We start from the raw sequence: 57671 nt of genomic DNA on the forward strand, positions 1-57671 counted from the left end.
GAAAAGCTCACCCATTCGCATGGAAAACCGGCAAAAGTAACGTGTACATCGGTTTAACCGATTTGCTCAACAACAACCTCCTCGCCGCTAAGCAGCTCAGACAGGCATTTGGTGAAACCCCGGACAGCACGCTGTTATATTTGCGGCTTGAGGATATCAGCCCAATGTCGGATGAAAAACTGCTGCTCCAAGCCGGGGCTTATCTGCATAAACGAAATATTCCTTTTATCCTTTCTGTGATTCCGGTATATGTCAATCCTGAAACGGGCGACAAAGTCTATATGTCTGAAAAGCCGAAGCTTGTCAACGTGCTGAGGAAGCTGCAGGATATGGGCGGCAGTGTAATTGTTCACGGGTATACCCATACATACCGCTACAGCGAAACCGGTGAAGGATTCGAGTTTTGGGATGCTAAAGCCGATCAGCCGATCACATCGCAAAATGCGAAAGAGCCCGCGACCCTTTTGCAAAAGGAACAGAACTTTCCGAATGAAGAAGCATATCAAAACTATTTGAAGCCGTTCAGAAAAAATGAGGAAACATACACGCGGCAGAAGCTGACGAACGCTATTGAAGATCTCACCGCAGAAGGGCTGTATCCGCTCGCGTTTGAAGCGCCGCACTATACGATGTCAGAGCACGGCTATCAGATCGCCTCACAGTATTTTACAAGCTTGTTCGGCCAGGTTCAGCTTAGCGATACAACATGGAAAACGTCAGGCGCCGGGCCTTTTGTTACCAAACCGGCAATACTCCATGGGATGACGCTCTATCCTGAGACCATCGGCTATGTTGATCAATCGGATCAAAATCCGCTCGGCAAAGTCGAGGAACGCATCTCTCAAATGATCGATTTTGAAGGCGGAGTAGCCGGCGCATTTTATCATCCTTATCTTGGAATGAAATATCTCCCTGAGCTGGTTGATCAAATGGAACGCATTCCGAACAGCGAATGGCTCGATATTAAAAAGACAAAGCAAACCGTTAAAACAGATAAAGTGGAAATTCACACAAGCGGAGATGGAACGATTCAAGTTAAGAGCAAAGTCAGCGCCATTGAGACGTTTTTCGATCATCACCAGCAAAGCCCGCTGGAAAAGGCGCTTTGGATTCTCTCTCTTATTGTGCTCTTGTTTGTTGTCATGTTTGTGAGCTATACCCTTTACTTGAGAGCCACATTAAAAAAACGAATCTTTAAGGAGAGAAAAAACCGTGGGTAATGTTCTGTTCCTAGTCTCTTTAAGCTTAATATGGGTCATGCTTCTGTATCACATGTTTCTGATGCAGGGCGGATTCCGCCACTATATGACCTTCGAACGGAACATGCCGAAGTGGAAAGAGAACGTGAAGGATCTCCCGAAGGTCAGCGTTCTGATTCCTGCGCATAACGAAGAGGTCGTGATTAGGCAGACGCTGAAGGCGATGGTGAATCTCTATTATCCGAAGGACCGGCTGGAGATTATCGTCATCAACGACAATTCATCTGACCGGACGGGCGACATTGTAAATGAGTTTTCCAGACAATACGACTTTATTAAAATGGTCGTGACCAAACCTCCGCATGCCGGAAAGGGAAAATCGACGGCGCTCAATTGCGGTTTTGCCGAATCAAGCGGAGATGTCATTTGTGTGTATGACGCCGACAACACGCCCGAAAAAATGGCTGTTTATTACCTTGTCCTCGGGCTCATGAATGATCAGAAAGCCGGAGCAGTGGTGGGAAAATTCCGCGTCATCAATGCAGCGAAAACATTGCTCACAAAATTTATCAACATCGAAACGATTTGTTTCCAATGGATGGCACAGGGCGGAAGATGGAAATGGTTCAAAATCGCCACGATCCCCGGCACCAATTTCGCCATCAGGAGAAGCATTATCGAACAGCTGGGCGGCTGGGACGATCAGGCGCTCGCGGAGGATACCGAGCTTACGATTCGGGTCTACAACCTCGGCTACCACATCCGCTTCTTCCCGGCGGCCGTCACTTGGGAGCAGGAGCCGGAAACGTGGAAAGTCTGGTGGCGTCAACGGACAAGATGGGCGCGCGGCAACCAGTATGTCGTCCTGAAATTTTTGGCTCAATTTTTCAAGCTGAAGAGGAAACGGATTATTTTTGATTTGTTTTATTTCTTTTTTACGTATTTTTTGTTTTTCTTTGGCGTCATCATGTCAAATGCGCTTTTTGTGATCAATTTATTTTATAATCTGCATCTTTCATTCGGTTTTTTGTCTATCATCTTATGGGTTTTGGCTTTCTTTCTATTTATGACGGAGGTCATGATTACACTGAGCATCGAAAAAACAGAAATGAACAGGCAGAACTTTTTCATCGTTTTTCTGATGTACTTTACATACTCGCAGGCTTGGATTGCGCTCGTGATTTATTCTTTATTCGTCGAAATCAAGCACCGCCTGTTCAAGCAAGAGGTTAAATGGTACAAAACAGAACGATACAATCAAAAGAAAAGCGGGTGACTTTTTTGAAATATATCATCATATGTCTGGCAAGCCTTATGCTGATCACGGCGACGGGACAAGCTGCAGCTGCCAAAGACGTTACAGTAGACGGCTCGATCCTCGGGAAAAACAGCCGGGAACAAGCCGAACAGCAAGTTCTTACAAACGATCTCTTAACCTTGTACGGGGCAAAAGACAGCGCCGAGCTGACGTATCAAATTCCAGCGGGCGCCTCCTCTGCCCATCAGCAGCTCACACTTGAATACGAGGCCTCAGACCTTTTAATTTCACCGTCTTCTTTAACAGCCGAGATTGATGGCGAACCGGTCAAAACGGTTAAGCTTGCAGGGAATGCCGGGAAGAAAACGCTGAAACTCGCACTAAACAAAAGCCAGTCGTCTCCAGGGTTTCACAGCCTATCACTGAAGTTCTACGGTGTGGTTCATGAAGGCGTCTGCATCAGACAGGACTCTTCCGGGAACTGGATCAAAATTTACCCGGACAGCCGTCTGAATATCGGGGAAAAGAACGAATCTAAAGGAGTGACGCTCGAACATTATCCTTATCCGTTCGCCCAGTCCGGCAGCTCCGTGGAAAAAACGGCAATCGTCATACCGGACCATCCAAGTTCGGCTGAAATCGAAGCTGCAGTTAAAACAGAAGCCTACCTTAAAACGGTTGACAATAGCATCAGCACGAAGATCTTGGGTGAATCTGACCTGGCGAAAATCGACAGGCCGACGATTGTGATCGGCGTCCAGCATCACTGGAGCGGCAAAGTGAAAAAGCTGTTGAAACAAGCAAAGCTCGAAGCAAAAGAAGACAAGCTTTTGCTTGCGGAACGGATGCTCAAAGCAAAGGATAAGCAACAGCCTGTATTGTTTGCGGCTGCATCATCTGATGATGTGCTTTCTGAAAAGATCAGCGTTATTACCGACAAAACGTATGCCGCCCAGCTCAGCGGCGACACGCTGGCAATCGGCAAACTTCAGCAGCATAATAAACGGGAAGGCGGCAAGCTGACACTCGAGGATTTCGGGACGGGGGATTTGACAATCGGGTCCGGACAGACATCTTCCGAGCATTTTTATTACCCCGCACCGGCGCTATTAGACAAGAATCAACCTGCAAAGCTTTCGCTTACGATGAAAAAATCGGAGACGATTCAAAAGCAGGCCGGTCAAAGCGAGTTAGCTGCGGAACAAGCGGAGCTGAAGGTCATGATCAATGGTCAGCCTCATTCCGTCGGACTTGACGATTTAGGAAAAGAAGACAAAAACGGCTTTTACCATGTTTCTTTAAAAGTCGATCCGAAACTTTTGCAAAAAAACCGTTACATCGATATTCAATTTGCCACTTCAGGGTTGAAAGAGAACAACCCCTGCTATGCGGTGAACGGTGACAAGTGGATTTTCATCGATAAACAGAGTGCATTGTCTTACCACGTCAGCGACACATCAGCTTCAGCCGATTTTCAAGAGTGGCCGCTTCCCTACGCGGGAGATCAGGACAACAAAACGCTGATGATCCTGCCCGACAAGGCGGATCAGTCAAAGCTTCATGAACTTTCACTTGTGGTCGGCTCCTTCGGCAGCGAAGCCAGGCAGGCATTCACAGTGAAAACATCCGCTGAAGTCAAACCGGATGACATGAAAGGAAGAAACATCATCTTCATCGGAAGTGTCGATCAATTCTCTCTGCTGAAGGAAAAAACATCCGAATTGGCTGTTCCGACGGCGAAAAACGGGGCATTTGATGTGTCATCTTTTCAAATGCTGAATGAAACGACGAAACAAATCGCGTTTACTCAAACATCGCTTTGGGATTCAAATTACTCGATGGCTGTTTTCGCGCCGTTTAAAGGGCAAGGCACAGCTGTCACAAAAGAAATGATCAACTTTTTAAACAGCAATGATTTCGCAGCAACCGTCGTTAATGAAACGGACAGTCATCAGCTGTTTACAAACCATCAACAGCTGACAGCAAAATCCGCTGAAACCAAGACGGATGATAAACAAGAAAGCAATCAGCAACATGTGATGTACATTGCCATCCTGATCGTGATCATAGCGGCAGCGGTTATTCTGATTTTGACAACCGCCAGGCGGAGAAAAAGAAAGGCCAATGGCGGCGGAAAGATTGACGAATAAAACAGGGGCTTGCTTCTAGCCCCTGTTTTTTTATAAGTATTCAACCTGCTTCTCATATACATCCTTCACAATTTTAGCTAAAATATCGATTCCCCTTATGATATCTTCATCCGCCGCGGTTAGGCTGATTCGTATACACTGGTGCGAATGCGCCATGGGGCGGGATTGGTGGTGAAAGAAAGATGAGCCGGGAACGATGATGACTCCGTCGGCTTTCATGTACTCATACAGCGCGGCATCAGTCACCGGCAGGTCTTCAAACCACAGCCATCCGAAAAGCGCCCCTTCCCCTTGATGCAAATACCATTTGATGTCTTCAGGCATCTTGCCTAAAAGCGTATCCTTAAGCAGCTTGAATTTATTGCGGTAATACGGCCTGACTTCATTTAGCGACATGTCGGCGAGGCGCCCGTCATTCAAAACAGATGCCGCCATATACTGCCCCAGCCTCGAAGAATGGATCGCCGCATTAGACTGGAATGCTTCCATTGCCTGAATGTACCGGGACGGCCCGATGGCGATTCCGATCCTTTCGCCAGGCAGGCCTGCTTTTGAAAGGCTCATACAGTGGATAATCTGATCGTTGAAAATCGGTTCCATGTCGATAAAATGAATCGCCGGAAAAGGCGGAGCATATGCGGAATCAATGAACAGCGGAACATTCGCTTCTCGGCAGGCGTCTGAAATGAATGCTACATGTTCGCCAGGCAGGATGTTTCCGCAAGGATTGTTCGGCCGTGAAAGCAAGACAGCGCCGATGCACGGATCGGTCCTCATCCTCTCTAAAAACGCCTCACGGTCGAGCTCATATCGAAACGTATGATCATCCAATACCGAAATGAGAGGAGGTATCCCCTCAATCATCTCCCGCTCCAACGCCGCTCCGCTGTATCCTGAATAGTCGGGAAGCATCGGAATCAAGGCTTTTTTCATCACAGACCCGCTTCCCATTCCGCAAAACGAATTAATCGCCAGAAAAAAAAGCTGCTGGCTTCCGGCTGTAATCAGCACATTCTCTTTTCGAATGTCGGCGCGATACCGCTCTGAAAAGAAGCGGACAACACTTTCAATCAGTTCATCGGTTCCATAGCTCGATCCGTATTGGCCGATTACTGAAGAAAACCTGTCATCGTCGAGCAGATTGGCAAGAGCCGACTTCCACATGGCTGACACGCCGGGCAATATCATTGGATTGCCCGCACTTAAATTAATGTATGACCGATCTCCGCCGGCCAGGACTTCCTGAATATCGTTCATCACAGCCCTGACCCCTGTCTTCTCATTCATTTTCTCTCCGATTTTGCTTAATGCCGGCTTCACGCTTCCAGTCTCTCCCGCTCAAACCGAAGACGGGCGGTTTCGATTTTCTTATTGATCTCGTCAATGAAATATTGTTCCGGAACGCTGAACCGCTCGCCTTCACGCCCGGGAGGCAGGTATTGTCTGACATAGCGTTCCGCCGCCTCTTTGTATGCAGAGTCATCCTCGAGCTCTTCTAGCTGTTCGATTTCAGCCACAAGCTTTTTTAAATCGTCCATGCATCGGGAAAGATCAAGCGACACGGGTTTCTCTTCTCCTCTTTGAATGGAATGGCCGTTTTCAATGATCCAGCTGAACAGAAAATAGCCTGTCCCGGAATCAAAATTCCGCGTTGCATTATGCTGGCTTGGATAGCGCAGCAGCCGTTCATACAAAACAAATTCGATTATTTCCTCCCAGCCGTCATATTGCCGCTCCCACAAAGTGAGGATCGCTTGGCAATCGACCTTGACTTCTTCTAAAATGCCTGCGAAAAAATTCATTTTCGCCTGAATATGCAGATGAAAAGGTTTTTTTCCGCAATGATGAAAATAGTCATGAAGGTAGCCCCACAGCACCCTTGCTTCATATGTGCGGTCGGGGGAAAGCTGAGCCGACTTGAAAGGCGCATGTTCAAAAATGGCCCTCGCTCTTTTCAGCGTATCCTCATGGTAAATGTGATAAAACTTATTAAAATAGAAAATCGCGAATGTCTGTGATGTAATGTTCTCTTTTGTTTTCACATTTTCCGGGAAGAATACGATACATTTTTCTTCCGTGAACCCCTTTGTTCCGGCGAGAAGCTTGAGGGATTGACAGCCGTTTTCAGGATGGGGCAGCTCCTCTTCTACCGGCCTCATCATGGCAGGTTCTTCACGAACGGCCAAAAAGGCTTCAAAATAACAGCCTTTCGCATGTGGCCCATTCGGCGTCACGATCGGCGCCGCAAAAAAGGTCGTCTCCTGATCATTCGGAGCCCGGTAAGCCGTCAATAACCGGTCAAAATACGGCGTCTCCTCTAATCCGCGTCCGATCCAATCCAAGACGTCCTGTTTAAACGCCTCTTTTGCAGCCGTTAGGTGAACCGCTTCATAAATGGTTCCAGCGTCTTCTATCAATTGCAGCAGAAGCTGTTCCGCCCTTTCGTGACGCTCTGTAATCTGTCCTTTATCATTTTGGTACGTCTGTAATTCATGAATGTTCGGTACAATCTGCTCGTTGACCAAGTTTACAATGTCCCCTGTCAATGTCGTCATCGGCTTCCTCCTTCGATTGATTTAAGCCCGTGGATCGTAAAACACATCGGCACTTCTCCAAAATCTTGAATGACTTTCAAACGGTGTTCATCAGCTGCTTTAATCGTCGTGATACAGCCGTCAGCCGCGTTTGAAGCGCAGGCCAGGGCCGCTTGTGCATTGCTGGTGACAAATTGGACTTGACTGCTGAACAGCTTCGCCAGATGGGCGGGAGCAGGGTGTGAAGCGACGGTTTGAATGTCAGATGCCATCGTGTGCTGTTTTGCGGCAAAAACCATGTTGTATGTCGGCATCACAAAACTGTCTATGATCTTTAAGTCAGCGAGATTCTCGAATACAATTTGATGCAAAAACGGGTAAACGGCGCAGCCTAAAAGAACTGAATTTTCTGTCGATTTAACATGAGGGAGCGCTTCTTCCAACGTTTCATAAAGCCTGACTTCCCCGCGAACCCCTTTGTTTTTGAGCCAAAGCAGGCCGGCTTTTTCGCAGTTCGTGCCTTTGGGACCGAGCGTATGGACAATCATCACGGCTTGTTCTTCCTGCACTTTAGTCGAGATCATCTTAACCTCCTATTGTACCCGTCAAATTATTTTGATATATGATATGAAGCTCATCATCCAGTTCCCGGTAGAAAGCTGCGCATTCTTCATATGAATGATGGCTTGTGAATATAAATCCGGGATAACCGGAAAAATGCGGGTACGGCAGAATTTTCGCGCCTTTTCTCATAAATTGAAACACCCGCTTTACCTCCGGCCTCTGTTTGACTTCTTCCAGTCCGTCGATTTTTTCAAAAGTGCCGGAGCCCTGTACAGGAATGATATAATTGCCGGCTGTCCTTACAGGCCGGATCTCTTCTTTAAACTCGCTGCTCTCCAGCGGCTTTATTGCGTTTTGCAAGACAAGCTGCATAAAATTGATGCCCGTGCTCTCTTTGACGATGTAATGCGAAACCCCTGAACCGCCGATTCTGGCGCCCACCTCGATAACATAAGGTGTTCCGTCCTTGTCCAGCCTCAGCTCCGTATGAGCCGCCCCCTGATGAATGCCCAGCGCTGAAACGGCTCCTGTCACTTCCTTAACAATCGCAAGGCGCGTCTCTTCTTTCAATTGAGCCGGAGCAATATAGACGCCTTCTTCAAAAAACGGACCTTTGCTGTTCCCTTTGTATCCAATCGAAAGAACATGTACGTTTCCTTGAATCGACAGCGTTTCAATCACAAATTCCGGCCCATCGATAAATTGCTCGGCTATGATGCCCGTTTTGCCGTGTACGAATCGATTAAGGTCCGTCTCGTTAACGGCCTCGACTTTCCTGACGGCCTCCTCAAGCTCCTTCCAATCATCAACACGGACGACGCCCTGGCTTGAAAAGCCGTTGACCGGCTTAACAACTAATGGATAAGTCAGTTTCCTGTCTTCGAGATCAGCGAGCGTATGGAACTCGTGGAAAACCGGCGTATTCAGGCCGTTTTGCTGAAGGATGCTGCGGGTTTTATTTTTATTGCGGCAGTTTTCCATTGTTGTGAAAGAAAGCCCCGGCAGATTCAAAGCTTCAGCGGCTTTTGCCGTGAAAGGCAATGCCGGCTCAAACAGTGTCACAACGCCGTCAAACGGAAATTCGACAAATGTCTGTTTGACGATTTCCAGCGCCGCTTCTTCATCTTCAAATAACGGCAGCGGCACACAGCGTTCCACAGCCGGAAGATTGCCCGGGAAATCTTCGGCTGAATTGTAAAAGAACGTGACCTTCAATCCTAAATGCTCAGCTTCTTCAAAAATAAATGGCAAGTGCTTATTTTGACAAATGATGGCCAAGTTTTTGTTTCGTATCGTCAATTTTCGCGATCCTCTCTTCTTTTTTTAAGTTGATGAACATCACACCGAATATGACAAACAGCGTTCCTAAATAAATATTCGCATTCAGTTTTTCATCCAGAAACAGAAATCCGATATAAAGCGCAATGACGGGGGAGATAAACAAGTGGGAAGTCGCTTTTGAGATGTGCCATTTTTTAAGCAGATAAATGTTGATCCAAAAACCCAATATCGAGCCGACAACCGCTAAATAAAGCAGCGCATAAAGGCTCACGCCGGAAAACGTTCTTGTCCCGCTTTCAAAGATGAGGCTGCTGATGAGCAATACCGCTCCACCGCTCAGCATCGAAAGGGAGTTAAAGCTTAAGATCGGAAGCGAACGAATTCTCTGTTGTACTTTGATTTGAATAAAAGCCGAGCCAAACATCGCACACAAAATCACAATCATGGCGACGATTTCAATAACATCGACTTTGATCAACAGCTGATTGCCAAACACGATTGTAATGCCAAGCAACGCAAGGCAAATGCCCCATTTCTGCAATTTCGTCGCCGGTGTCCCTTTGACAAGGCGGTTGATCATCAGGGCAAAGACTGAAATGCTAGCCGCTAATATAGACACCAACCCGCTCGGCAAATAAAGAGAGGCCCAATAAACAGATCCAAATGGAACGGAAAAATACATGATGCCGTTCAAAAACGACAGCACCAGCAGTTCCTTTGACAGCACAAACTGCCTTCGTATTAAAAGAAACGCCGCGATCAAAATGCTTGCGATCATAAACCGCATGCCCGCGGACCAAAATGGAAGGCTGTCACTCAACCCGGCTTTTTGAAAAGCCCATGTCGTCCCGCCGATCAAACATAATACAATAAATAAAATATGAACCCGATACTTTAAAACGTTTGTCCGCATAGCATTCACCTGATTTTGTTATTGTCTTGCTGTCATTTATTTTCAGAAAATAAAATCTTTTCTGATCAAAATGGATTATGAGGGAAATTATAACTATTATATCAATTACAGTCAATCATTCTTTTGAACCTTTAGAATATCTTTACAAATACTGCGCACAAAAAAACACTCACTTCGATAAGTGAGTGAGGCGATACGGGTCTAGATTATATTTCTATCTTTTGGGTGCATACCGCTTTTCCGGATGACCCGAATTCTCTCATTTTATGTTTGACCGTTTCTTTGACTGCGCTGATCCCTGGCGTCATATAGGCGCGGGGTTCATATAAATCGGGATTGTCTTTAAACATGCTGCGCGTTTTCTCGGTCCAGGCCACCATGCATTCGGTATTAATGTTGATTTTCGCATGGCCCAGACGGATCGTTTTAGCGATTTGATCAGCCGGGATGCCCGAAGCTCCATGAAGAACAAGCGGAATGTCCGTCACCCGTGAGATTTCTTCCATTTCCTTAAATCCTAAATTAGGCTCGCCTTGGTATTTTCCATGAACAGAGCCGAGCGCGGCTGCTAAAGCATCGATACCGGTTTCTTTGACAATGCGTTCGCATTCACCGATGTCGGCATACTGCACCCCGCCGATGAGCCCGTCTTCCATGCCCCCTACGGTGCCAACCTCTGCTTCAACCGAAACATTGCGAATTCCGGCGTATGACACGACCTCTTTTGTCATGGCGATGTTTTCATCGATTGGTGAATGCGAGCCGTCGATCATGACTGAGCTAAAACCGGCGTCAATCGCTTGCTTGCAGCGCTCCGGATTTTTGCCATGGTCAAGGTGAAGGACGACGGGAACGGAGATCGACATTTCCTCAATCAAAGCCGCAACCATTGCGGAAACCGTCTTAAATCCGCCCAAATAATCGATGAGCCGGTCTGAGGCGGCCGCGATGACAGGTGACCGTTCCTCTTCCGCCGCCTGTAGAATCGCTTTTGTCCATTGAAGACCGTTAATATTAAATTGACCGATTGCATAATGATGTTCCTTTGCTTCTTGAAGAAGTTCTTTCATGGAAACGAAAGCCACGTTCACCCCTCCTATCCCGTATTAAATCTTGAAGTATTTTGAAACAACTTCAACTGTTGTTTCTTTGGCCGTTCGAATCGTTTCTTCCGCGCTCAGCTTATAGTATTCAGGTCTGAACAATTCAACTGACACGACATCCGAAAAACCGATGTCTTTCAAAGTTGATAAGTGGGCATCCAAGTCGATGGCCCCTTGTCCCGGCCAAACGCGGTCTTCATCTCTTAAAAAGCCGATTGGGAAGTCTTCCGTATCATCGATATGATAAATGAAAATCTTCTTGCCGTCCGCCTTTTTCAAATCCTCAATGTCCGAACCCATTGCATGGAAGTGGAAGCTGTCAAGAACAAGGCCGACATTATCGCGGTTCACGGTCATGACGATGTCATAGGCCTGGCTGAACGTATTGACTGTGCACTCCGGATGACCGACAAACTCGACAGCGATCTTTACACCGTACGGCTCCGCGATGTCTGACAGCTCTGTCAGCACTTCGACGGAGCTCGCTTTAATATCTTCTTTTAAGATTTTTTGTTCGGTGACAAGCGGTACCGCGACCACATATTTCACACCAAGCGTTTTGCATGTTTCCATCATGCCTTTAAATTCTTCGATGATTTCACGGTGCCCTTTTTCATCGCGGTTGTTGAAAAAGACAAGGGCATTCAAGGCCAGCGGCTTAATATGATGCGTCTGAAAATACTCGGCTAACTCTGAGAGAGAATGGTCTTTTAAATATTCGGGCAGCTTATCCATCGTCCGGATTTCGATATAATCGTATCCGTGCTTCTCACAGTATTCGAGGTCTTTTGCTAGGTTTGAATTTTCCAACGTCGTTGCTTCATTAAAGCATAGCTTCATATTAGATTCTCCTTATCTAAATATCCTTGTGAAGAGAGAGTTCGGCAGGGCGCCGAACTCAGGGGCTTATCCTAGTAATTCCTGTTTCAGCTTTTCAAGCATGAATCTGCTTGATTCATCCGCTCTTTCGTCAACCCAGGCAAACACGGCATTCGTCGCTATTCCGTCGAACTTCATCTCTCTCAGCTTTCTGAAAATCGTATCAAAATCAACCTCGCCTTGGCCAATGTCCAAATGCTGGTGAACCGTTACTTTCGCGTCAGGCGGATTGACGATGTAGCGAAGGCCATGAGCCGCTTTATGATTATAAGTATCTGCAAATAAAACATGTGTGAGACGGTCGCCGGCTTCGTCAAACATTGTCTCGATGTCGCCTTTTCCGTCGTCATAGAAGAATGTGTGCGCAGTCGAGTAGACAAGATTGATCCAGTCCTTGTCAAGCGCTCGGATCATATCCATCGCACCTTTGTGTGTTTCGATAAAATCGTATGGATGGGCTTGAAGATTGAGTTTAATACCTTCTTTTTCAAAGACTGGCAGAAGCTCATCCATGGATTTGATAAATTTTTCTTCACTTGTTAAAGGATCGTATTTTGAACCGCTGAATTCGCTGTTCATCAAATCGACTTCAAGCTCAACCGCAATTTCGATCGCCCTTTTCCAATTGCGCACCGCTGCCTGACGGCGATCTTCATCAGGACCGGCCCAGTGGTAAAGCGGAAGGAGCGATGAAAGCTTAACACCGGAATCTTTTAAAAGCCGCTTTAATTGTTTGATTTTAGCTGAATCGACTTTCGGATATTTATAGAATGGACAAAAATCTTCGCGCGGCGATAGTTCGATATATTCGTAGCCAAGCTCCGCCGTTTTATAGACCGTTTCCTCCAAAGTTAAATCATCGCGATACATCGATGGATCCAATGCTAATTTCATACTTTTCACTCCTCGGAAAGTTTTTATTTTTGAACAGTTGTAAACGTTTGATAGAATTTCGGTTTCTCTTGAAGCGCCACAGGTTCTTTCTGTCCGGATTCCTGAGCTTTTACGCAGGCATCCGTCGTCACGGCGGCGATATAGCCGTCCCATGCAGTCGGCCCGCTGACCTCGCCTTTCTGTTGGATCGAGTCAATGAAATCTTGGATTTCTACATCATAAGCGTCTACAAAGCGGCGCTGCCAATCCATGAGAATATCCGTCGAGAATTTTCCGTCTTTTCTGAGAGAGATGCTTGATGGTTCAGGAAGCTTCACGATTCCGTCTTCTCCGACGATTTCACACTGGATATCGTAGCCGTATTTGCAGTTGACATAGATTTCCGCATTGATCACGACTCCGCCTTTCGTTTCGATGATGACGATTTGCGGATCACGCAAATGAGGGAGCGCGTTTTTCGATTTTTTCGGATAAATAACCTGAACGGATTCGTAATCGTCATTGATCAGCCAGTGCAGGGCGTCTATTTCATGGACAAGCGTATCGACAACAGCCATATCTGTCGTATAGTTGTCGCCTACAACCGGGTTGCGGTGCGCACAGTGGATCATGAGAGGCTCGCCGATGACCCGGTTGTCGATCGCTTCTTTCAGCTGTACGTAACCGCTGTCATAACGGCGCATAAAGCCGACTTGAACGAGACGTTTGCCCGCTTTGATTTCTTCATTGACGATCCGCATGCATCCTTCCGCAGTCGTCGCCAGAGGCTTTTCGCAAAATACGAATTTGTTCGCTTTAATCGCTTTCAAAACGCTTGATTCATGTGCCGGTCCCCAGCTTGTGACTAAGACTGCGTCTACATTTTCGGCTGCGATGAGACTGTCGTCATCCGGGTAGACCTTTGCATTCAGGCTGTAGTCTGTTACAACTTGCTGAGCTGCCTCCTGGTTTACATCGGTGACCGCGACAATTTCGCCGCCGGCTAATTTATTCGTGATGCGGTTGATGTGTTCTTTTCCGATTGCTCCTGTACCAATAACACCAATGCGTAATTTCATTGATAGCCACTCCTTCAAAATAATTACATAATTTTTCTTGTTTGCACTTGCCCAGCTTGAGCCGGAGGAGTCCCATACAGCTCTTCCTGAATTTGTTCAAGCGACTTACCGGATGTATTCGGTGCAAAAAAGAGCCCGATGAGCATGCTGGCCGTTACACATCCAAGGAGAATGGCCGCCATAAATGCAATTCCAAAATTCGAGATGATCATTGGAACGAAAAGGCTCCAAGCCCCGATTGAAATACGAACGAGGAAGAACATCAATCCTTGTGCAGATGCGCGATATTCCGTCGGGAAAATTTCACTCGCCCATAATTGATAATTGGCCTGTTGCCCGGCCCCATTGTTTAGGCCGATCATCACGATAAAGAGGATGAGGATCGGCATGCCCTCTGCCGGAAGCAGAAACAATGACCAGCCGATCACCGCTGCAAATGCGGAGATCCCAAACACTGTCTTCCTGTATTTGTCTGCAAACGGCATGAAGATAAAAGCGACGCCAAGCCCGGTGAAAATAAACAGCCCCATCTGCAAAATGTTTGCCATGGTCGCTGACACATCGCCGACCTGCTGATAAATGTAAGGCATAAAAAACCCCATGACACCTGCAGCCAGATTCCAAACCAAGTACACGCCCATTAAAAATAAAATGCTTTTCAAATACTTAGGCTGAAGCAAATCGAGATAAGACGCCTTCGGCTTCCTGACGGCTTGAGCCGATTCGGATTGACCCTGCCAGGCATCGGATTCCGGCAGCCTTTTTCGCAGAACATATGTGATCAGTGCGATAACGAGCAAATGCCCAAACACGATTTTATTGCCCAATAAGCCTATATCACCGAGGAGGACCGACAGCAGCAGGACCACCACCGCTCCCGCCGCCCATGCGACCTGCGCAACACCGCAATGACGGGCCCTGTTTTTCTTAGGTGCGTTCTCCGCGATGATCGTCCAGGAAGCCGTAATATCAGCTCCTACCGATAAACCGATAATAATGTAACCGCTTAACAAAAAGGGAAAGCTGGTGCCGAACAATACTAAACAAATCCCCAGTGCATAAACCAGCATACTGTTCGTATAGACAGCCTTTCGGCCAATCTTGTCGGCCAAAAAGCCTCCGAGCAGCGCTCCGATTGCCGCTGAGATGGCGTTGGCGCTAAACGCGCCGAGCAGTCCGATCTGTGTATCAGAAAGCTTTAGGTAACTGACCCATAAAGATAATCCTGCCGATCCTGCGACAATGGAGCCTGCATCAATGTAATTTGCCAAAGCTGCTGCGACGGTTCGTTTATTGAATGGTGAGACTGCTGCACTTCCATTGCTCAATTTAGAGCCCCCCTAATTGGTTGCTGGGACATTCAACAAGTGACGATCGATGTACTTTCTGGCGATCAATGCGTATTCAAGCGGGTTGGCAACATCGGGATCCTGCTCGGCTTCCACAACGATCCAGCCGGAATAGCCGTGCTTTAATAGCGTTTGATAGACTTCTCTAAAATCGATGCAGCCATCGCCTGGAACAGTGAACATCCCTTGCAAAAACGCCTGTTGGAACGATTTTCCTTCCCGCTTGCATTTCTCTATGATCTTGTGGCGCGCGTCTTTAAAATGAACGTGGCCAATACGGTCCATATGCTTCTCTAGTATGTTCATATAATTTCCATCTGAAATGTAGGCATGCCCAGTATCATACAGAAGGTGCACGAGGGCCGGGTCAGTTCCCGCCATGAGCCGGTCAACCTCTTCCTCTGTCTGCACGCCTGTGCCGAGGTGATGATGATAGACAAGCTTCAGGCCGTACCGGCCGGCGATTTCCCCGAGGTGATTTAACCCTTCAAATAGCCGCTGCCATTCTTCATCGGTGAAATAAGGTTTTTCTTTAAACACGTTTTTATTCAGGCCCTGCACGCTGTACGTCTGTTCTGATACGACCGCAACATCGGCATGGACGTCTTTCAAGTACTGGCAGTGAGCCGCAAATTCCTTGGCTGCTTCTTCAATGCCGTCCCGAATGATATAGCTGCTGAACCACTTGCCGGCAATCCTTAGATTTCGCAGCTCGAGCTCTTTATTGAGAATGGCCGGTTCCGGAAAAAAGCCGCCCACTTCTGTGCCTTGAAAGCCTGCAACAACAATGTCGCTCAACAAATGCTGAAGTGTGTTTCCCGCGCCGATTTCCGGAATATCATCGTTCCGCCACCCTATGGGGGCGATGCCCCATAGAATTTGTGTCTTGCCCATCCTGGTGCCTCCTTTAATACTGCTTTGCAGATTTCAGCATTTTTTCTTTTGCTTCATACGCCTTTTGCACGCTTTCCTGTTCGGAAACCTCTGCAACACCTACGTGCCACCAGCTGTCATAGCCGTCCGTCATCGTCTTCGGCAACACCTTCATTTCGATCAATGTTGAGACATCTTGTTTTTTGGCATCTTCAAGCGCCGCTTTTAATTCTTCAATCGTGTTCGCTTTGTAGGTTTTTGCTCCATACCCTTCGGCCACTTTCGCGTAGTCGACATTGAGAATCTGATTGTCTGCTGTTCTGAATTCGCAGAAGTAGCTGCCGCTTCCATGGTCCATTTGCAGGTTGTTGATACAGCCGAATCCTGAGTTGTCAAAGAGCAGCACGTTGATTTTTTTATTATATTGAATTGCTGTAATGAGCTCTGAGTGGAGCATCAGGAAGCTTCCGTCTCCGACCAGTGAATAAACCTCTCTATCAGGATGAGCCAATTTCAAGCCGAGTGTTCCCGATACTTCATATCCCATGCAGGAATAGCCGTATTCCAAGTGGTACGTATTCGGTTCGTTTGAATGCCACAGCCGCTGCAGATCCCCCGGCAAAGAGCCTGCTGAACAAATGACGACGCTGTCCGGATCAACTGTTTCATTGATGGCGAGCAATGCCGTTGTTTGCGGCAGTTCGGTTTGCAGCACATCCGCGTATTCGTTGAGTATTTCTTGAGAAAAATGATCTTTAATTTCAGGTGTGAAGTTTTCACGCTTAAATGTTACCTTGCTCAAACGGTCACGCTCAGCAAGCCACTCGTCTTTCAGCTCCTTGATGATCGAACCGAATTCGCTCTTATAGCCTTCCAATAAACCGTGCAGCTTGCCGAGTGTTACTTTTGCATCGGCAACGACTTGGAAAGCATCCAGTTTATATGCCTGCATTCTGTTGACATTGATGTTTAAAAACTTTGAGTTGTCAAAGTCAAAAGCGGTTTTTGATGATGTCGCGAAATCGGTATAGCGCGTGCCGATTCCAATGATCAAGTCAGCCTCGCGAGCCGCTTTGTTTGCCGCTAGCGTACCTGTGATGCCCATTCCACCCAAGTTGTTGGCAAAATCAGCTTCCACTGTAGATTTTCCGGCCTGGGTTTCCACCAGCGGAATATTGTACGCTTCAGACATGGCGATCAGTTCGTCGCGCGCTCCGGAATATTTCGCTCCGCCGCCGACCAAGATGAGCGGTTTTTTGCTCGACTTGATCAGCTCTGCCGCTCCCTTCAATTCACGCTCACTCGGCTCTTTGCGGTCAATATAGTGAACGCGTTTCTCAAAAAAGCTTTCATCGAAATCATAGGCTTCCCCTTCAACATCTTGAGAAATGCAAACCGTTGCAGGACCCGCTTTTGCAGGATCTGTCATCACTTCAAAAGCGCGAATCAGACTGCTCATCAACTGTTCAGGGCGCGTAATCCGGTCCCAATACCTCGAAACAGGCTTCAAAGCATCGTTCGTCGTAATCGCCGCACTGTATTCCTGTTCTACTTGCTGAAGAACAGGATCAGGCTGTCTCGTTGCAAATGTATCAGCCGGAATCAAGAGAACCGGAATATTGTTCGCAAGCGCCGTACCTGCGGCGGCCACAAGGTTAGCTGCTCCCGGTCCGACTGATGTTGATACAGCATAGATCTTCCTCCTCAGCATCTGCTTGCTGTAAGCCATTGCCGCATGTGCCATTCCCTGCTCATTCTTGCCTTGAAACACCTTTAAATGGCCCGCATCCTGTTCAAGCGCCTGGCCGATGCCAACGACGTTCCCATGGCCGAAAATCGTAAAGATCCCCTCGACAAACGGTGTTTCTTCACCATCTACATGGATGTACTGCTGATTTAAGAATTTAATTAACGCTTGTGCTGTGGTTAAACGTATTTTCTTGCCCACAAACGATCCCACCTTTATTCATATTCTTCATTTAAGACTGAGCCGCGATAAGCTCTTCAATCTCGGCGACTGTCGGCATCGCTTCAGATGAGCTGTGCTTGGAAACAACAATGGATGCGGAAGCGCTTCCGTATTTCAGCGCAGTTTCAATATCTTTGCCTGAAACGAGTCCGTAGAGGAAAGCGGAAGCGTATGAATCCCCCGCTCCAAACGTTTTTAAGACCTTCGTTTTGTATGCTTTCGCCCGGAAGATGTCTCCGGATTTGCTGTATGCATATGAACCTTCGACACCGTGCTTGATAACGACAAGATCTGCGGAATGTGCAAACAAATGCTGAACAGATTCTTCATTGCTGCCGCCGCTCTTATTTTCCATTACATCAAACTCATCACGCGTTCCGATGACAATGTCTGATTGTTCGGCAACAAGCGTATAGTAAACGGACGTTTCCTCCGCAGATGTCCACGTATATGGACGATAGTCAAGCTCAAAGACCACTTTCACTTGATGCTTTTTCGCCAGCTGCACGGCTTTCAGCACCGCTTCGCGGGAAGGGCTTTTAGCCAGCGCCGTACCTGACACAAGAAGCATCTTCGATTTTGCAATATAGTCTTCGTTCACTTCAGAAGGGGCAAGGTAAAGATCTGCAACATCATCCCTGTACATTAAAATGCTGCATTCTTCAGGGCTTAAAATTTCTGTGAAAGCAAGCCCCGCTTTATGTCCGTCTTTATCGACCGCCATTTGTGACGTATCGACACCCGTATTTCTCATATAGGTTTCGATGAATCTGCCGTGCTGGTCATCCGGAATCTTGCCGATAAAGCCAGTCTTCAATCCTAATTTGGAACTGCCGATTGCAATATTAGCCGGGGAGCCGCCGACATATTTTGAAAATGTCATCGTCTGCTCCATCGGTCTGTTGTATTCGACTGCGTTTAAATCGATGCATGCGCGGCCGATCGCTACAATGTCAAATTCTTTCTCTTCATTAAACGTATACCTCATCTTCAACAGCCTCTCCTTGCCTTATTGTTAGCGTTCCAAAATCCATTCATGGTCAGGGTCGTTATGAAACTTCCATTTCCGCGTCGGCCCTGCCATCACGTTTAAATAATAGGATGTGTATCCGTCAGGCACCCCGACAGGATGGTATCCGGCCGGCACGATGACAACGTTTCCATTTTCAACAGTCATCGTCTCGTCGATAGAACGGTCATCTGTGTAGACGCGCTGAAATACAAAGCCTTGCTGTGGGTCAAGTTCATGGTAGTATGTTTCTTCTAAAAAGGACTCTTCAGGCAGGTTGTCTTGATCATGCTTGTGCGGCGGATAGCTGGACCAGTTTCCGCTTTCAGTGTAGACTTCGACGACTAAAAGGCTGTTCGCTGAAGGATCTGAATCCGGAAGTATGTTATGAACGGTTCGTTTATTGCTGAATTTCCCGCGGTTTTCAATACCGTTGTCTTCAGCTTTGATCAGTTTCGTCGGCAGCTGATTTTCAGAAGGGGAATAGCACAGGGCAACTCTTGCCTCTGTAACCGCGGTAATGCCGAACTTGCGGTCATTTGACACATACACGCTGTCGGTCGGCTTTCTTTCGAAAACGCTTTCTCTCGTGCCGATATTTTCAAATGTCTGTTCATGATCGGTTACGGTAATCTTTCCGGTAAGCGCGACGATGCAGCATTCTTGTTTGCTCAGCGATTCTTCATAGCTGGATCCCGGTGCGAGATCAAGGACTTTAAACTCGACATAACTGAGATCCGAATTCGATTTTTTCACTTCGTGTACAAGCTTCACGCCTTGTGACAGCTCATTCGCCTGCGGCTTGCGCAACAAATGACTCATGGATAAAGCCTCCTTTTCAAACTTGAAACATGATCCGAACAGCGCGGGAACCGCGCCGCTCGGTTTTTTCACAATTAATTGAAGTCAGGCGCCGGATATCTTGCAGTGACGACCTTTTTGCGCGTATAGAAATCGACGCTGTCTTTTCCGTTCGCATGCAATGTGCCAAAGAACGAAGACTTCCATCCTGAGAACGGGAAGAATGCCATCGGAGCCGGTACGCCCAAGTTGATACCGAGCATTCCCGCATCAATGTTTTCACGGAAATAGCGGATCGCATTCGAATTCGATGTGAACAAACATGCGCCGTTTGCAAATTCGGATTGGTTGGCGATGTCAACCGCTTCTTTCAAGTTCTTCACACGGATGACTGACAATACAGGAGCAAAAATCTCGTCTTTCCAGATCGTCATATCAGTTGTGACATTGTCAAAGATTGTCGGGCCGACGAAATAGCCTTCATCTGTCACATTTTCACGTCCGTCGCAGACAAGTCTCGCACCCTCTTCAACTCCTTTTTGTATATAGCCGAGTGTGCGTTTCTTGTTGTCTTCGCGAATGACAGGTCCGAGGAATACACCGTCGTCAAGTCCGTTTCCGATTTTGACTTCAGATGCTTTCTGAACCAATTTCTCCATGAATTCATCTGCGATCCCTTCCTCAACCGTCACTACTGCACATGCCATACAGCGTTCGCCGGCAGATCCGAAAGCAGCGCCGATAATATTTGTTACCGTGTCTTCAAGATTGGCATCGTTCAGAACGATGGTGTGGTTTTTAGCGCCTGTCAGCGATTGAACGCGTTTCAGGTTTTCGCTTCCTTTTTTATAGACATATTCTCCGACCGGTTTTGAACCGACGAATGAAATCGCTTTAATTTCCGGGTGTTCGAGAATGCCGTTTACTACATCATGCGCACCGTATACGACATTGAAGACCCCTTTAGGAAGTCCGGCTTTTTCAAACAGTTCAACAAGCTTTTCCGTCAGGAGCGGCGTCCGCTCGGAAGGTTTCAGAATAAATGTGTTTCCTAACGCAATGGCCATCGGGAACATCCAGCACGGTACCATCATCGGGAAGTTAAATGGGGCAATTCCGCCGACGACTCCGATCGGGTAACGGTAGTTCGCCGCTTCAACATCGGTTGCAATTGAAGCAAGTGAATCTCCCATCATCAGGGATGGTGCTCCAGCTGCAAACTCGACATTCTCGATGCCGCGTCCAACTTCGCCCAACGCTTCTTTCGTGTTTTTTCCGTTTTCAATCGTGATGAGGTGGGCGAGCTCCTCTTTATGCTGAGTCAAAAGCTGCTGAAAGTTAAATAGAATTCTTGCCCGGCGCGGAACGGCTACTTTTGACCATGTCTTAAACGCTTCAGCCGCTGTTTGCGCTGCGTATTCGATATCCTCGCGCGTCGAAATCGGCACCTGGCAAAGCACTTCTTTCGTCGCAGGATTGACTACATCTTCGTATTTGTCGGTTTTGCTTTCAACCCATTCTCCATTAATATAGTTTCTTAACTTTCTGATTTCTGCCATTCTTATAACCTCCTTGAATATTAAACATCTCCTGGTACAGATGGGGCAGGTTCCAGCCATTATGTATGAATGCCGAACGGCTCTTCAGTGCATAACGGATTTTCGCAAAAAACAGGAATTAAACGCTTACAAAAGAAATTAATGAATAGAACGATGATTTTATCAAAAGAACCGCAACGCAATAAAACGTTTACACTCAGAAATTTCTCAACTTTATCACGTTTTGGTCACTTCTTGGTTATATTCTAATCCGGTCTTACCCATAAGTCAATCAAAATCATTAAATTTTTCTTTTGTAAGATTTATAGAAAACCTTAAAATGATTTAGAAAAACATTGTATAATAAAAAGAAACAGGACAAATCTTGCAAAAAACAGCCACCAATGTTATCATTTTTTAAGCAATTATTGGTTAACTTTTGGATTTATTATATATATTTATCCAAATATACTAGAAGGAGATACTTGGTATGAAGTTAATGCGGATCAAAGAAATGGAAGAATATATTTTGACCAATGGCACCGTTTCACTTGATGAGCTTTGCCAGGTCTTTAATGTTTCCAAAAACACGGTCAGACGCGACATTAACAAGCTGACCGAGAAAGGAGTCATAAAAAAAGTCTACGGCGGCGTAACGGCGATCGAAAAAACGGCCTTAATCCCATTTGAAAACAGAACCATTCAAAACAAGGATGCCAAGATGAAAATCGCGCACTACGCTTCACGCTTTATTGAAGACCATGACCTGATCTTTATCGATTCCGGCACAACGACCCAATCCATATTGGAAACTCTTGATCCAAATAAAAATGTAACCGTTTTAACGAACAGCCTCGACATTATCAACGCTGCTGCCGCGATGCAAAATATAAACTTGATCATCATCGGCAGCAACTATAAACGGAAAACGCAGTCTTTCGTCGGCATGGATGATCCGGGAACATTGGATAAATATAATATTAATAAAGCTTTCATGTCGGCAACAGGAGCAACACTTACCCATGGACTGACGAACTCCGATCTGCTTGAATATGAAATTAAAAAGAAAATATCCGAAAAAGCAAAACAAGTATACTTGCTGGCCGACCATTCCAAATTCGGGAAGTCGACCTTGCTGACGTACGCGCCGTTTGACAGATTACACGCGATCGTCACATCTCAGGCGCTGGATGAGGAATATCACGAGTACTGTAAAGAGCGCAACATTGAAATCCATTTGGCAAAACATGTATAGTTGAAGTGGACACCCTTGACCGGCTGTATCCAAGCGGCCGGCCAAGTTTATTGATCAACATATCATTTCAGGAGGGGAATCCAATGAAAAAAGTTAAAGTTGGCAAATCAGATTTGTACGTATTCCCGATTGGTTTGGGAACCAATGCCGTCGGAGGACATAACCTTTATCCGAATCTCAATGAAGAAACGGGAAAAGAATTGGTGCGGGAAGCGATCAGAAACGGCGTCACATTTTTAGATACCGCCTACATATACGGCATCGGCCGTTCCGAAGAATTAATCGGCGAAGTCCTCAAAGAATTCAACCGCGAGGATGTCGTGATTGCGACAAAAGCCGCCCATAAGAAAGAAGGCGACGATTTTGTCTTTGACAACTCCCCTGCATTTTTGAAAAAGTCCGTTGAAGAAAGTCTGAAGCGTCTGCAAACTGACTACATCGACCTTTTCTATATCCATTTCCCTGATGAGAACACGCCGAAAGACGAAGCGGTTCAAGCGCTCCATGAACTGAAGCAGGAAGGCAAAATCAGAGCGATCGGGGTATCCAACTTTTCGCTTGAGCAGCTGAAAGAAGCGAACAAAGACGGATTGGTGGATGTGCTCCAAGGCGAATACAACTTGCTGAACAGGGAAGCTGAGGCGACATTCTTCCCGTATACACAGGAGCATAACATCTCATTTGTTCCTTACTTCCCGCTTGTCTCCGGATTGCTCGCCGGAAAATACAGCGAAGATACAACGTTCCCGGAAGGCGACCTGAGAAGAGAAATGGAAAACTTCCAAGGCGAACGCTTCAAAGAAAACATTAGAAAAGTGAACCAGCTTGCGCCGATCGCGGAAAAACACAATGTTGACATCGCCCATATCGTGTTGGCCTGGTACTTGGCAAGACCTGAAATCGATGTGTTGATCCCGGGCGCCAAACGCGCAGATCAGCTGATCGACAACCTCAAAACGGCAGAAGTCAATCTGTCTCAAGAGGACATTGATTTCATCGACCGGCTGTTCGCCCGCTAAATGATCAGGAAACCTATCTTAAAAGATAGGTTTCTTTATTTTTAAAATCATATTGACAGCGCTTCCATTTTTGGTATGATAGGAAAGAAGTTAATACAAGTGACGGAGAATGGGAGATTCACAATAAGACCCTCTTGTGCCAGGGGTTTTTTTGTGGATCTCTCTTTTTATTCGTCACATAAGGAGGCGAAAAAAAACCGGAAACCAACATTCTGCATACCGACTTGAAAGGGGAAATCATTTGATGAAAAAACTTGTCCGCAGCATCTTCCTTATAACAGCTGCAATCGTTGCCGCCGGTTTTGGACTCAGCGGGCATGCGGAGGCCGCAAGCCATTCCCAGCCGCAGCTCAATCCGAGTCAGCTATTAAATGTCGCACACCGCGGCGCATCGGGTCATGCTCCCGAACATACGCTTTTGGCTTATAAGCTTGGGCAAAAAATGAAAGGCGATTACATAGAAATCGATCTTCAAATGACAAAAGACGGACATTTGGTCGCCATGCACGATGAGACATTGGATCGCACGACCAATGGTACGGGTTTTGTCAAAGACTATACGCTGAAAGAAATCAAACAGCTTGATGCAGGCTCCTGGTTTAACGAAGCATATCCTGAGCGGGCAAAAACGGAGTACGTTGGGCTGAAAGTGCCTACCCTGGAAGAAATCATCCAAACATTCGGGAGAAGCGCGCGCTACTATATCGAAACAAAATCACCGGAAGACTATGATCATATGGAAGAAAAGCTCCTGGACATTCTGAAGCAATACAAACTGACCGGGGCAAACATTCATTCAAGCAAAGTCATCATTCAATCTTTTAGTCCTGAAAGCTTACAAATCATTCATAACGCTAATCCAAACATTCCGCTTGTGCAATTATTATGGTACGACAAACCGGCTGCCATTACTGACGCCGAATTAAAACAATATCAATCTTACAGCGTCGGACTCGGCATGAACTTTGACCGCATTGACCGGGCATACGTGCAAAAAATTCGAAGCACCGGCATGCTGGTCCATCCTTATACCGTGAATGAAAAAGAAGATATGAAGCGGCTGCTCGATTGGGGAGCGACCGGAATGTTCACCAACTTTCCGGACCGGCTGCGCGATGTTTTGCGTGAAAAGAAGTAAATGAATAAAGAAGGGGTATACCATGTTAAAACTGTTTAAACCAGCACCGCCAATTGAGCGGATGCCGGACGATCAAATTGATTCGGAATATAAGAAATTCAGACTGCAAGTTTTTCTCGGCATCTTCATCGGTTATGCGGCATACTATTTAATTCGCAAAAATTTCTCGCTTGCCATGCCTTATTTAATCGAAGAGGGATTTTCAAAGTCGGCGCTCGGCTTTGCCTTATCCGCTCTATCCATCTCTTACGGGCTGAGCAAGTTCGTGATGGCCACGATATCAGACCGGAGCAATCCGCGGATGTTCCTGCCCGCCGGTTTGATCCTTTCCGCTGTCATCAGCTTGTTGATGGGGTTTGTTCCTTTCTTCACCTCATCAATCGCCATTATGTTTATCATGCTGTTCTTAAACGGCTGGTTCCAAGGCATGGGATGGCCGCCGTCAGGACGCGTCCTTGTCCACTGGTTCAGCGTCAGCGAAAGAGGAAATAAAACAGCCATATGGAATGTCGCCCACAATGTCGGCGGGGGACTGATGGCGCCTATAGCCGTTGCCGGCGTCGCCATCTTCTCAGGCATTACGGGATCTGCTACAGGCTATGAAGGCGTATTTATTTTGCCCGCCTTGGTCGCCATCGCCGTTGCCGTCATTTCTTACTGGCTGATCCGGGATACGCCGCAGTCTGTCGGACTGCCTCCAATCGAGGAATACCGCAACGATTATTCAAGCAAGTCGAAGAAAACATTTGAAACGGAATTATCAACGAAAGAAATCCTCTTTAAATATGTATTAAATAATAAATGGGTGTGGGCGATCGCACTTGCCAACATTTTCGTGTACTTCGTCCGCTACGGCGTTCTGGATTGGGCGCCAACCTATTTAAGCGAAGAAAAAGGCTTTGATATGAGCAAATCAAGTGTCGCTTATTTTCTGTATGAATGGGCGGGGATTCCGGGGACATTGCTTTGCGGCTGGATCTCTGACAAATGGTTTAAAGGGCGCCGCGGACCGGCAGGCTTTGTCTTTATGGTAGGTGTTTTGATCGCGGTGCTTGTATACTGGTTCAATCCAGCCGGCAATCCGATGATCGACATGGCATCATTGATCGCGATCGGATTCCTCATTTACGGTCCAGTTATGCTGATCGGTCTTCAGGCACTTGACTTTGTTCCGAAAAAAGCGGCAGGTACGGCTGCAGGATTGACGGGTCTGTTCGGATACCTGGGCGGAACCTTGACGGCAAATGCGCTGATGGGTGTTATCGTCGATGCATCCGGCTGGAATGCGGGCTTTACGCTCTTAACCGCTTCATGTGCAATCGCAGCACTCATCTTTGCGATGACATGGAATGTGCGGGGACAGGAAGTTGTGAAACATTAACATCAAAAAAAGATACATCTCGCCTAAAGCTGAGATGTATCTTTTTTATTTTTATGCCATCACTTTGCATATATCATTCGTAAATTCAACGGGGTCTTCGATTGGCAAGCCTTCTATCAGCAGCGCCTGGTTGTACAGGATGCCGGTGTACAGCTTGAATTTATCTTTGTCGTTTTCAAAAGCATCCTGCAGTGTTTTGAAGACTTCGTGATTTGTATTGATTTCCAATGCTTTATCAGCCTTTACGTGCTGGTTGTCAGGCATTGCGTTTAAGATTTTCTCCATCTCGATGGTGACTTCTCCGTCAGCGGCAAGGCATACAGAGTGTGTCTTCAGCCGTTTTGACGCCCTTACGCTTTTCACTTTTCCATCCAGGGTCTTTTTCATCTCTTCAAAAAGGTCTTTGTATTGGCTGTCGTCCCCGTCTGATTGATTTTGCTCATCATCGTTTTCGATTCCGAGGTCGCCGCTGGATACCGACTTGAATTCTTTTTCTTGATAATTCGCCAGCATTTTGATGGCGAACTCATCGATGTCCTCGGTGAAATAAAGGATTTCATACCCTTTTTCCGAAACCAGCTCGGTTTGAGGAAGCTTTTCAATTCGGTCATACGAGTCGCCTGACGCATAGTAAATGTATTTTTGATCTTCAGGCATTCTGGATACATATTCATCAAGGGTGACCAGCTTTTTCTCTTTTGATGAATAGAAAAGCAGCAGGTCTTTCAGCATATCTTTATGAGCTCCAAAATCATTGTATACCCCAAATTTAAGCTGTCTGCCAAACGATTGATAAAAAGACTCGTATTTTTCTCTGTCATTTTTCAGCAAGCTTTTCAGCTCATTCTTGATTTTTTTGCTGATGTTTTTGGCAATCAGCTTCAGCTGCCTGTCATGCTGGAGCATCTCCCTCGAAATGTTGAGCGATAAGTCTTCTGAATCGACCATTCCTTTGACAAAGCTGAAGTGGTCAGGCAGCAGGTCCGGACACTTTTCCATGATCAGCACACCGTTCGAATACAGTTCAAGACCCTTCTCAAATTCCTTCGTGTAGTAGTTGAACGGAATATTTTCAGGGATGAATAAAATCGCATGATATCTCACTGCGCCGTCCACGCTTGTATGGACGTGAGCGAGCGGCTTGTCAAAACCGTAACGCTTTTCCGTATAAAACGCCTCGTAATCTTCATCTTTCAGTTCGCTTTTGTTTTTTCGCCAAATCGGCACCATGCTGTTGACTGTCTGTTCTTCCTGAACTTCTTCAAATTCATTTTCAGCGTCTTCTTTCGGCTTGTTAACGGTGACATCCATCTTGATCGGATAGCGGATGAAATCAGAATATGTTTTGATGATCGCTTTTAAGCGATGAACATCCAAGTATTCATCATAGTTTTCGTCGTCTGTATTTTCTTTCAGCTTCAAAATGACATCGGTTCCCGCTGATTCTTTCGCAGCCGGTTCGATCGTATAGCCGTCGGCCCCCGCTGATTCCCATTGATACGCTTCATCGCTGCCATGGGCTTTTGTCATGACGGTGACGGTGTCCGCAACCATAAAAGCGGCGTAGAAACCGACGCCGAACTGGCCGATAATATCGTGCCCGTCTTTTAATTCGTTTTCTTGTTTAAACGCAAGCGAGCCGCTCTTGGCAATGGTTCCAAGATGTTCTTCAAGCTCTTCTTTCGTCATGCCGATCCCGGTGTCCGCAATCGTCAGCGTTCTGTTTTCTTTGTCTGCGGAGATTTTTATGTAGTAATCATCTTTGTTAAACGTCAGTGAATCGTCTGTCAGCGCTTTGTAGTAGATTTTATCGATGGCATCGCTCGCATTGGATATCAGCTCCCTTAAAAAGACTTCCTTTTGGGAATAAATCGAGTTGATCATGATGTCCAGCAATCTCTTGGATTCTGCTTTAAATTCTTTTTTAGCCATCTGTCTCTCTCCTCTTTTGCTCATATGATATACATATATCGTTCGATTCTGTTCACAAATTAAATAACACACTGCCTGCACGATGTCAATTCATATGGCAGCGGTTTGACAACCGGCACTCCGCTTCATATAATGTGTGGTGAAGGTAAATTTGACCAAAACGAGGTGGAAAGGAATGAAAATCTTATCAACTGTTCTTAAAAGAGAATTGGCTTAAAGACGGGAGAAGTCTGCCCTTTTTTAGACAAGCCATCTCGGGAACAGTTTGATATGATTTGACATCCTTTCTTGCTGTATTTTAAATATGTAGCGGGTAAGGTGTAGTTTGCCTTACCCGTTTTTTTTGCCGGACAGGATAGCGAGGCTTCACGCTGTTCTCTTTTGATGGCTTGTTTTTTCAAAAAAAATAAGCCTGAAGGAGAGAATCACCATGAGTATTGTTCATGTCACGAATCTGACCCATATATATGGAGACCGTATTATCTTTCAAGACGCCGGGTTCCGCCTGCTGAAAGGCGAACACGCCGGCCTTGTCGGTGCAAACGGAGCCGGAAAATCGACATTGCTGCGGATTTTGACAGGCAGCCTTCTGCCCGATCACGGAAACATTGAATGGCAGCCAAACATTCGGGCCGGCTTTCTTGAACAGCATGCCAAGCTGACGAAAGGCACAACCATCCTTCAGTACATGGAGCAAGCGTACGACCGGCTGTTTGAAATCGAAAAGCAACTGAATCGGCTTGCCGAAAAAATGGCCGACGCCGAAGACAATCTGGAGGCCATTTTGAAAAGATACGGAGAGCTCCAATCCGAACTGGAGAGTTCAGGATTTTACCAAATCGGAACGAAAATTGAGGATGCCGCTCAAGGCCTCGGCTTTACGGAAATCGGGCTTGATCAGGATGTCGCGGCTTTAAGCGGCGGGCAGCGTACGAAGCTCCTGTTGGCCAAACTGCTGCTTGAAGAACCTGATGTGCTCCTGTTGGATGAGCCGACCAACTATTTGGATGCGGCCCATATTGAGTGGCTGACGGGGTATTTGAAAAACTATAAGCACGCCTTTCTCGTGATCTCACATGACGAACACTTCTTAAATGAGATCACGACGGTGACATTCCATCTGGAGCATCAAACGATCAAACGGTACTCCGGCAGCTATCAATATTTTCTGAAGGAATATGTGCAAAGCAGGGCACAGGCTGAAGCCGCATACGCCAAACAACACAGGGAAATTAAAAAGCTAGAGGGGTTTATCGACCGGAACAGGGTCCGAAAGGCGAAGCAGGCCAAAAGCAGGGAGAAAGCATTAAGCAAAATCAAGCGAATCGAAAAACCGACAGATTCTTATGTCCCCAGCTTTTCATTTAAAACGGGGCGAAATCCGGCGATGACCGTACTCAAAACGGAAAATCTTGAGGCGGGCTACACCGTTCCATTATTTAAGCCTCTTTCTCTGACCGTAAAACGGGGCGATAAAATCGCCATTACCGGAGAAAACGGCGCCGGAAAATCGACGCTCATTAAAACGCTGCTCGGTGATCTCAAGCCTCTTAGCGGCACCGTCACAGCAGGACAGCATTTACAGGCGGCCTATTTCAGACAGGAAAGTCCGGCTTCTCATCATACACCGCTTGAAAAATTGCGGGCGTTCTTTCCTGATCTATCGGAAAAAGACATCAGGCAGACGCTCGCGATATCCGGTTTGACGCCAAAGCATATCAGCCAGCCCCTTGCTACGCTAAGCGGCGGTGAACAGGCAAAGGTCCGGCTGGCGGAACTGATGCTTTCAAACAGCAATCTGCTTGTTCTTGATGAACCGACAAACCATCTTGACACATCAGCAAAGCGTGCGTTAAAGCAAGCGCTCTGCGACTACAAGGGAACGATTTTGCTCGTTTCCCATGAACCGTCTTTTTATGAAGACTGGGTGACTCATATTTGGCGGATTGAAGCATGGCGCCGCAAATAGGTAAAAGCCGGCCTTTCGAAGGACCGGCTTTTTCATTTGGACAATACAAGCTCATGAATGGCGTGAGCAACGCCGTTTTCGTTATTCGTACGCGTTTCATAATCGGCCGAAGCTTTTACCTCAGGGATCGCATTCCCCATGGCGACTCCGCATCCAGCCCATTCGATCATCGACATGTCGTTTCCGTTGTCTCCAATACAGATCACTTCTTCTTGCGCGATGCCTAATATGTCGGCAAGCTGCTGAACGGCATTTCCTTTACTTGCCGCAGGGTGAAGAATTTCATAAAAGAACGGCGAGCTTTTCACCATTGTATAACGTTCCTTGACGTCTTCCGGTATTGCTGCGATCGTCCGATCCAGCTTTTCCGGTTCATCAATGTACATCGCCTTTGGCGCGAGAAGGTCTTTCGGGATTTCTTCGATCGCCCGGAACCGGAGCGGCACTTTGGTGACGTATGATTCGTGAACAGTATACGGGCTGATTTCCCGGTTTGGCGTATATAAATAAGCAGAATCAAAAAAATGCATCGGCGTATCAAGCTTTTGGCTAAGCTCATATAACGATTTCACATCATCATAGCCCAGTGTCAGCTCTGACACGACTTCTTGAGTGTGCGTATTTTGAACGAGCGCTCCGTTATAGGCGATGACATAATCGCCGTCTTCATTTAGATTCAGTTCTTCCAGATAGCGGCTTACACCGCCGAGAGGACGGCCCGTGCAGAGAACGATTTTGACGCCTTGCTTTTTTGCAGCATGCAGGGCATTCCGAACTTCCTCTGTTACTTCATGAAGATCATTCAACAATGTTCCATCCATATCTATCGCGATTAGTTTGTACATTTTACACTCTCCCTGATCAGAATCGAGCCCTAACATCGTACTTATGACCCATACCTTCTTTATTGTATCACAGCTTTTCCCCGTCATTTTCGTCTGATGCCCACGGAAAAAACGCCTTACAGCAAATAAGGCGTTTTTCGAGCCGCTTGGCCTGCTTAAAATATTTCCTGCAGAATCGGATCTTCATCAAGGATGCGAAGCGCTTTTTCGCGATAGCCGGCTTCATGCAAGTACGTATAGCGGTTCGGCTTGACAGTGTGCGACAAATTGATCGCTTCGCGAAACTCATCTTTGTTCAGATTCAGTGTTTTCACATATTGAAAAAAGCCTGTTCTCGTAAACACCTTTTCAATCCGCTCAGCCCGGTGATCCTGTACATGAGCCATGATGTAGGTGGCTACCCCGACTTGAATGCCGTGCATCTGCGGTTTTTCCGCAATTTTGTCCAACGCATGGGAAATCAGGTGCTCAGAACCGCTGATCGGCGCGCTGTTTCCGCTGATTTCCGTGGCGATGCCTCCCATTGTCAAAGAGCTGACAAGCTCTTTTAAAAAGATCGGCTGTTTAATATCCTGCATCGGTGTACGGACAAAGCTGTTGACCGCTTTCTTGCTGAGCATGGACGCAAACGCATTTACATCGCTGACCCCTTGCCACTCTTCAAACTCCCAATCATAAAGTGCCGTAATATTGGACATCAAATCGCCGATCCCCGCCAAAATAAAGTGCTCCGGCGCTTTTTGAATGATACTCAAATCAGCTATGATTCCATACGGAACCCTTGCCGGCACAGTTGTTTTTTTTCCTTCGACTTGAAGCGAGCAATTGCTGCTCGCAAACCCGTCATTGGATGCCGACGTCGGAATGCTGATGAACGGGGTCCGCTTGGAAAAAGCGATGTATTTTCCGCAATCGACAACATACCCGCCGCCCATGGCAATGATGACATCGTAATTCCCGATTGAAAATGCCTGCTTCAAAAGCTCCTGTATGTCCAGGTTGGACGGCAGCAAAACAGCTTCTACTTTGACATGTTGAAAGGCGGCTTTTAATGAGTGTTCATACTGCTGATAGGAAAAATCGTCAAAAAACATGATCGCCTTGTCAAACTGATGTTTTCTCAATATCTCATCCAATCGGCCAAGCACGCCTTCACTAATGTCCAAAACCGCGGGAATGGCTATGCTGGTAACCTGGCGCGGCATTAGACGATCCGCCCTTTTTCTTTAAGATACTGTTCAATGTCTTCAAATGTTTCAACGGCTACAAATGGCACCCCCTGCTGACGAAGCAAATCCTGAAGCGCATCCTTTGCAAATGTTACATCCGCAAATTTAGCCGGGTGGGAATCCGGTTCACTGTCACCTGCAAAATAAATCGTCTCGTACTCTTCTTTCAGCTTCTGAATGACCTTTGATTTATCAATCCCATAGCGCTCAGAGTAATGCCAATGATTCTCATCAATGTCCAAATGAACATTGTCTTCTTTAAAAAAGCCTTTATTTGAAAAGACCTCAACGTCTGTAATCCCGTATTTCTTTAAAATATAATGAATGTAATAATTCGTGCCGGCGCTTAAAATGTAGAAATCGCCGCCGTTTTTCTGGACATGCTGAATGAAGTCTGGCACATATTCATCAATTGGTATGGAATGAATGTCATCAATGATTTTTTGCTCGCTTTGATGAATTGAAGCAAAAACAGTTCCCAAAAACTCGATATCTTTTAATTCTCCGGCCTTCCACTTCTTGAACAATTCACGGCCTTCCGGAAAATATTTATCAATGACCATCCAGTAAAAATCCTGTTTGGAAATCGTCCCATCAAAGTCTGATACAAATGCCCATTTCTTCATACTGCATACCTCTTTTCTATGGTATTTTAAAAGATTAGATTCATTATACAAAAAGTTTGTGAAACATTGAACATAATATTATTTCTTTTTTGTGTACTTTCGTTCACAAGCTGAATCATCTGCCTCTCTGAAAAGAGACATATATGATCATTCTTGATCTGTACGCTGTTTACCTTTTTCCGTCACGGCAAATTTGCGCTTCATCGTTTTAATGTTTTCCGTCTTGCGAAACCTGAGCGCAGACCAATCTTCATCTATTGCAATTTGCCGAACCGGTTCATAGCCTTGGTCCGCAAGCAGTCCGGCTACTGTGTCGCGGCTGCAGTCCGATCCTTTGTAGACTTTCGAAGATTTTTTCGGGTAGCAAAGCCAAAACAGTCCGTCTTCCGCCAGATGACGCTCAGCCTCTTTAGCTAAAGCCTGCAACTTTGCGTTGGTCGCTGCGAATACCTGAACAAAATCGTACCGGTCAGCTTCGGCCTGATGATCGACATGGCCTTGAAATTCAGCCATGATGCCGCTGTATGCCTCTGGCGGATTCACGATCAGTACAGGCTGTCCATTATCCTTGAACTGCAGTTTTTTGATCACCGGGTTCGTTTCTGCCATACTTCATCAATCCTTTTTCTGTTTATAGTAACAAATTAACCAAAACAGCACTAATCATACTTAGCAAAAAAAGTGATAGACGAAAGAGGGATTCATTTGCTATATTTACATTGATAATGCGAATCATTATCACTTAGATAATTTCATATGCTTTATATCAACAGGAGGGTCAAGTGAAAAAGAACTTATTGATAATCGGTTTAGTTATGCTGTTGTGTATCGTGATCAGCGCCTGTGGAGGCGGCAATTCGTCAAACAGCAACAAAGAAAAAGCGTCTGAAGAAACGACAAGAACATATCAATCAACGCGTGGAAAAGTAGACATTCCAACACATCCAAAGCGCATCGTGACAGACTTTTATGCCGGTGAACTGTTCACGGTCGGCGCCAATGTCGTCGGCTCCGGCTCGTGGTCTTTCTCCAATCCGTTTTTAAAAGACCGCCTGAAAGATGTGACAGATTTAGGCGACCCAATTAATGTGGAAAAAGTCATGAAACTGAAGCCTGATTTAATTGTTGTCATGAACGATGAAAATTACGACAAACTGTCCAAAATCGCACCGACCGTTGTGATTCCTTATAATACGGCGAAAAATGTTCAGGAAACCGTTAAGATGTTTGGCGACATTGCAGGAGCTAAAGAAGAAGCTGAACAATTCCTTGCTGATTTCGAACAGAAATCGAAATCAGCAAGGAAAAAAATCGCTCAAGTCGTCGACAAAAAGGCTACTTTCGGTATTTATGAAAACACAGAAAAAGGACAATTCTGGGTGTTCAATGACAACGGCGGCCGCGGAGGCCAAGCCGTGTACAACGCGCTCGGCTTAAAAGCGCCTGAAAAGATTCAAAAAGACATCTTCAAAAAAGGCGACATCAAAGAACTATCCTTGGAAGTCGTACCTGAATATGCTGCCGACTACATGTTTGTAACAGACTATAACCCGAACGGCGACAGCAAGACGCTGGACAAGCTCAAGCAGTCTTCCATTTGGAAAAACCTTGACGCCGTCAAAAACAATCGTGTCTTTATCAACGACTTTGACACGTTCTACCCATACGATCCGATCTCTGTCAGCAAACAGGTTGATTTGATTACGGAAATGCTGGTGAAGCGTGAGAAAGAGAATAAGTGAAAAAGCTGGAATTTCCAGCTTTTTTTATTGTTTTCTTTCTTGAATGTTTGAAATCTTTAAAGCAAATTGAAAGATAAAAAAGAAAGGAATGTAGAAAAGAAAAAACATCAATATTTGAAATGATAACCCTTCCAAAGTAAATGGATAAGAAATGTCATGAAACAGAAAAGATAATGCCATCCAAACGACAAAGGCAAACAACCCGGCTTTAAAGCCAAGTCCCCTCTTTTTTCTCAACAGACCTTTGCTCACAAGCCTAATAGAATAATAGCCGCTGCCAATGAAAAAAAGAATGATCAGTAACAGATTGCTCGGTATCTCGTATGAGGTCCTGATAAAGATGGAAATAAAGATGAGTGAAAGAAGAAGCACAAACCCTTCATATCCAACTTTTCTTTCCTGCTCAGCCTTTTGATTTTCACTCATTACGTTCGCCTCCTCTCTACCATTTCCATTTAAACCAACAGAAACCATGTTAACAATACACATCCATGAAAACAATGATTTAACACGCATGCCCCCGCTGTTTCACGTGAAACAAAAAACACAGTGAAAAATAGATATTTTGGAATCAATTGCGCAAAATGAAAATAATGACAAAAAAGGGAGGGATCATGATGGGAATTAAAAAGGTGGGACAAATTGGGGTACCGGTTCAAGACCTGGAACGGGCTGCGGCATTTTATCAGGATGTATTAGGCTTGTCCCTTTTATTTCAGACAGATCGTATGGCTTTCTTTGAGTGCGGCGGGCTGCGGCTTCTTCTCAGTCTCCCGGAAAAAGATGAATTTGCTCATGCAAGCTCCGTCATCTATTTTCAAGTTGAAGATTTGCCGGCAGTATATAATGAAATCGCTACAAAAGGCGTTTCTTTTCCAATAGAGCCGCATGTGGCGGCGAAAATCGAGCAAACGGAAACCTGGATGGCCTTCTTTAAAGATACCGAAGGAAATACCCTCGCTTTGATGAGTGAAATGCAAGTCTAAAAAACAAAAAAACAGCTGAGCACCTCAGCTGTTTTTCACATCATCACAAGCCGATTGACACGTACGATTTAATTCACAGGCGGCGCATTTTCCTTTCCGGCTTCGTCTGACAAATTTAATAAGCGTCCATGCCGCATAACCGAAGATGAGTGCTCCGATCGTGATATTAAACAACATGCCGTCACATCCTTCCTATGATAACCCCAGCAATCGTCCGCCCTGATAAATCAAGAACGCGATCGCATACGCAATGGCCAGTCCGTAAACAATGGACAGGAACATCCACTTTTTCGAGTTTGTTTCTTTTTTAATCACCGCGACTGTCGCGAGGCATGGTACGTATAAAAGAACGAAAGCCATAAATCCGTAAGCGGCAAGCGGTGTAAATTGCTCAGCCATCATGCCTTGCAGCTGGGCTTCAGGTACGAAATAGATGATGCTCATCGAAGCAACGACAACTTCCTTCGCCAGAAAACCGGTTAATAGTGATGCCGCTGCCTGCCATGTGCCGAACCCCAGCGGCATCAACAACGGTGCGAGCACTCCGCCGATCATTGCTAAAAAGCTGTCATCCATCTCAACGCCCGTTCCACCGGGCCCTGTATACGATAAAAGCCAAATGAGGACAGAACCGCCAAAAATGTAAGTCCCGGCTTTGCGGACGAAACCTTTGCCCTTTTCCCATGTTGCCCGCCATAATGTACGCGCTTGAGGCAAACGATACGGCGGCAGTTCAATCACGAAAAACGACTTTTCTTCTTTGAGCTTGGATGAGGATAAAAACTTCGCCAGCACCAGCGCCGCAGCAATGCCCAGCACATACAAGGTCAGGACGACGAAAGCCTGATGAGCCGCAAAAAAAGCCCCTGCAAATAAAGCATAAACCGGAAGTCTTGCCGAACAGGACATAAATGGCGTCAGCATAATCGTCAAAAGTCTTTCCTTAGGCTGCTCTACAGTTCGCGCAGCCATGACGCCCGGAACATTGCAGCCGAAGCCGATGATCAGCGGTATAAAGGCTTTACCGTTTAAACCGATCGCCTCCATCAGACGGTCCATCACCATGGCCACACGCGCCATGTACCCGGAATCTTCGAGCACCGAAATGAAGAAAAACAGAATAAAAATCTGCGGGACGAAAACGAGGACACCGCCGACACCGGCAATGATCCCATCGAGAATGAGCGCCTCGATAAACGGGCTGGCTCCCATTGCCGACAGTGCCGAAGCCGTCCATTCCGTCAGCGGTCCGCCGATGAAACCGTCCAGTGTATCAGACAATGGAACACCAAGCCAGTCAAACGTCAGCATGAACATGAGATACATGAACAACAAAAAAATCGGAATGCCAAGCACCGGATGCGTAACGATCTGATCCACGCGTTCAGTCAGCGTCTGTTTTCGGTCTGACTGATATTCAACAGAGGATGACATGATGCGGTCAATCCATCGTTCTCTCTCATTGTAAATATGCTGATGCAGCGATTTTGCGGATTGTTCCTGAAGAAGGCGTTTTTCTGTCTCCTCGTAAATTTCCTTTAACCGTTCGCTGTCGGCCGCGTCTTCCAGCTGCTCTTTCATTTTCGAGTTGCCTTCCAAATATTGAAGAGCCATCCACCGTTTTAAAACGCCGGGACGTTCCGGTATGATCGACTCGATCCGGCCAATCGCTTCTTCTACTGTGCTTCCGTAATTGATGACGAGCGGCTTCGTTCTCTTTTCTTTTTCAAGAAGCAAATGCCGGCTCAGTTCATCACACCCTTTGCCGCTGCGGGCAATCACAGGAATCACCGGAACATCTAGCGCTGCAGACAACTTTTGATGATCAATGAAGACGCCTCGCTGTCCTGCGACATCGATCATATTTAAACCGATTGTGAGCGGATGACCAAATTCGAGGAGCTGCACAGTTAAGTGCAAATTCCGCTTTAATTGGGATGCATCGACAATATTCAATATGTCTGAAAATGATTCATTGAGCAGGAAGTCAGTGACGACCCCTTCATCGCGGGACAGCGGGCTCAATGTATAAACGCCCGGGAGATCGACCATCATTCCTTGTTTATGGCGGAGCAGTCCCACCTTTTTCTCAACGGTCACCCCACTCCAGTTGCCGACATACTCATAGGAGCCTGTCAGCGCGTTAAACAATGACGTTTTCCCCGTATTCGGATTTCCGAAAAGGGCAATCTGCCGGCTGTTCATAGCTTTTCAATCCTGATCTTTTTTGCTTCTTCAAGCCGTATGCCGAGGCACTGTCCGCCTGACTCAAACATGAACGGTCCGCCAAACGGCAATTTCCGCTGCACGCAAATTTCAGCTTCTTCTTTCATCCCGAGCTGTATGAGCCTGCGCTGAACAAGTTCATTCACTTCTGAAAAATCTATGATTCTTGCTCTCTCTTTTTGTTTTAATTCAGCTAAAACCATTGTTGAGGCCTCCACATTATGAAAATGATAATCGTTATCATAATATGATTATAGGCAATTAGCCACCTTCCATTTAAAAGAAGATGTGTCAAAACCGGAACATTTTTGCGAGAATATAAAAAAGCGAAAAGCTCCGGCGGTGCAACCTGCCGTTCTGGCTTTTCGCTCTATCAATCTAAGTCGTTAACCGGCATGATGGCTCACTTTTTGCTCGATTCTCCTCTTTTTCGGCACGTAAATTTTTCCGACAAACATATAGCCGTACTTCAATTTATTGACGGCCCAAGATATGAAAACCGCAACGCCTGTAGAGATCGAAAACAAGAGCAAAACAGCCGAAACCGTACCGATGCTTTCAAAGCTCGTTAAAATGACCAATCCGAAAATCAGGATAAAAGCGTGCAATAAATAAATAGAAAAAGAATAGTTGCTGATCATCATGATCAGCTTCGGCACCGACTTCAGTTTTGAAAACAGGTGAAAGCATAAGAAAATGATGCTTGTTGAATAAAGCAGGATATCCGGACGCTTTGACGTCACTTCGATGTCTTGTCCGAAGTAGGAAACCGCTACAATGAAACATCCGGTCACAGCAGCCGCTGCATATACCGCATGCCTGTATCGTTCCAGCAATGCCAAAAAGCGCTCGTAATTTTTGCCGCAATAATAGGCCAAACAAAAATAAAAGAGCCAGCCGGGAAACGGCACCCATGAAAAAGGAAACGGCGCCTCTTCCTGTACAACCGGAGGTTGAATGAACGTGAAATAGCTCAAATAAGCCGCTGTGACCGCAAAAGAAATCGAAAGCACCCATTTAGGCGACGCCTTTTGCAAAAATGAATGGAAGCACATGTGCAACAAGTAAAATTGAAAGATGACGAGGATGAAATAACCGATGAAATTCCCCAGGAAAATATTCGCCAACAGTTTTTTTAAAATGACCGATGCATGAAATTGCTGCATCATCAGACCAGCGGTCATAAAAGCATCCAAAACAGCGATAAATAGAAAAGGGATGAAAATCGTTTTAAACCGCTTTTTTAAAAACCCTTCCGGAACGCCGCCAGGGTAAGCATGCGCGAGCAAAAATTCGGAAATAAAAATAAACGCAGGCGTACTGAACATCAGAAGCGTCCTGAAAGATTCAACAACCCGGAAAACCGTATCTCCAAGCATGTCCGCCCGCACCATGAGCACCATCGATATCGCATGAAGCAAAACAACGCTTAAGCAGGAAATAAAGCGAATAACAAATATTTCTTTTACCTGCAAATCGATCACTCCTCTTTCAAATTTGAAATAATATCAAATTAACATAATCATCCAAATGAAGAAAGAGGCAAAATACATAGGTATGTTTATCCCAAATTTTCCGGCTGCAAGTATAAAAAAAGCTTGTAGAAAAACACAGGTTTCTCTACAAGCTTCGGTTAGACGCAGTCTAATCTTTTTTAAATCGCCGCTTTTATCTGTTTTGTATAGTAGAAGCGGACAATGAAGTAATATATAACCTGGATGGCGAAGAACACGCCGAGCACCATTGCAGATTCCTTGAAGAGGTTGTACTGAAAGGCATGCGATAAAGCGGTCAGCGCCACAGCTCCATGGACAAGGGCAACAGCGATAGGCGCGAAGAACAGAATGCCGATCTGCCTGTTCAGCACTTTATGCAGTTCCCGGTCTGTTAAGCCCATTTTGGCAATCGATTTGAATTTCTGCTTATCATCGTCCAAATCAGTGTACAAGCGGAAGTAGAGAAAACTTCCTGCTGAAACGAAGAAGACGATTCCGATAAACAGTCCAACAAATAATACCGGGCCATATCCTTTGCTTATATCATATACCTCATAATCTACAGCCGCGAAATAAATCCGATCCAGTTTCTTTTGCAGAACCTCCCCGGCTTTCACTAAAGCCATGCCGTCAGATTCTTTTGCCTGCCAGGCATAGAACCGGTTTTCGCTTTTCGGTTTTTTCAACTGTGCGAAATCTTTGTCTGTCACAATATAATAACTGTTTTCAGATAACGCTTTTGAACGGACCGTTTTGTCAGCCTGCAGCTTTTGTCCAGTTGCAAGAGGGATTGATGAAGGGAGCGGCTGGTCGTCTTCTCCCTCTAGGCCAACCTTGACATCATACTCGGCAGCTGCGGCTTTCCCTTCTTCAAGCTTGACGTGGTCGGCCCCGACCAGATCGGCAAACTTGTTATAGTCAGATTCTTTCACAATCAGCATGTCATGGCCATCGACATCGAAATATTGAAGGACAGCTGATGCTTTGTCTGTTTTGATATTTCGTTCTTTTAGCGTGTCGTTGATGAAAGCCACGTCTTGTTCGGTGTCTTTGTTTGTTTTCGGCGGTTTATACGAGAACGTATGCGGGTTCATATCTTTAATTCCGTTTGTCAGCAGAGTTTGGAAACCATACAGCGTCCCGATCGCACTGAACGCGACAGTAGAGATAATGGCCACCATAAAAAACGTCCGCGCATTGTCTTTCATCCTGTAAGACAGATCAGAAAACAAAATCATATTCGTTTTCCGCCAAAACAGGCTTTCCCGTTTTTTGAGCCTGCGGATCACATAAACACTCAGCTGCGTAAACAGCAGATATGTGCCGATAATGACAACAATCGTCACCGGAACCATCGCCACAAGAACGCCTATTTTCTTGACAATCAAAGCGGTGTAATAGCCTCCGGTAAGCAGAACAGCTGCAACCACTGTAAGCAAGGCAGATGCTTTCGGCTCCCCTTTGGAGATTTTGTTTCCTTTTAGCAGAACAATCAGCTTCTCGCTCCTGAGCACAAATGACACAAGAAAAGAAATAAATAAGAACAGGCCGTTAAAAGAAATAAACGTCACAATGATCGCCATCAACGGAAAATAAAAATCGAGCTTGTTATCAATAATCAGCACATTTTCCGCTGTGAGCAGTATCAATTTGGCGAAGACAAGTCCGAGCACAATCCCGCCGATTGTCGCAAAAAGCCCAATCAGCATATTTTCAAGAAATACCATCATGCGAATTTGGCGCATAGACATCCCTTGGATCATTAAAACGCCGAATTCCTTTTTTCTCGATTGAAGAAACGAACTCATTGAGTACAGCACAAAGAAGAAAGAAAAGACAAAGATAATGCCGCTGGAGACTAACAGGCCAATGGAAACATGCTGCCCGATGCCGGAGGTCAAAGAATCACTTGTCATCACCGGGTGGAAAGCAAAGATCGCGAATGCGAAAAAAACCATCACTGTAAACATGCTGCTGAGAAAATAAGCGGCATACAGCCTTTTGTTGCGAATGACGTTGTTAAACGCGAACTGACGAAAGGTCATTTGCATCCCCTCCCAACAAAGACAGTGTATCGAGAATCTTTTGGAAAAACGCTTGGCGGTTATCGCCGCGGTTGATCTCCGAATACAGCTTTCCATCCTTAATAAAGACGACCCGGTTGCAATAGCTTGCCGCCTGAGGGTCATGCGTGACAAGCATCATGGTCGCTTTTTCGTTGCGGTTGATCGATTCAAGCATTTCCATCACATCTTTGGATGACTTTGAATCAAGGTTGCCTGTCGGCTCATCGGCAAGCAGAAGCTTCGGCGAATGAATCATCGCTCTCGCTACAGCGGCGCGCTGGGCCTGACCGCCCGAAATCTCATATGTGCGCTTTTTCATAATGTGGGTAATTCCAAGCTTTTCAGCTAAATCGTTTGCCCTCCGCTTCATTTCCCTGACCTTTTCACCGTCAAGCGTCAAAGGAAGTACGATATTTTCTTCAACGGTTAATGTCGGCAGAAGATTAAAGTCCTGAAACACAAATCCCAGCTCTCTGCGGCGAAATTTAGCCAATTTTTCTTTTTTGAGAACATGCGGGTTTTGGCCGCTGATCAATATTTCGCCCGTCGTCGGTTCATCGATCGTTGCAATCATATTTAATAGGGTCGTTTTTCCGCTTCCGGACGGCCCCATGATGCCGACGAATTCACCCTTATCAATCGTTAGGTTAATATCCGTTAACGCGCGATACGCAATTTTTCCTTCGTAAATCTTACTGGCTTGTTTGACCTGAAGCATCACAAGATCCCCTTTCACCTTTAACTTTTGATCTGTGATCAGTTTACCTAAATTTCTTGTTGATGAACTATCGATTCTTCTTTCACTTTCATTACATCGATGTAAGGTTTTGTGTAGCCGTAAAAATCAGCCGGATTGTCGTGCCTTGCCCTTCTCGTGAGTCAAGTTCGATTCGGTGTCCAAGCTGGTCAGCCGCCGCTTTTGCCAAATAGAGACCCATTCCGGTTGATTCTCTGAAACGGCGTCCGTTTTCTCCTGTGAAAAACGGGTCGAATACCCGCTTTTGATCTGTATCCGGGATGCCGGCGCCGAAATCTGTCACTTCCAATACCGCTTCCGAATCGTTTTCACCAATAGAAATAATAACCGTATTGCTTTTTCCCGCTGAGTATTTGACCGCATTGTTGACAAATTGGGAAATGATGAAAAACAGCCACTTTTCATCTGTTTCGACTGTGATGCCTTTTTTGACTTCCTTGAACTTAGGATAAACTTGACTGCGAATATAGAAGCGCTTGTTTTCACGATTGACCTCGTGAACGATATCCGCCAATGCGACCGGTTTTATCCGGAAATCCTGCTCGATCGTCCGCAATCTGGCCATATAGAGAATCGTATTGAGGCCCGTTTTCATCCGTTCGGTCTCCTCGCGGATGCTTGATGATTCCGGTTCATCCAAATTTTGAGCCGTCAGTTCGATGACCGACAGCGGCGTCTTCATTTGATGCACCCATTGATCCATGAAGGTCAAATGCTCTTTTTGTCCAAGCTCCAGCTTCTTTAATTCTTGACGGTATTGCCTGTACTGGCTTTTCAGCAGCTGTTCAAGCGCTTCTGAAAGAGGGGATTGGGGCTGATTCGATTGCCTGAAGGTGTCATCCAATGATTCCAGCCCGCTCGTCATCCGTTTGTAGAACTTCCGGCGCGTATAGTAATGGTAGAAAAGATAGCAGACAAGAAAGAAAAAGCCGAGAAAAACGGCATAAAAAGCCGGCCTGATGTGCTGATACCCATCAAGCCAGTACACCGACAGCATCGTGATAAACTGCAGCACTTGCACGGCAATCAACAAATAGTGTTCTTTGAAAAAAAGCTTCATTCCTCTCCCGCCTTCACCCAGGATATATTCAAGCGGTAGCCTGCGCCCCGCACTGTTTCTACCGCATCTTCAATTCCGAGCTCCTGAAACTTTTTTCTGACGCGTGTAATGTTGACATTAAGCGTGTTTTCATCCACATAGGCCTGATCATCCCACAGTTTGGCCAGCAAATCTTCCCGGCCGGAAATCCTCGGGTGGCGTTCCATTAAGCTTTCGATAATATCGGCTTCTTTTTTCGTCAAAGCAGCCGTTTGACCGCCGAATGTCAGTTCAAGTCTTTCCGGATACAGCCGCAGTCCTTCTTTTTCGAGAAGCCGTTCCTCCACTTTTGCTGCATACTCCCCGTAAGCTCTGCGAAGCTGGCTGCGTATTTTTGCCATCACGATTTCGGCGTGAAACGGCTTGGTGATAAAGTCATCCCCGCCGTTTTCCAATGCCATGACCTGATCCATTTCGCCCGTCCGCGCCGAAATAAACAAGACAGGGCAAATCGATTCCTGGCGGATTTGCCGGCACCAGTAATAGCCGTCAAAGCTCGGCAAATTAATATCAAGCAGAACAAGATCAGGCGCCGTGCTTCTGAACTCATCGATGACACGGTCAAAGTCTTTCACGACATGAACGTTGTGTCCATATTTGACAATATGCGATTTTAACAGATCGGCAATCTTCGGGTCGTCTTCTACAATCATCACTTTTTGCATCTCGGTCTCTCCTTTTGTTTGGATATATTATGACACGAAGCGGTCTGATAAACAAAAGCCGCCGTGCTTCGTCCTACCTTACAATCATGTAATTGTACTGTAATATGAATCAATTTCTTCTCCCTGCGCCTTTTTTATAAAATAATACCATTCACAAACTGAATGAAAGAGGAGAAGGTATATGAAGACACGGGCAGGCGGCCTGATTGCCGCGGTTCTGATCGCCGTTGCCGGCGTTTTTATTGCCGGCGTTTTTATCCTGCAGAAAGCGACAGGGGGCCTTGTGCCGCTGGCCGATCATTTCATACAAGGCCAGGGTAAGCCTGAGGCTTATTATCTCAAAGCCGAAGATCATGCAGAAAAGCTGAATAACGGAAAGTACAACTACACATTAACCGGATATGACGCGAGCGGACACAAACAGCAGATTGAAGCAGAGGCGGACGAAAAACTGCGTCCCGGCGCTTTCATCAAAGTATGGGCGTACGGAACGAAAGCCGGAAGCTTGACTGAAGTACACGAAGAGGAAATCCCCGAGGGCGCTATAGCCGCCATGAAAACCAATTAAAACCCCATCGCCTGATGGGGTTTTCTGCTTAATATTTAAATCGATTGATGACGGTTTGAAGTTCTTCAGCCAATTGAGACAGCGATTCTGCTGCATAAGAGATTTCTTCCATCGAAGCCAGCTGCTCCTGAGTTGAGGAAGCAACCGCTTTTGTGCCAGCCGACGTTTCCTGTGATCCGGAAGCTAATGTTTGAATGGTGTTTTGAACCATTTCGACACCTGATGTCAGTTGCTGAGTAGAAGCTGCGACTTCTTGGATTTGAGAAGCAACCTGTTCTACCAAGTTCAAAATTTCGTTGAAATTGCCGGTTGTCTCCTGGGACAGAGCGATTCCGGAGCTGACATTTTCTTGAACGACTTTAATATTATTCACCGTTTCTACCGATTCATTTTGGATCGTTGTGACTAACGATTGAATATGGTTCGCCGATTTATTCGTTTCGTCCGCCAATTTCCGGACCTCTTCCGCCACGACGGCAAACCCTTTTCCTTGTTCTCCCGCTCTTGCTGCTTCAATTGCCGCGTTTAGCGCCAGCAAATTCGTCTGCTCCGAAATATCGGTGATAAGCGAAGAAATGTTGCTGATTTCCGCCGTGCTGGACACGAGCGCCTCGAGGCCGCTGCCGGCTGAGTCGACGGATTTATCAATGAAGTTCATTTGCTCGAGCATTTTATGAACGGATTCGGAGCCGATTTCGGCTTTGTCTCTCATCGAAGACGACAGATCCGCTATGCTGCCTGTATTGGAGGCAACGGATGATAAACGGTCCAGCAATTCATGAATCGATTCCGAGCTCTTTTCTGTCATTTCGCTTTGCGTCATATTGCTGTCAGCAATCGCCTGCATCTCTTCCGAAATCAGTTCGGAGGTCGATTTCGATTCCTCCGCGCTTGCCGACAACTGTTCAGAGGATGCGGCGACTTGCTCAGACGAACTGCTGATCTGCTTCACAATTTGCGTCAGCGACTGAACAAAAGCATTGAAAGAATTTGCAAGCTGGCCGAACTCGTCTTTATTTTTGACGATCACTTTCTTGGTTAAGTCCGCCTCACCGTGGGCGATGTCCCCAAGCTGCTGATTCAGGCTTCTCAACGGTACCAGAATAGACTTCAAGAGCAGCAGACTCAAGACAATTCCAACTATGGCTGATACTGCTGTGACAGTGATGATGACCCATTCGCTCATCGTCCCGTTGGCGCTGATCTCTGCTTTCAGATCTTCCACCTCTTGTTCCAGGCTTTCGACCAGCTGGTTGACAGACGGATCGAGGACTTCTTTTCTTAATGTTCTTTCCTCTCCGAAATGAATCGATTCAGCTTTTTTAGAGCTTGAAGCGTAAGACTGTATAACTTGTTGATTTAAACCCCAATAAGCCTTAAAATTTTCTTTAATTTCTTCGACGTTCGCTTTGTATGTGTCTTCCCGGATCAGTTTTCCTGCGCGGTCAAGACTCTTTAAAACATCGTCGGCCTTGTCCTTCATTCCTTCACTGTATTCATTATCTCCGGTCATAATAAGGCCTCTTTCGTCATTCGACAAACCGGTCAGACGATATTGAATATGCTTAATCTCTTTTTGAAATTCCATCTTGTCCTTAAGTTCTTCATTCTTTTTCACCGTAGAAGAAATCATAAAAACAGAGGAACCTCCGATTCCAATAATGGAAACGACTAAAATTGATATAATTCCCAGCAGTTTTGTTTTTACTTTCATAATGGTGATCCTTTCTCCTTTATGTCATCAATGATAAAATGCAATTTTCAAATTAAAGATCTTCTTCATTTCATAGTATCGACATTTTTCGTCAAAATTTGAGATCTTGTATGATTGTAAACAAAGAAAAAGCTCTGCCTGGAAGGCAGAGCTTTTAATTGATTAATGAATTGGTTTACTTGGCGGACCCGCCGATTTGGTATGTTCATAGAAGTGATGAAAATAATCATTTGTCTCTGCTTTGATAACTTTCCAAAGCAGCAGGATGGCGATCAGGTTTGGAATCATCATCAGCGCATTCGCCATATCGGCAAATGCCCAGACGGTGACGAGGTTGGCGACCGTCCCGATGCCGCAGGCGAGGATGTAGACCAGCCTGTAGCCCGCAATTCCTTTGGAACCGGCTAAATACTCGAAGCATTTTTCTCCGTAAACATACCAGCCGACAATTGTAGAGAACCCAAAGAAAATCACCGACAGCGACACAATATATTCGCCTGCCGCGCCGAGTACTGAGGCAAATGCCGCGCTCGTCAATGCCCCGCCTTCAAGGCTGGCATTATGGGCCACGCCGGATATCAAGCCGCCAGACGGATCCCAGAAACCGGTAATAATAAGGGTTAAACCGGTCATCGTACACACCACGATCGTAACGATAAATGTCCCGGTCATTGCGACGAGCGCCTGTTTTACTGGATGATCTGCACGCGCATTTCCGGCGATTAGCGCAGCCGTCCCAAGGCCTGCTTCGTTTGAAAAAATGCCGCGGGACACCCCGTTCCGAACGGCTTCAGATACGGCAATTCCAAGGAAACCGCCGGCTGCTGCCACAGGGTGGAAAGCATAATAGAAAATCAGCTCAAAAGCCGGAATAATCTTGTCATAATTCAAAATCAGAATCAAGATCGCCCCGCCCATATAAAGAAAAGCCATGATCGGCACAAAGAAGCTGGCAACCGTGCTGATCCGCTGGATGCCGCCGAAGATGATGACGCTGACAAGAATGACGAGAATCAGCCCTGTCACCCAGTTTTCGATACCGAAGCTGTTCTTTGTAATATCGGCAATCGTATTGGATTGGACGCTGTTGCCTATCCCCAAAGCGGCAAAAGCTCCAAACAGCGCAAAAGCGATGGCGAGTCCTTTAAATCTGCGTCCGAGTCCGCGTTCGATATAATACATCGGCCCGCTTGAATATTCCCCTTTTTCATTTTTTACACGGAATTTAACAGCAAGCAAGGCTTCCGCGTATTTCGTTGCCATGCCCAACAGCCCGACAACCCACATCCAGAAGATCGAACCCGGTCCGCCGAGTGTCAATGCCGTCGCGACACCTGCGATATTTCCGTTTCCGATCGTGGCGGCAAGCGCTGTCATTAAAGCTTTAAAATGGCTCACATCCCCTTCGGCAGCTGCGTCTTTGCTGTCTTCCTTGCCAAATCCGATCTTAAACGCATAGATCAGACGGCGAAATTGCAGTCCTTTTAAAACAAACGTTAAAAATAAGCCTGTCCCAAATAATAAAATTAAACTGGGCGGCCCCCATAATACCTTATTAATCTTGCCTAGTATTTCTAAGATATCCATATGACTCACTCCCAACAAAGATAACGCTTTCATAGCTGCAAGAGATATTCTATCACAACGAAATATGGTTATGTTTGTGAAATGACACAAAATGTAATCGCTTACATTTGTTTTTTTAACAAAACTATTTTTTAAAGAAAAAAATTTTAATAGATAACTCCTCATATCAATCCTTTCACTTCATTCAACGTTCACCAATTTGTTAAATTTCACAAAAAAGCGCTTACATTTTTAATTTTACACACGATGCTCTTGCCGGTTCAGAGATTTATACTAGCGGTAGAATCATATTTCATTTGAGGGGGACGACATCATGATCATTGGAATTCCGAAAGAAATTAAAAACAATGAGAACCGTGTAGCCATTACGCCGGCCGGAGTAGTCGCGCTTAAAAAAAGCGGTCATCAAGTTTTAATCGAACAGGGAGCCGGACTTGGAAGCGGCTTTGAGGATGCTGACTACAAAGCAGCCGGGGCAGACATTTTGGTTGAAGCGAAGGATGTATGGGCAAAAGCGGATATGGTCATGAAGGTGAAAGAGCCGATCAGCTCTGAATACGGCTATTTCCGAAAAGGACTTGTTTTATTTACGTATCTGCACTTAGCAGCTGAGCCTGAGCTTGCGAAAGCGCTTGTGGACAGCGGCGTCACAGCCATCGCCTACGAAACGGTCGAAGTGAACCGGACGCTTCCGCTCCTGACTCCAATGAGTGAAGTCGCCGGACGCATGGCTTCACAGATCGGCGCGCAATTTCTTGAGAAATCAAAAGGCGGCAAAGGCATCCTGTTATCAGGCGTACCCGGGGTAAAACGCGGCAAGGTCACGATCATCGGCGGCGGAGTGGTCGGTACGAACGCTGCCAAAATCGCAGTCGGACTTGGCGCTGACGTCACTTTGATCGATTTGAGCGCTGAGCGCCTCCGCCAGCTCGATGACCAGTTCGGCAAAGACATTCAAACGCTTATGTCCAACCCGCTCAACATTGCGGAAGCCGTAAAAGACTCTGACCTTGTCATCGGCGCCGTCTTAATCCCTGGTGCAAAAGCGCCGAAACTTGTCACAGAAGAGATGATTCAGTCGATGTCCCCAGGCTCAGTTGTTGTAGACGTGGCGATTGACCAGGGCGGCATTATTGAAACGGTTGATAAAATCACTACGCATGACGATCCGACTTATACGAAGCACGGCGTTGTCCATTATGCAGTCGCCAATATGCCGGGAGCCGTTCCCCGTACTTCAACGATCGGCTTAACAAACGTCACTATGCCTTACGCTTTGCAAATCGCAAATAAAGGCGTTGAACAAGCAGTCGCCGAAAATCAGGCGCTCGCTCTCGGCGTCAACGTTGCAAACGGAAGCATTACCTACAAGGCCGTCGCGCGCGACCTTGGATATGAATACGTATCTGTAGAAGATGCATTTCAAACGGTAACCGCTGGTTAAGCGGACCCTATCTTTCTGTCAATTGAATGAAAACATTTTAATTACGCTTTCTGACTGTCCTTTCACGAAAAAAAGCCGGATATCATCCGGCCTTTTTTCATTCTGCTTTAAACCGCTTTCCGGCAAACGGCGTTAGCCTTCATCCGAGAAATCGGCTGCAAGTCAATTTTTGAATGGTGTTCCCGTATCAACATACTTAAATACATTCAGAGAAGGCAATGGACGTCCTTTAAAATCAAACAATGCCTGATTGTCTACGGCGCTGCCGCCAAACCACTTTCCTGCGTCTTCCGGGTCGTATTCAGCGGCATAGCTTGTGGCCCAGCCTGATCCGTATGTCTCCCAAAGCGATTTATTTTTCTCAAGCTGGCGTGCCGGTCCTACTGGAATCCATGCCGGTTCCCAATAGAAAACGCCGATTCCGGCTTCTCCTACATCGCTGACCGCTTGAATCACATCACGGACCGCGTTCGCCTGTCCTTGAACGGTGACCGGGTAATTGAGCGTTTGACCGTTTTTAGGGGCTGTATTTTCGTGTCCGTCTCCGTCTTCAGCCGTATACGTATAAGATGTCTCGGCTACCATGACCTTTTTGCCGTACGTATCCGCGACGGATGTCAGGACGGATGTTAGATTCTTCAGTGTGCCATGCCAAAATGGATAATACGAGCTTGCAAATACATCATAGTCGACATGGTGCCGGTGAAGCGTCTCGGCAATCCAAGCGTACCTGCCTGACGTCTCCGGATTGGTAAAATGCAAGGCGACTAAAATATTCGAATCCGTCTCCCGAACCGCTTGGCTCCCCGCATTGAATAATTGGCTCATCTTCGCCCAGTCCGTTTCACCGGCAAGACCCCCGTTTGTTTCGTTTCCGACCTGCACCATGCCGACGTTGATGCCCGCTGCTTTCATCGCTTCAAGGCTTTGTTTTGTATATCGGTAAAGCGTCGTTTTTTTATCTTCAAAGTTTAGGTTTGCCCATGCTTTTGGCGCTTTCTGTTTCGCCGGGTCCGCCCAGAAATCGGAATAGTGGAAATCCGCCAGCAGCTTCATTCCGTTGGCAGTGGCCCGTTTTCCGATCTGAATCGCTTTTTTCAGATCATTATTGCCCCCTCCATAGCCATTGCCGTTGGCATCATAGGGATCATTCCAGATGCGCACCCGGACATAATTGACGCCTGCTTCCTTCAGCGTTTTGAATATATCCTGTTTCTTTCCGGATTCATTGTAAAAGGCGACGCCGCTCTCTTCCAAAGCGATGATACTCGAAACATCAACCCCTTTTATAAAATCCTTGTGAAGCCCTGAAACCTTTTCGACAAAAAGGCCGCTTTCTGCCGCCTTGGAACCTCTGACGGCTTCCGCCGGACCGCCGGTTCCAAGTGCGCCCAAAACAACAATCAGCACCACAAAAACAGCCACCACGTTTTTCATGAACTCGCTTCTCCCCTTTCATGATTGACACACGCCAAACAGAAAACGCTTTCATTATTTTTTTAAGAGAAACACCCACATTAAAGCGGATGTCCCCCGGGCTTATTTTTTTGTTTTTACCGCTATTCTGGCTTCATATTTTTCCAATGTGATTTCGCCGGTCAGCGTTTCTCCGGTCAGCATATCTTTAACGGCCGACTCCAACACGACGGGCTGGCGTTTTTCTGTGAAATTCATGATGAAAATATAATCATTTTCTTCATCCTGTCTGACTTGAACGGAGACGCCAGGCTGATGTTTCACACCAAAAGCCGGTTGAATCGATAGCTCTTTGATCAATGTTTCATAAAAATCCCGATGAAATTGACTGCTTAAGCGCGCACCGATATAGTACGTCTTCCCCTGTTTGTATGAATGGCTTGTAACAGCCGGCGTGTCCGCATAAAAATCGTCCTCATAGAATCCCACGGGATCTGCCGTATCCAGCTTCAGCACGGTCGCATAATCTTTCAGCTCATAGGACCGGTTTTGATAACGGACCCTATTTTTGTCGCCCGGATAGAGCGTATCGGTTTCAACAGGTTCCATGCCAAACATCTCTTGCAGATCTTGCGGCCATCCGCCTAAATAGGTCAGGTCAGATTCGTTGACGATTCCGCTAATATACGTCATCACCAATGTGCCCCCGTTTGCAGCAAAGGCTTTTAAACGCGCGATTGTTTCTTCACTTGCTAAGTAAAGCATCGGAACGATCAGCAGCCGGTACGGCGAAAAATCCTGTTCCTTCGTAATCACGTCGACTGGAATATCACGCTCCCAAAACGCGCGGTAGTGCTCGTGCAAGGTTTGGGGATACCGCTTGGTTTTCATCCCGAATCCTTGTGCATCTTCGAGCGCCCAATGGGTTTCCCAATCATAGAGGATCGCGACATTCGCGGGCCGGGTCGTTCCGACGACTTCAGACAGTTCATCAAGGGTTTGCCCCACTTTTGCCACTTCTTTAAATACGCGGTTCTCGGAACAATTGTCATGGCCGACAACCGCACCGTGAAATTTTTCCGATGAGCCGCGGGATTTCCGCCATTGAAAATAGAGAATGCTGTCAGATCCGTGGGCGATCATCTGCATAGAAGACAAGAGATGCATCCCCGGCCGTTTCGCTTTATTAAAATTGTGCCAATTGACAGCGCTTGGCGTCGATTCCATTAAAAGAAACGGCTGCTGTTTCAGGCTGCGGTACAAATCATTGATAAAGCCGACTTTCATGGCCAAATCAGCTGTGCTTTCCCAATCATTGTGCCAGGCGGGATACGCGTCCCAGCTGATCACGTCCAGATGCTTGGCAAACTTGCTGTAGTCCAGCCCTTGAAATGGAATGAGATCATGCGTGTCAGCCATAAAGTTGGTCGTAATCGGAATATTCGGCGTGATTTCCTTCAACGGAACGATTTCATTTTGAAAGAAAGAGATCGTCTGATCAGTGACGAAGCGGCGCCAGTCCAAATTCAAGCCGTGCACCGCATTTTCACCGATCGGAGACGGCGATTCAATCTGTGACCAATCGTTGAAGGTATGGCTCCAAAAAGGCGTCCACCATGCATCATTCAAAGATTTAAGATCATTGTTGTACTTCTTTTTCAGCCAGTCTCTAAAAGCGTGCTGGCATTGATGACAATGGCATTCTCCTCCGTATTCGTTGGAGACATGCCACATCAAAAGGGCAGGATGGCTGCCGTACCTTTCAGCCAGCAAGCGGTTGATCTTTCTCGTTTTTTCACGGTATACGTATGAAGTGAAGCAATGATTGTGCCTTCCGCCATGCAGCTGTTTGACACGTTCCGCATTGACGCGCAGCACTTCCGGATATTTTTGCGACAGCCAAGCAGGACGGGCGCCGCTCGGTGTCGCCATTATAATCCGTCCGCCGTTCCGGTGAATGTTCTCAAACATATCATCCAGCCATTCAAACGTATAGACACCTTCCTCCGGCTCAAGAGCGCTCCATGAAAAAATCCCCACTGAAAATGTATTCGTATGGGCAAGCTTCATCAGCTTGATATCATCTGCAAGAATATCCGGACGGTCAAGCCATTGATCCGGATTGTAGTCTCCCCCGTGAAGCATGTATTTTGCTTGTGTCGTATAAATTTTTGGCATAATACTCTCCTTTTTTAGACCATATTCTTCTCGGACTATCCTTTCGTTCCGCCTGCCGTCAACCCTGATACAAAGTTCTTTTGCAGCATGATAAAGATGACGGCTACCGGAATGCTGATCAAAATGGCGCCGGCGGCAAACGTCGTATAGCTGGCTCCCATGACTTCATTGACTAAATTGTATAAACCGATCGGCAATGTATACGACTCCGGCGTCCGCAATATGGTCGAAGACAAAACGAAATCCCCGAGCGGTCCGGTGAATCCGTTCATGGCGACGACCGCGATCATCGGTTTGGATAGTGGCATAATAATCTGCAGAAAAATCCTTGTATTGCTAGCGCCGTCAATCTTAGCGCTCTCATCCAAATCGATGGGAATGGAGTCCATATACCCCTTCATCAAATACGTGTTCATCGGTATAAGCCCGCCGATGTACAGCAAAATCAGCAGCCAATGGCTGTTCATCATTCCGAGCATCTGCGCTAAAACGAAGAGCGCAACCAAAGCCGAAAATTGAGGAATCATTTGCAGCAGCATGAATAAAACTAAAGCGTTTTTTCTACCTTTAAAACGAAACCGTGAAAAAGCATAAGCTGTAAAAGAAACACTGATGATTGATCCGATCATCGTAAAGATGCTGATTTTAAGCGAGTTTATATACCATTGCCCATATTGAAGGCTCTCTTTTCCTGCAAATAATTCTCTATAGTGATCCAATGTCGGATTTGCCGGAATGATAGAAGTACTGACCAAACTGTTGCCGGGATTAAAGCTGGCTCCCACCGTCCAAAGCAGAGGATATATGATAACGGCTGTCATAAAAACCAACAGAGAATAGGTCAGAAGGAGCCGAAAGAATCTTCTTTTCTTCATATGTTAAGCCCCCTCTTTGAAAGAATTTGTCCGTCTGAACTGCCACAGCGCGATCGAGATGACAAAGACCGACAGCAGGATCGTCAATGCGGCGGCTAAAGAGTACTGGCTCGACTGCATCGTCAATTTGTAAATCCAGGACACCAGAATGTCGGTTCCTCCCGCTGTTGACCCGGGAACAGCCGGACCGCCTCCATTGAATAGATAGATAATGTTGAAGTTATTAAAGTTAAAAGTGAATTGCGTGATGATAATCGGCGCCATTGCGATTAAAATCAGCGGCATTGTGATATGCCTGAATTTCGAAAACGCGGACGCGCCGTCAATTGTCGCCGCTTCATACAGGTCGTCCGGAATCGACTGCAGAACACCGGTCGTCACAATAAACACATAAGGAAAACCGAGCCACCCCTGCATGAGGATAAGCGCCAGCTTCGTCCAATTGGCATTCGTCATCCAGGGAATCGGATCGATGCCGAATGCGGCGAGGATTTGATGATTGAATGCACCGAAGCTGTCATTAAAGAGGCCGGCAAACACAAGAATGGTAACAAAGCCGGGCACGGCCCAAGGCAAAACCAGAATCGTCCGGAAAAATTTCTTGAAGCGGACTTCCTTCTGATTGACGACAACCGCCAACAAAATTCCCAACCCGACTTGGAGCGTGGAAGCGACAAGCGTCCAGACAATGGTCCAAGCTAAAACATCCAAAAAGGTCGACCGCCAAATATCAACGGTGAAAATTTCGGAAAACGTTTTAAGCCCTACCCAATCGACAAGGTGGGCAGGCGGAGAATGGTAGAGGTTATAATTTGTAAAAGCTAATGCAAAGCTGAACAAAATCGGAAAAACAACGGCGAAAATCAAAATGAACAGTGATGGTCCGCTGATGAGATACGGATATCCCTGAGCCATTAAATTATGATATTGTTCCTTGAGTGAACTGAGCTCCTTTTGTTCATCGCGCCGCTTTCCGTTTTGGTAGGCATCCCGCAAATTGGCGTAATAGACAGCCAGCCCAAAACCGGTGACAATCACGGCGATGATGCCTTCTGCCAATAGAAAAATCGAGTTATCGCGCGGCACTTCGGTTCCAAGCGTAAACAGGCCCCACAGCCCCATATTCAGCAAATCGCCAAAAACCGCAAAGAACGAGACGCCTAAAAGAAGGAATAACAGACCCTTTATCCATTGTTTATTGTAGAATTGGCCCAAACCGGGAATGATTGATAATAGTAAAGCTTTTTTGCGATGCTGCACCTTCTCTTTCACCTCTTTATATGGACGTCCTGATCATAAATGGCGCCAAACTTAAGACAAGTTTGACACCAATGCTGCGGCTTATTTGCTGCCGCTGTGCTTCGCTTTGATCTGTCCTTGTATCGTTTCCGCGGCTTGATCAAGCGCTTTTTTCGGTTCCGCTTTTCCGGTTGCGATCGTTTGCAGAGCCGCATCCGCCGGTGTCCATACTTCATTCATCTCAGGAATATTCGGCGTCAACTCTGAGTACTGAGATTGCTCGGCAACAGCTTGAGCCGCTTCGCTTTTTGTGACGGCAGGATCATCCGCCAGTTCTTTGACAGCGGGAACTTCTTTTGTGATCTCATATCTCTTCTTTGAGTTTTCTTTATTGGCGAGAAAGACGGATAATTCTTCCGCTAGATCGGCATTCTTCGAATAAGCGCTTACATTGTAGCTCTTCACGCCGACAAAAGAACTCATATGTTTGCCGTTGGACAGCTTAGGCAGCTTGGCAACCCCGTAGTTGATGCCCGCTTTTTTGAACGGTTCCAGATTCCACGGACCAGAAATGATCGCTGCTGCTTTTCCTTCTGTAAACAGCGATTCCAGCACATTGATGCCTTGCTCCCCAATAATTCCGGCAGGGAACAGCCCTTCTTGATAAAATTTCTGAATGTACTCGGCTCCTTCAACTGCACCTTTGTTATTCAAGCCGAGATCAGCCGGATCATAAGTGCCGTCTGCATGGCTCTTAAAAATGTAGCCGCCGTATCCTCCCATGACGCTCTGTGCATAATAAATCTGGTCAAACAGCGCCAGGAAGCCGAATTTTTTGCCGTCAGCCGTTTTTTTCGAATACTCATACCATTCATCCAGCGTTTTCGGCAGTTCTTTTTCAGAAATCAAATCTTTATTATAGTAGAGCATCGTCGTTTCGACCGCTTTCGGCAGGCCGTAGACCTTACCGTTTGTCACCTGGGATCTCATTGCCGGTTCCGTATAGATCGATTGGATCTCTTTGTCCACCTTTAATTCCTTGATCAAACCTTCCGTTACCGCTGTTCCGATTTGATCTCCAGGCATCGTTAACACATCAGGCCCCGTTCCTGCCGGTCCATCCATCCGCAAATCTTCGATCTGCTTTGCGTAAGGCTTTTCCACGACTTTGACAGATACGCCGTGCTCTTTTTCAAACTGGGCAACGGCATCTTTAATGCCTTCGCTTTTTTCTTTATCTTCCCAGACCACGAGTTCCTTTTGCTTCGAGCCTGATGCTTCATTGCTGCTCTCTTTAGGTCCGCAGGCAGTTAAAGACAAACTGAGAGCAATCACACTGCTGATTCCAACATATTTTTTCATATTCATCATTTGTCTCATTCCTTTTATTGGATTGAAAGCGTTTCACAAAAACAATATAGCATGTCTAAGAAAAAGTGTAAACAATTATTTTACTGACTATAGTAAAATGTTTTACGAAAAAGGCGCGGCTTATGAACAGCCCGCGCCTTTTTTTAATTGGTGCTTTTCCTGACCACCAGTTCTGCACCGATATATAGCGTTTTTACAGCTTTTCTCTTTTCAAGTATTTGTTCAAGAAGCAATTCAATGGCGTTTTTGCAAAGTTCTTTAATATCGATATGGAATGTCGTCAGCGGCGGAGATACGTATTTCGCCACACTGATGTTGTTGATGCTGATGACGCTCACCCTGCCCGGGATGGCGACCCCTTTTTCATTTAAAGCCTGAAGGCAGCCTACGGCGATCGGATCCGCGGCTGTAAAGAAGGCTGTCGGCAGCTTTTCGCCCAATGTTTCAACCGCTTTATCCATCAGATGGTAGCCGTTTTCCACCGAAAATCCCCTGCGGCAAAAAATAAAGCCTTCCTCCAAGAGCCCTTTTTCCCTCATATAATCGCGAAACGTTCGTTCCCTTACATCCATTTCGTCTTCATCGGTATTGGGATTGTGGTACGTGCCTCCGATAAAGCCGATCTTTTCATGCCCTTTTTCAATAAGAAAGTCCACCGTTTTCCTCGTCATCTGCTTTAAGTCCGGCCTGACTGAATCAAAATGATTCGGATCCGGCGTCGAATCGATAAATACTCCGTGAGGCGTCATCTGCCTTAACCGGGTTAATTCATCATCTGAAAATGATCCGACCGCAATGAATCCTTCAATGTTTTCGGGGATGGCGTCAATACCCCCCGAAATTTTATACGTCGTCAGTTCAACGTTGAATTGCTTTGCGAGCTTCTCGATTTCCAGTCTCATCGTTTTAAAATACACGTCTTCGAGTTCCTCTTTATCCGTCAGCCAGTACAGAAACGCGATGTTTTTTACCAGTGTTCTGATCGTTTTTTTGCGGTAGTTCAGGCTTTCCGCCACTTCAAATATTTTCTCCCGCGTCTCATCAGGTACGGACAGGCTTTCGTCGTTATTTAATACGCGGGAAACCGTCGAGATGGAATACCCCGCCTTTTCTGCAACATCTTTTATCGTCGCCACGATTGCAAAACCTCCATGAACATCTTTCATATTTTTTAGTAAAATATTTTACTAATTTAACGTTGATTTTTGTAAAAGTCAAGTGCTGATTGCCCTATCCCCGCCAATAGGATTTTACATGAAAACGTTTCATTTGAAAAAACACTTTTTATTGCACCAATTGAAAACCCGTAGTAAACTGGGGTTAAACTTAATTAAATTAATTTATTAAGTCTGCACGTCAAACGAATGGGAGGATATATGAATACTGCAGCCGCTTTATCAAACGACTTTCGCTCTATTTTTAAGACAGAACAGACACCGCGAACCTTTTTTGCTCCGGGAAGAATCAACTTAATCG

50 protein-coding genes (2 of these 50 cut by a window edge) are annotated in these 57671 nt (G+C 46.2%); 13 read left to right on the forward strand and 37 right to left on the reverse strand.

Annotated elements, in window-relative coordinates; genetic code table 11:
- The 3 genes in view from MHB72_RS21625 to MHB72_RS21635 are tightly spaced (at most 5 nt apart) and all read left to right on the forward strand, a layout consistent with a single transcriptional unit that may run on beyond the window.
- Nucleotides 1-1220, forward strand: partial view of a DUF2334 domain-containing protein gene (locus MHB72_RS21625; RefSeq protein WP_216919134.1) — the 3' portion only. It extends 511 nt beyond the left edge of the window; 1220 of the gene's 1731 nt are visible here — the last part of the coding sequence; its start codon lies beyond the left edge, outside the window; its stop codon occupies nucleotides 1218-1220.
- The gene (locus MHB72_RS21630; RefSeq protein WP_216919132.1) at nucleotides 1213-2475 is read left to right on the forward strand and encodes a glycosyltransferase family 2 protein; all 1263 of its coding nucleotides are present in this window, start codon (nucleotides 1213-1215) and stop codon (nucleotides 2473-2475) included. Before MHB72_RS21625 ends, MHB72_RS21630 begins: the two co-directional genes overlap by 8 nt.
- 5 nt (nucleotides 2476-2480) lie before the next feature.
- On the forward strand, nucleotides 2481-4607 hold the full coding sequence (locus MHB72_RS21635) for a cellulose biosynthesis cyclic di-GMP-binding regulatory protein BcsB (RefSeq protein WP_216919667.1): 2127 nt from the start codon (nucleotides 2481-2483) through the stop codon (nucleotides 4605-4607).
- Between the two features lie 30 nt (nucleotides 4608-4637).
- Here the strand turns inward: MHB72_RS21635 and MHB72_RS21640 are convergent, their stop codons facing one another.
- The 15 genes from MHB72_RS21640 to iolA form a co-directional block, all read right to left on the reverse strand.
- Entirely contained in the window at nucleotides 4638-5927 is a 1290-nt protein-coding gene (locus MHB72_RS21640; protein WP_216919130.1) for a valine--pyruvate transaminase, read from the reverse strand.
- Nucleotides 5924-7162: a DUF6421 family protein gene (locus tag MHB72_RS21645; protein WP_216919128.1), complete on the reverse strand. Its 1239-nt coding sequence runs from the start codon at nucleotides 7160-7162 to the stop codon at nucleotides 5924-5926. Before MHB72_RS21645 ends, MHB72_RS21640 begins: the two co-directional genes overlap by 4 nt.
- Nucleotides 7159-7725 (reverse strand): prephenate dehydratase domain-containing protein, encoded by a 567-nt coding sequence (locus MHB72_RS21650; RefSeq protein WP_020453535.1) that lies wholly within the window; start codon nucleotides 7723-7725, stop codon nucleotides 7159-7161. The genes MHB72_RS21645 and MHB72_RS21650 overlap by 4 nt, the downstream gene beginning before the upstream one ends.
- Before the next feature lies 1 nt (nucleotide 7726).
- Nucleotides 7727-9004: an ATP-grasp domain-containing protein gene (locus MHB72_RS21655; protein ID WP_216919125.1), complete on the reverse strand. Its 1278-nt coding sequence runs from the start codon at nucleotides 9002-9004 to the stop codon at nucleotides 7727-7729.
- The gene (locus MHB72_RS21660) at nucleotides 8961-9899 is read right to left on the reverse strand and encodes a DMT family transporter (RefSeq protein ID WP_020453537.1); all 939 of its coding nucleotides are present in this window, start codon (nucleotides 9897-9899) and stop codon (nucleotides 8961-8963) included. Before MHB72_RS21660 ends, MHB72_RS21655 begins: the two co-directional genes overlap by 44 nt.
- Before the next feature lie 206 nt (nucleotides 9900-10105).
- Complete coding sequence (gene fba / locus MHB72_RS21665) at nucleotides 10106-10984, reverse strand: class II fructose-1,6-bisphosphate aldolase (RefSeq protein ID WP_023856876.1); 879 nt, start codon at nucleotides 10982-10984, stop codon at nucleotides 10106-10108.
- Nucleotides 10985-11005: 21 nt separating this feature from the next.
- Nucleotides 11006-11842, reverse strand: coding sequence for a 2-keto-myo-inositol isomerase (gene iolI / locus MHB72_RS21670; RefSeq protein ID WP_023856875.1), 837 nt, complete (start codon nucleotides 11840-11842; stop codon nucleotides 11006-11008).
- 66 nt (nucleotides 11843-11908) lie between these two features.
- Nucleotides 11909-12775, reverse strand: a complete 867-nt coding sequence (locus MHB72_RS21675; RefSeq protein WP_020453540.1) for a sugar phosphate isomerase/epimerase family protein — start codon at nucleotides 12773-12775, stop codon at nucleotides 11909-11911.
- Between the two features lie 23 nt (nucleotides 12776-12798).
- A complete protein-coding gene (locus MHB72_RS21680; RefSeq protein WP_020453541.1) occupies nucleotides 12799-13833 on the reverse strand; it encodes a Gfo/Idh/MocA family protein in 1035 nt (344 codons plus the stop codon).
- Between the two features lie 23 nt (nucleotides 13834-13856).
- Entirely contained in the window at nucleotides 13857-15161 is a 1305-nt protein-coding gene (locus tag MHB72_RS21685; protein WP_020453542.1) for an MFS transporter, read from the reverse strand.
- 12 nt (nucleotides 15162-15173) lie between these two features.
- Nucleotides 15174-16076, reverse strand: a complete 903-nt coding sequence (iolE, locus tag MHB72_RS21690; RefSeq protein WP_216919123.1) for a myo-inosose-2 dehydratase — start codon at nucleotides 16074-16076, stop codon at nucleotides 15174-15176.
- A 13-nt stretch (nucleotides 16077-16089) separates the two neighbouring features.
- Entirely contained in the window at nucleotides 16090-18003 is a 1914-nt protein-coding gene (gene iolD, locus MHB72_RS21695; RefSeq protein ID WP_025810536.1) for a 3D-(3,5/4)-trihydroxycyclohexane-1,2-dione acylhydrolase (decyclizing), read from the reverse strand.
- A gap of 31 nt (nucleotides 18004-18034) precedes the next feature.
- Complete coding sequence (gene iolC / locus MHB72_RS21700) at nucleotides 18035-19012, reverse strand: 5-dehydro-2-deoxygluconokinase (protein WP_025810535.1); 978 nt, start codon at nucleotides 19010-19012, stop codon at nucleotides 18035-18037.
- Between the two features lie 27 nt (nucleotides 19013-19039).
- The gene (gene iolB, locus MHB72_RS21705) at nucleotides 19040-19855 is read right to left on the reverse strand and encodes a 5-deoxy-glucuronate isomerase (protein WP_020453546.1); all 816 of its coding nucleotides are present in this window, start codon (nucleotides 19853-19855) and stop codon (nucleotides 19040-19042) included.
- 74 nt (nucleotides 19856-19929) lie between these two features.
- Nucleotides 19930-21393: a methylmalonate-semialdehyde dehydrogenase gene (iolA, locus tag MHB72_RS21710; protein ID WP_020453547.1), complete on the reverse strand. Its 1464-nt coding sequence runs from the start codon at nucleotides 21391-21393 to the stop codon at nucleotides 19930-19932.
- A 469-nt stretch (nucleotides 21394-21862) separates the two neighbouring features.
- Between iolA and MHB72_RS21715 the strand changes: the two genes are divergently transcribed.
- The 4 genes from MHB72_RS21715 to glpT all read left to right on the forward strand — a co-directional run bounded on the left by MHB72_RS21715 (nucleotide 21863) and on the right by glpT (nucleotide 26165).
- A complete protein-coding gene (locus MHB72_RS21715) occupies nucleotides 21863-22627 on the forward strand; it encodes a DeoR/GlpR family DNA-binding transcription regulator (RefSeq protein WP_025810534.1) in 765 nt (254 codons plus the stop codon).
- An 83-nt stretch (nucleotides 22628-22710) separates the two neighbouring features.
- The gene (locus MHB72_RS21720) at nucleotides 22711-23646 is read left to right on the forward strand and encodes an aldo/keto reductase (protein ID WP_216919121.1); all 936 of its coding nucleotides are present in this window, start codon (nucleotides 22711-22713) and stop codon (nucleotides 23644-23646) included.
- Between the two features lie 244 nt (nucleotides 23647-23890).
- Nucleotides 23891-24784 carry a glycerophosphodiester phosphodiesterase gene (locus MHB72_RS21725; protein WP_020453550.1) on the forward strand — a complete coding sequence of 298 codons (894 nt, stop codon included), beginning with the start codon at nucleotides 23891-23893 and terminating at the stop codon, nucleotides 24782-24784.
- Between the two features lie 22 nt (nucleotides 24785-24806).
- A complete protein-coding gene (glpT, locus tag MHB72_RS21730) occupies nucleotides 24807-26165 on the forward strand; it encodes a glycerol-3-phosphate transporter (RefSeq protein ID WP_020453551.1) in 1359 nt (452 codons plus the stop codon).
- A gap of 51 nt (nucleotides 26166-26216) precedes the next feature.
- Here glpT and htpG read toward each other — a convergent pair whose 3' ends face one another.
- Complete coding sequence (htpG, locus tag MHB72_RS21735; protein WP_023856871.1) at nucleotides 26217-28097, reverse strand: molecular chaperone HtpG; 1881 nt, start codon at nucleotides 28095-28097, stop codon at nucleotides 26217-26219.
- Between the two features lie 430 nt (nucleotides 28098-28527).
- Here htpG and MHB72_RS21740 point away from each other — a divergent pair, with 430 nt between their 5' ends.
- Nucleotides 28528-30066 carry an ABC-F family ATP-binding cassette domain-containing protein gene (locus tag MHB72_RS21740; RefSeq protein ID WP_020453553.1) on the forward strand — a complete coding sequence of 513 codons (1539 nt, stop codon included), beginning with the start codon at nucleotides 28528-28530 and terminating at the stop codon, nucleotides 30064-30066.
- Nucleotides 30067-30098: 32 nt separating this feature from the next.
- Here the strand turns inward: MHB72_RS21740 and yidA are convergent, their stop codons facing one another.
- From yidA to MHB72_RS21760, 4 genes are all read right to left on the reverse strand, one after another.
- Nucleotides 30099-30911 (reverse strand): sugar-phosphatase, encoded by an 813-nt coding sequence (gene yidA / locus MHB72_RS21745; RefSeq protein ID WP_026580380.1) that lies wholly within the window; start codon nucleotides 30909-30911, stop codon nucleotides 30099-30101.
- Nucleotides 30912-31066: 155 nt separating this feature from the next.
- Nucleotides 31067-32116 carry an iron-containing alcohol dehydrogenase family protein gene (locus MHB72_RS21750; protein WP_026580381.1) on the reverse strand — a complete coding sequence of 350 codons (1050 nt, stop codon included), beginning with the start codon at nucleotides 32114-32116 and terminating at the stop codon, nucleotides 31067-31069.
- Entirely contained in the window at nucleotides 32116-32766 is a 651-nt protein-coding gene (locus MHB72_RS21755; protein ID WP_020453556.1) for an MtnX-like HAD-IB family phosphatase, read from the reverse strand. Before MHB72_RS21755 ends, MHB72_RS21750 begins: the two co-directional genes overlap by 1 nt.
- Before the next feature lie 147 nt (nucleotides 32767-32913).
- Nucleotides 32914-33375, reverse strand: coding sequence for a hypothetical protein (locus MHB72_RS21760; RefSeq protein WP_026580382.1), 462 nt, complete (start codon nucleotides 33373-33375; stop codon nucleotides 32914-32916).
- A gap of 173 nt (nucleotides 33376-33548) precedes the next feature.
- On the opposite strand from MHB72_RS21760, the gene MHB72_RS21765 reads away from it, so the two are divergent.
- The gene (locus MHB72_RS21765; RefSeq protein ID WP_144497503.1) at nucleotides 33549-34508 is read left to right on the forward strand and encodes an iron-hydroxamate ABC transporter substrate-binding protein; all 960 of its coding nucleotides are present in this window, start codon (nucleotides 33549-33551) and stop codon (nucleotides 34506-34508) included.
- Between the two features lie 24 nt (nucleotides 34509-34532).
- Here the strand turns inward: MHB72_RS21765 and MHB72_RS21770 are convergent, their stop codons facing one another.
- Nucleotides 34533-34934: a hypothetical protein gene (locus MHB72_RS21770; protein WP_216919665.1), complete on the reverse strand. Its 402-nt coding sequence runs from the start codon at nucleotides 34932-34934 to the stop codon at nucleotides 34533-34535.
- A 191-nt stretch (nucleotides 34935-35125) separates the two neighbouring features.
- On the opposite strand from MHB72_RS21770, the gene MHB72_RS21775 reads away from it, so the two are divergent.
- Nucleotides 35126-35494, forward strand: coding sequence for a VOC family protein (locus MHB72_RS21775; RefSeq protein WP_023856866.1), 369 nt, complete (start codon nucleotides 35126-35128; stop codon nucleotides 35492-35494).
- Nucleotides 35495-35518: 24 nt separating this feature from the next.
- On the opposite strand, the gene MHB72_RS21780 is transcribed toward MHB72_RS21775, so the two are convergent.
- The 8 genes from MHB72_RS21780 to MHB72_RS21815 form a co-directional block, all read right to left on the reverse strand.
- On the reverse strand, nucleotides 35519-35671 hold the full coding sequence (locus tag MHB72_RS21780; protein ID WP_026580385.1) for a FeoB-associated Cys-rich membrane protein: 153 nt from the start codon (nucleotides 35669-35671) through the stop codon (nucleotides 35519-35521).
- A 15-nt stretch (nucleotides 35672-35686) separates the two neighbouring features.
- Nucleotides 35687-37699, reverse strand: a complete 2013-nt coding sequence (gene feoB, locus MHB72_RS21785) for a ferrous iron transport protein B (protein WP_020453561.1) — start codon at nucleotides 37697-37699, stop codon at nucleotides 35687-35689.
- Nucleotides 37696-37923, reverse strand: a complete 228-nt coding sequence (locus MHB72_RS21790) for a FeoA family protein (protein WP_020453562.1) — start codon at nucleotides 37921-37923, stop codon at nucleotides 37696-37698. Before MHB72_RS21790 ends, feoB begins: the two co-directional genes overlap by 4 nt.
- A gap of 183 nt (nucleotides 37924-38106) precedes the next feature.
- Nucleotides 38107-39195 carry an acyltransferase family protein gene (locus MHB72_RS21795; protein WP_216919119.1) on the reverse strand — a complete coding sequence of 363 codons (1089 nt, stop codon included), beginning with the start codon at nucleotides 39193-39195 and terminating at the stop codon, nucleotides 38107-38109.
- A gap of 179 nt (nucleotides 39196-39374) precedes the next feature.
- Nucleotides 39375-41261: an FtsX-like permease family protein gene (locus MHB72_RS21800; protein ID WP_020453564.1), complete on the reverse strand. Its 1887-nt coding sequence runs from the start codon at nucleotides 41259-41261 to the stop codon at nucleotides 39375-39377.
- Entirely contained in the window at nucleotides 41236-42000 is a 765-nt protein-coding gene (locus MHB72_RS21805; protein ID WP_020453565.1) for an ABC transporter ATP-binding protein, read from the reverse strand. Before MHB72_RS21805 ends, MHB72_RS21800 begins: the two co-directional genes overlap by 26 nt.
- Before the next feature lie 91 nt (nucleotides 42001-42091).
- Nucleotides 42092-43099 carry a sensor histidine kinase gene (locus MHB72_RS21810; protein WP_143261137.1) on the reverse strand — a complete coding sequence of 336 codons (1008 nt, stop codon included), beginning with the start codon at nucleotides 43097-43099 and terminating at the stop codon, nucleotides 42092-42094.
- Complete coding sequence (locus MHB72_RS21815) at nucleotides 43096-43803, reverse strand: response regulator transcription factor (protein ID WP_216919117.1); 708 nt, start codon at nucleotides 43801-43803, stop codon at nucleotides 43096-43098. Before MHB72_RS21815 ends, MHB72_RS21810 begins: the two co-directional genes overlap by 4 nt.
- A gap of 181 nt (nucleotides 43804-43984) precedes the next feature.
- Between MHB72_RS21815 and MHB72_RS21820 the strand changes: the two genes are divergently transcribed.
- Nucleotides 43985-44371: a YxeA family protein gene (locus tag MHB72_RS21820; RefSeq protein WP_020453568.1), complete on the forward strand. Its 387-nt coding sequence runs from the start codon at nucleotides 43985-43987 to the stop codon at nucleotides 44369-44371.
- A gap of 28 nt (nucleotides 44372-44399) precedes the next feature.
- Here MHB72_RS21820 and MHB72_RS21825 read toward each other — a convergent pair whose 3' ends face one another.
- Together MHB72_RS21825 and MHB72_RS21830 are read right to left on the reverse strand one after the other, a co-directional pair.
- The gene (locus MHB72_RS21825) at nucleotides 44400-46085 is read right to left on the reverse strand and encodes a methyl-accepting chemotaxis protein (RefSeq protein ID WP_026580388.1); all 1686 of its coding nucleotides are present in this window, start codon (nucleotides 46083-46085) and stop codon (nucleotides 44400-44402) included.
- A 162-nt stretch (nucleotides 46086-46247) separates the two neighbouring features.
- Complete coding sequence (locus MHB72_RS21830; RefSeq protein ID WP_026580389.1) at nucleotides 46248-47672, reverse strand: alanine/glycine:cation symporter family protein; 1425 nt, start codon at nucleotides 47670-47672, stop codon at nucleotides 46248-46250.
- A gap of 313 nt (nucleotides 47673-47985) precedes the next feature.
- On the opposite strand from MHB72_RS21830, the gene ald reads away from it, so the two are divergent.
- The gene (gene ald, locus MHB72_RS21835) at nucleotides 47986-49116 is read left to right on the forward strand and encodes an alanine dehydrogenase (RefSeq protein WP_020453571.1); all 1131 of its coding nucleotides are present in this window, start codon (nucleotides 47986-47988) and stop codon (nucleotides 49114-49116) included.
- Nucleotides 49117-49278: 162 nt separating this feature from the next.
- On the opposite strand, the gene MHB72_RS21840 is transcribed toward ald, so the two are convergent.
- The 6 genes from MHB72_RS21840 to MHB72_RS21865 form a co-directional block, all read right to left on the reverse strand.
- On the reverse strand, nucleotides 49279-50553 hold the full coding sequence (locus tag MHB72_RS21840; RefSeq protein ID WP_216919115.1) for an arabinogalactan endo-1,4-beta-galactosidase: 1275 nt from the start codon (nucleotides 50551-50553) through the stop codon (nucleotides 49279-49281).
- 102 nt (nucleotides 50554-50655) lie between these two features.
- Nucleotides 50656-52710: a beta-galactosidase gene (locus MHB72_RS21845; RefSeq protein ID WP_023856854.1), complete on the reverse strand. Its 2055-nt coding sequence runs from the start codon at nucleotides 52708-52710 to the stop codon at nucleotides 50656-50658.
- A gap of 35 nt (nucleotides 52711-52745) precedes the next feature.
- Complete coding sequence (locus tag MHB72_RS21850; RefSeq protein WP_020453574.1) at nucleotides 52746-53585, reverse strand: sugar ABC transporter permease; 840 nt, start codon at nucleotides 53583-53585, stop codon at nucleotides 52746-52748.
- Nucleotides 53586-53588: 3 nt separating this feature from the next.
- Nucleotides 53589-54845 carry a carbohydrate ABC transporter permease gene (locus tag MHB72_RS21855; protein WP_025810524.1) on the reverse strand — a complete coding sequence of 419 codons (1257 nt, stop codon included), beginning with the start codon at nucleotides 54843-54845 and terminating at the stop codon, nucleotides 53589-53591.
- 81 nt (nucleotides 54846-54926) lie between these two features.
- Entirely contained in the window at nucleotides 54927-56195 is a 1269-nt protein-coding gene (locus MHB72_RS21860; protein ID WP_216919113.1) for a sugar ABC transporter substrate-binding protein, read from the reverse strand.
- 143 nt (nucleotides 56196-56338) lie between these two features.
- Complete coding sequence (locus tag MHB72_RS21865) at nucleotides 56339-57331, reverse strand: LacI family DNA-binding transcriptional regulator (RefSeq protein WP_020453577.1); 993 nt, start codon at nucleotides 57329-57331, stop codon at nucleotides 56339-56341.
- A gap of 240 nt (nucleotides 57332-57571) precedes the next feature.
- Here MHB72_RS21865 and MHB72_RS21870 point away from each other — a divergent pair, with 240 nt between their 5' ends.
- Nucleotides 57572-57671, forward strand: partial view of a galactokinase gene (locus MHB72_RS21870; RefSeq protein WP_216919111.1) — the beginning only. It continues 1070 nt past the right edge of the window; the window shows 100 of its 1170 coding nt (coding positions 1-100); the start codon lies at nucleotides 57572-57574; its stop codon lies beyond the right edge, outside the window.

It is taken from the genome of Bacillus sp. FSL K6-1284 (assembly GCF_038002625.1).
Taxonomy (GTDB): Bacteria; Bacillota; Bacilli; order Bacillales; family Bacillaceae; genus Bacillus; species Bacillus paralicheniformis.

Excerpts from the sequence above, each read along its gene's own strand:
- MHB72_RS21680 (WP_020453541.1), bottom strand. The coding sequence starts at position 13,833 with ATGAAATTACGCATTGGTGTTATTGGTACAGGAGCAATCGGAAAAGAA.
- MHB72_RS21845 (WP_023856854.1), bottom strand. The coding sequence starts at position 52,710 with ATGCCAAAAATTTATACGACACAAGCAAAATACATGCTTCACGGGGGA.
- MHB72_RS21720 (WP_216919121.1), top strand. The coding sequence starts at position 22,711 with ATGAAAAAAGTTAAAGTTGGCAAATCAGATTTGTACGTATTCCCGATT.
- MHB72_RS21810 (WP_143261137.1), bottom strand. The coding sequence starts at position 43,099 with ATGAAGCTTTTTTTCAAAGAACACTATTTGTTGATTGCCGTGCAAGTG.
- MHB72_RS21840 (WP_216919115.1), bottom strand. The coding sequence starts at position 50,553 with ATGAAAAACGTGGTGGCTGTTTTTGTGGTGCTGATTGTTGTTTTGGGC.
- MHB72_RS21650 (WP_020453535.1), bottom strand. The coding sequence starts at position 7,725 with ATGATCTCGACTAAAGTGCAGGAAGAACAAGCCGTGATGATTGTCCAT.
- MHB72_RS21775 (WP_023856866.1), top strand. The coding sequence starts at position 35,126 with ATGGGAATTAAAAAGGTGGGACAAATTGGGGTACCGGTTCAAGACCTG.
- MHB72_RS21660 (WP_020453537.1), bottom strand. The coding sequence starts at position 9,899 with ATGCGGACAAACGTTTTAAAGTATCGGGTTCATATTTTATTTATTGTA.
- MHB72_RS21725 (WP_020453550.1), top strand. The coding sequence starts at position 23,891 with ATGAAAAAACTTGTCCGCAGCATCTTCCTTATAACAGCTGCAATCGTT.
- iolA (WP_020453547.1), bottom strand. The coding sequence starts at position 21,393 with ATGGCAGAAATCAGAAAGTTAAGAAACTATATTAATGGAGAATGGGTT.
- iolE (WP_216919123.1), bottom strand. The coding sequence starts at position 16,076 with ATGGGCAAGACACAAATTCTATGGGGCATCGCCCCCATAGGGTGGCGG.
- MHB72_RS21715 (WP_025810534.1), top strand. The coding sequence starts at position 21,863 with ATGAAGTTAATGCGGATCAAAGAAATGGAAGAATATATTTTGACCAAT.
- MHB72_RS21825 (WP_026580388.1), bottom strand. The coding sequence starts at position 46,085 with ATGAAAGTAAAAACAAAACTGCTGGGAATTATATCAATTTTAGTCGTT.
- MHB72_RS21645 (WP_216919128.1), bottom strand. The coding sequence starts at position 7,162 with ATGACGACATTGACAGGGGACATTGTAAACTTGGTCAACGAGCAGATT.
- MHB72_RS21675 (WP_020453540.1), bottom strand. The coding sequence starts at position 12,775 with ATGAAATTAGCATTGGATCCATCGATGTATCGCGATGATTTAACTTTG.
- MHB72_RS21860 (WP_216919113.1), bottom strand. The coding sequence starts at position 56,195 with ATGATGAATATGAAAAAATATGTTGGAATCAGCAGTGTGATTGCTCTC.
- iolB (WP_020453546.1), bottom strand. The coding sequence starts at position 19,855 with ATGAGTCATTTGTTGCGCAAGCCGCAGGCGAATGAGCTGTCACAAGGC.
- MHB72_RS21830 (WP_026580389.1), bottom strand. The coding sequence starts at position 47,672 with ATGGATATCTTAGAAATACTAGGCAAGATTAATAAGGTATTATGGGGG.
- MHB72_RS21850 (WP_020453574.1), bottom strand. The coding sequence starts at position 53,585 with ATGAAGAAAAGAAGATTCTTTCGGCTCCTTCTGACCTATTCTCTGTTG.
- htpG (WP_023856871.1), bottom strand. The coding sequence starts at position 28,097 with ATGGCTAAAAAAGAATTTAAAGCAGAATCCAAGAGATTGCTGGACATC.
- glpT (WP_020453551.1), top strand. The coding sequence starts at position 24,807 with ATGTTAAAACTGTTTAAACCAGCACCGCCAATTGAGCGGATGCCGGAC.
- yidA (WP_026580380.1), bottom strand. The coding sequence starts at position 30,911 with ATGTACAAACTAATCGCGATAGATATGGATGGAACATTGTTGAATGAT.
- feoB (WP_020453561.1), bottom strand. The coding sequence starts at position 37,699 with ATGAACAGCCGGCAGATTGCCCTTTTCGGAAATCCGAATACGGGGAAA.
- MHB72_RS21750 (WP_026580381.1), bottom strand. The coding sequence starts at position 32,116 with ATGCCGCGCCAGGTTACCAGCATAGCCATTCCCGCGGTTTTGGACATT.
- MHB72_RS21780 (WP_026580385.1), bottom strand. The coding sequence starts at position 35,671 with ATGTTGTTTAATATCACGATCGGAGCACTCATCTTCGGTTATGCGGCA.
- iolI (WP_023856875.1), bottom strand. The coding sequence starts at position 11,842 with ATGAAGCTATGCTTTAATGAAGCAACGACGTTGGAAAATTCAAACCTA.
- ald (WP_020453571.1), top strand. The coding sequence starts at position 47,986 with ATGATCATTGGAATTCCGAAAGAAATTAAAAACAATGAGAACCGTGTA.
- MHB72_RS21760 (WP_026580382.1), bottom strand. The coding sequence starts at position 33,375 with ATGGCAGAAACGAACCCGGTGATCAAAAAACTGCAGTTCAAGGATAAT.
- MHB72_RS21800 (WP_020453564.1), bottom strand. The coding sequence starts at position 41,261 with ATGACCTTTCGTCAGTTCGCGTTTAACAACGTCATTCGCAACAAAAGG.
- MHB72_RS21740 (WP_020453553.1), top strand. The coding sequence starts at position 28,528 with ATGAGTATTGTTCATGTCACGAATCTGACCCATATATATGGAGACCGT.
- MHB72_RS21755 (WP_020453556.1), bottom strand. The coding sequence starts at position 32,766 with ATGAAGAAATGGGCATTTGTATCAGACTTTGATGGGACGATTTCCAAA.
- MHB72_RS21820 (WP_020453568.1), top strand. The coding sequence starts at position 43,985 with ATGAAGACACGGGCAGGCGGCCTGATTGCCGCGGTTCTGATCGCCGTT.
- MHB72_RS21790 (WP_020453562.1), bottom strand. The coding sequence starts at position 37,923 with ATGGTTTTAGCTGAATTAAAACAAAAAGAGAGAGCAAGAATCATAGAT.
- MHB72_RS21805 (WP_020453565.1), bottom strand. The coding sequence starts at position 42,000 with ATGCTTCAGGTCAAACAAGCCAGTAAGATTTACGAAGGAAAAATTGCG.
- MHB72_RS21770 (WP_216919665.1), bottom strand. The coding sequence starts at position 34,934 with ATGAGTGAAAATCAAAAGGCTGAGCAGGAAAGAAAAGTTGGATATGAA.
- iolC (WP_025810535.1), bottom strand. The coding sequence starts at position 19,012 with ATGAGGTATACGTTTAATGAAGAGAAAGAATTTGACATTGTAGCGATC.
- MHB72_RS21815 (WP_216919117.1), bottom strand. The coding sequence starts at position 43,803 with ATGCAAAAAGTGATGATTGTAGAAGACGACCCGAAGATTGCCGATCTG.